The sequence below is a fragment of the Chitinophaga sp. 10T418 genome (genome assembly GCF_056394125.1).
The window spans coordinates 57,672-115,342 of sequence record NZ_JBFTHG010000008.1 but is presented as its reverse complement, the minus strand read 5'-3'; the positions used below and the strand labels follow the sequence as shown (position 1 = coordinate 115,342).

At 45.0% G+C, this 57,671-nt stretch carries 41 protein-coding genes (2 of these 41 cut by a window edge); 22 read left to right on the top strand and 19 right to left on the bottom strand.

The genetic code is table 11. The features are described from left to right. The 3 genes from mltG to AC1DCV_RS23095 all read left to right on the top strand — a co-directional run. Positions 1 to 113, top strand: partial view of an endolytic transglycosylase MltG gene (gene mltG, locus AC1DCV_RS23105; protein WP_477025363.1) — the end only. Its footprint begins 940 nt before the window's first position; the window shows 113 of its 1,053 coding nt (coding positions 941-1,053); its start codon lies off the left edge, out of view; the stop codon is at positions 111 to 113. An 87-nt stretch (positions 114 to 200) separates the two neighbouring features. Beyond that, a complete protein-coding gene (locus AC1DCV_RS23100; RefSeq protein WP_441574429.1) occupies positions 201 to 1,169 on the top strand; it encodes a YihY/virulence factor BrkB family protein in 969 nt (322 codons plus the stop codon). A gap of 143 nt (positions 1,170 to 1,312) precedes the next feature. Beyond that, on the top strand, positions 1,313 to 1,921 hold the full coding sequence (locus AC1DCV_RS23095; protein WP_477025362.1) for a redoxin domain-containing protein: 609 nt from the start codon (positions 1,313 to 1,315) through the stop codon (positions 1,919 to 1,921). Positions 1,922 to 2,004: 83 nt separating this feature from the next. On the opposite strand, the gene AC1DCV_RS23090 is transcribed toward AC1DCV_RS23095, so the two are convergent. Then, positions 2,005 to 4,542 (bottom strand): M14 family metallopeptidase, encoded by a 2,538-nt coding sequence (locus AC1DCV_RS23090; protein ID WP_477025361.1) that lies wholly within the window; start codon positions 4,540 to 4,542, stop codon positions 2,005 to 2,007. A 169-nt stretch (positions 4,543 to 4,711) separates the two neighbouring features. Here AC1DCV_RS23090 and ggt point away from each other — a divergent pair, with 169 nt between their 5' ends. From ggt to AC1DCV_RS23070, 4 genes are read left to right on the top strand one after another with little or no spacing between them, the layout of a single operon-like run. Beyond that, on the top strand, positions 4,712 to 6,418 hold the full coding sequence (gene ggt, locus AC1DCV_RS23085; RefSeq protein WP_477025360.1) for a gamma-glutamyltransferase: 1,707 nt from the start codon (positions 4,712 to 4,714) through the stop codon (positions 6,416 to 6,418). 59 nt (positions 6,419 to 6,477) lie between these two features. Beyond that, positions 6,478 to 7,008: a DUF1572 family protein gene (locus tag AC1DCV_RS23080; RefSeq protein WP_477025359.1), complete on the top strand. Its 531-nt coding sequence runs from the start codon at positions 6,478 to 6,480 to the stop codon at positions 7,006 to 7,008. Positions 7,009 to 7,011: 3 nt separating this feature from the next. Next, the gene (locus AC1DCV_RS23075) at positions 7,012 to 7,434 is read left to right on the top strand and encodes a hypothetical protein (RefSeq protein WP_477025358.1); all 423 of its coding nucleotides are present in this window, start codon (positions 7,012 to 7,014) and stop codon (positions 7,432 to 7,434) included. A gap of 5 nt (positions 7,435 to 7,439) precedes the next feature. Further along, on the top strand, positions 7,440 to 8,483 hold the full coding sequence (locus AC1DCV_RS23070; RefSeq protein ID WP_477025357.1) for a hypothetical protein: 1,044 nt from the start codon (positions 7,440 to 7,442) through the stop codon (positions 8,481 to 8,483). A gap of 66 nt (positions 8,484 to 8,549) precedes the next feature. On the opposite strand, the gene AC1DCV_RS23065 is transcribed toward AC1DCV_RS23070, so the two are convergent. From AC1DCV_RS23065 to AC1DCV_RS23050, 4 genes are read right to left on the bottom strand one after another with little or no spacing between them, the layout of a single operon-like run. Beyond that, entirely contained in the window at positions 8,550 to 9,533 is a 984-nt protein-coding gene (locus tag AC1DCV_RS23065) for a DUF5007 domain-containing protein (RefSeq protein WP_477025356.1), read from the bottom strand. A gap of 24 nt (positions 9,534 to 9,557) precedes the next feature. Then, positions 9,558 to 10,232, bottom strand: a complete 675-nt coding sequence (locus AC1DCV_RS23060) for a fasciclin domain-containing protein (protein WP_477025355.1) — start codon at positions 10,230 to 10,232, stop codon at positions 9,558 to 9,560. Positions 10,233 to 10,269: 37 nt separating this feature from the next. Then, the gene (locus tag AC1DCV_RS23055; RefSeq protein WP_477025354.1) at positions 10,270 to 11,826 is read right to left on the bottom strand and encodes a RagB/SusD family nutrient uptake outer membrane protein; all 1,557 of its coding nucleotides are present in this window, start codon (positions 11,824 to 11,826) and stop codon (positions 10,270 to 10,272) included. A gap of 18 nt (positions 11,827 to 11,844) precedes the next feature. Beyond that, positions 11,845 to 15,000 (bottom strand): SusC/RagA family TonB-linked outer membrane protein, encoded by a 3,156-nt coding sequence (locus tag AC1DCV_RS23050; RefSeq protein ID WP_477025353.1) that lies wholly within the window; start codon positions 14,998 to 15,000, stop codon positions 11,845 to 11,847. 772 nt (positions 15,001 to 15,772) lie between these two features. On the opposite strand from AC1DCV_RS23050, the gene AC1DCV_RS23045 reads away from it, so the two are divergent. Further along, the gene (locus AC1DCV_RS23045) at positions 15,773 to 20,566 is read left to right on the top strand and encodes a translocation/assembly module TamB domain-containing protein (RefSeq protein WP_477025352.1); all 4,794 of its coding nucleotides are present in this window, start codon (positions 15,773 to 15,775) and stop codon (positions 20,564 to 20,566) included. 130 nt (positions 20,567 to 20,696) lie between these two features. Here the strand turns inward: AC1DCV_RS23045 and AC1DCV_RS23040 are convergent, their stop codons facing one another. Beyond that, positions 20,697 to 21,899 carry a bifunctional 3,4-dihydroxy-2-butanone-4-phosphate synthase/GTP cyclohydrolase II gene (locus AC1DCV_RS23040; protein WP_441574441.1) on the bottom strand — a complete coding sequence of 401 codons (1,203 nt, stop codon included), beginning with the start codon at positions 21,897 to 21,899 and terminating at the stop codon, positions 20,697 to 20,699. Positions 21,900 to 22,362: 463 nt separating this feature from the next. Between AC1DCV_RS23040 and AC1DCV_RS23035 the strand changes: the two genes are divergently transcribed. Together AC1DCV_RS23035 and AC1DCV_RS23030 are read left to right on the top strand one after the other, a co-directional pair. Next, a complete protein-coding gene (locus AC1DCV_RS23035) occupies positions 22,363 to 25,551 on the top strand; it encodes a TonB-dependent receptor (protein WP_477025351.1) in 3,189 nt (1,062 codons plus the stop codon). 112 nt (positions 25,552 to 25,663) lie between these two features. Further along, entirely contained in the window at positions 25,664 to 27,112 is a 1,449-nt protein-coding gene (locus AC1DCV_RS23030) for an OmpA family protein (RefSeq protein ID WP_477025350.1), read from the top strand. A 236-nt stretch (positions 27,113 to 27,348) separates the two neighbouring features. Here AC1DCV_RS23030 and AC1DCV_RS23025 read toward each other — a convergent pair whose 3' ends face one another. Next, complete coding sequence (locus tag AC1DCV_RS23025; RefSeq protein WP_477025349.1) at positions 27,349 to 27,807, bottom strand: MaoC family dehydratase; 459 nt, start codon at positions 27,805 to 27,807, stop codon at positions 27,349 to 27,351. 336 nt (positions 27,808 to 28,143) lie between these two features. Here AC1DCV_RS23025 and AC1DCV_RS23020 point away from each other — a divergent pair, with 336 nt between their 5' ends. Further along, positions 28,144 to 30,321 carry a TonB-dependent receptor gene (locus AC1DCV_RS23020; protein WP_477025348.1) on the top strand — a complete coding sequence of 726 codons (2,178 nt, stop codon included), beginning with the start codon at positions 28,144 to 28,146 and terminating at the stop codon, positions 30,319 to 30,321. Here the strand turns inward: AC1DCV_RS23020 and AC1DCV_RS23015 are convergent. After that, positions 30,318 to 31,061, bottom strand: coding sequence for an alpha/beta hydrolase (locus AC1DCV_RS23015; protein WP_477025347.1), 744 nt, complete (start codon positions 31,059 to 31,061; stop codon positions 30,318 to 30,320). The two genes, AC1DCV_RS23020 and AC1DCV_RS23015, sit on opposite strands and share 4 nt — an antisense overlap. Positions 31,062 to 31,117: 56 nt before the next feature. Between AC1DCV_RS23015 and AC1DCV_RS23010 the strand changes: the two genes are divergently transcribed. From AC1DCV_RS23010 to AC1DCV_RS22990, 5 genes are all read left to right on the top strand, one after another. Beyond that, a complete protein-coding gene (locus AC1DCV_RS23010) occupies positions 31,118 to 31,825 on the top strand; it encodes an esterase family protein (protein WP_477025346.1) in 708 nt (235 codons plus the stop codon). 7 nt (positions 31,826 to 31,832) lie between these two features. After that, positions 31,833 to 32,906: an ATP-grasp domain-containing protein gene (locus AC1DCV_RS23005; RefSeq protein ID WP_477025345.1), complete on the top strand. Its 1,074-nt coding sequence runs from the start codon at positions 31,833 to 31,835 to the stop codon at positions 32,904 to 32,906. A 178-nt stretch (positions 32,907 to 33,084) separates the two neighbouring features. Beyond that, entirely contained in the window at positions 33,085 to 34,185 is a 1,101-nt protein-coding gene (locus AC1DCV_RS23000) for a carboxylate-amine ligase (protein WP_477025344.1), read from the top strand. Between the two features lie 127 nt (positions 34,186 to 34,312). Beyond that, positions 34,313 to 35,209, top strand: a complete 897-nt coding sequence (locus tag AC1DCV_RS22995; RefSeq protein ID WP_477025343.1) for a type 1 glutamine amidotransferase — start codon at positions 34,313 to 34,315, stop codon at positions 35,207 to 35,209. Positions 35,210 to 35,221: 12 nt separating this feature from the next. Then, positions 35,222 to 36,430 (top strand): hypothetical protein, encoded by a 1,209-nt coding sequence (locus tag AC1DCV_RS22990; RefSeq protein ID WP_477025342.1) that lies wholly within the window; start codon positions 35,222 to 35,224, stop codon positions 36,428 to 36,430. Between the two features lie 85 nt (positions 36,431 to 36,515). Here the strand turns inward: AC1DCV_RS22990 and AC1DCV_RS22985 are convergent, their stop codons facing one another. Then, positions 36,516 to 37,274 (bottom strand): hypothetical protein, encoded by a 759-nt coding sequence (locus tag AC1DCV_RS22985; protein WP_477025341.1) that lies wholly within the window; start codon positions 37,272 to 37,274, stop codon positions 36,516 to 36,518. Between the two features lie 174 nt (positions 37,275 to 37,448). Here AC1DCV_RS22985 and AC1DCV_RS22980 point away from each other — a divergent pair, with 174 nt between their 5' ends. Further along, a complete protein-coding gene (locus tag AC1DCV_RS22980) occupies positions 37,449 to 38,639 on the top strand; it encodes a hypothetical protein (RefSeq protein ID WP_477025340.1) in 1,191 nt (396 codons plus the stop codon). Positions 38,640 to 38,688: 49 nt separating this feature from the next. Then, positions 38,689 to 39,081, top strand: coding sequence for a RidA family protein (locus AC1DCV_RS22975; RefSeq protein WP_441574454.1), 393 nt, complete (start codon positions 38,689 to 38,691; stop codon positions 39,079 to 39,081). A gap of 82 nt (positions 39,082 to 39,163) precedes the next feature. On the opposite strand, the gene AC1DCV_RS22970 is transcribed toward AC1DCV_RS22975, so the two are convergent. From AC1DCV_RS22970 to AC1DCV_RS22955, 4 genes are all read right to left on the bottom strand, one after another. Beyond that, positions 39,164 to 39,469 (bottom strand): rhodanese-like domain-containing protein, encoded by a 306-nt coding sequence (locus tag AC1DCV_RS22970; protein WP_441574455.1) that lies wholly within the window; start codon positions 39,467 to 39,469, stop codon positions 39,164 to 39,166. 39 nt (positions 39,470 to 39,508) lie between these two features. After that, positions 39,509 to 40,327, bottom strand: coding sequence for a PASTA domain-containing protein (locus AC1DCV_RS22965; protein ID WP_477025339.1), 819 nt, complete (start codon positions 40,325 to 40,327; stop codon positions 39,509 to 39,511). A 26-nt stretch (positions 40,328 to 40,353) separates the two neighbouring features. Next, positions 40,354 to 41,340, bottom strand: a complete 987-nt coding sequence (locus tag AC1DCV_RS22960) for a D-alanine--D-alanine ligase (RefSeq protein ID WP_477025338.1) — start codon at positions 41,338 to 41,340, stop codon at positions 40,354 to 40,356. 148 nt (positions 41,341 to 41,488) lie between these two features. Continuing rightward, the gene (locus AC1DCV_RS22955; protein ID WP_441574458.1) at positions 41,489 to 41,836 is read right to left on the bottom strand and encodes a 4Fe-4S dicluster domain-containing protein; all 348 of its coding nucleotides are present in this window, start codon (positions 41,834 to 41,836) and stop codon (positions 41,489 to 41,491) included. A gap of 95 nt (positions 41,837 to 41,931) precedes the next feature. Between AC1DCV_RS22955 and AC1DCV_RS22950 the strand changes: the two genes are divergently transcribed. Together AC1DCV_RS22950 and AC1DCV_RS22945 are read left to right on the top strand one after the other, a co-directional pair. Further along, a complete protein-coding gene (locus tag AC1DCV_RS22950; protein ID WP_477025337.1) occupies positions 41,932 to 42,930 on the top strand; it encodes an aldehyde dehydrogenase family protein in 999 nt (332 codons plus the stop codon). Between the two features lie 310 nt (positions 42,931 to 43,240). Next, positions 43,241 to 44,815: a trypsin-like peptidase domain-containing protein gene (locus AC1DCV_RS22945; RefSeq protein WP_477025336.1), complete on the top strand. Its 1,575-nt coding sequence runs from the start codon at positions 43,241 to 43,243 to the stop codon at positions 44,813 to 44,815. 392 nt (positions 44,816 to 45,207) lie between these two features. Here the strand turns inward: AC1DCV_RS22945 and AC1DCV_RS22940 are convergent, their stop codons facing one another. The 3 genes from AC1DCV_RS22940 to proS form a co-directional block, all read right to left on the bottom strand. Further along, positions 45,208 to 45,969, bottom strand: coding sequence for a LytR/AlgR family response regulator transcription factor (locus AC1DCV_RS22940; protein ID WP_441574461.1), 762 nt, complete (start codon positions 45,967 to 45,969; stop codon positions 45,208 to 45,210). Beyond that, entirely contained in the window at positions 45,966 to 48,893 is a 2,928-nt protein-coding gene (locus tag AC1DCV_RS22935; RefSeq protein WP_477025335.1) for a sensor histidine kinase, read from the bottom strand. Before AC1DCV_RS22935 ends, AC1DCV_RS22940 begins: the two co-directional genes overlap by 4 nt. A 149-nt stretch (positions 48,894 to 49,042) precedes the next feature. Next, entirely contained in the window at positions 49,043 to 50,518 is a 1,476-nt protein-coding gene (gene proS, locus AC1DCV_RS22930; protein ID WP_477025334.1) for a proline--tRNA ligase, read from the bottom strand. Positions 50,519 to 50,801: 283 nt separating this feature from the next. Here proS and AC1DCV_RS22925 point away from each other — a divergent pair, with 283 nt between their 5' ends. Together AC1DCV_RS22925 and AC1DCV_RS22920 are read left to right on the top strand one after the other, a co-directional pair. Next, positions 50,802 to 51,851, top strand: coding sequence for a hypothetical protein (locus AC1DCV_RS22925; protein WP_477025333.1), 1,050 nt, complete (start codon positions 50,802 to 50,804; stop codon positions 51,849 to 51,851). Between the two features lie 158 nt (positions 51,852 to 52,009). Further along, positions 52,010 to 53,563 (top strand): OmpP1/FadL family transporter, encoded by a 1,554-nt coding sequence (locus AC1DCV_RS22920; RefSeq protein ID WP_477025332.1) that lies wholly within the window; start codon positions 52,010 to 52,012, stop codon positions 53,561 to 53,563. Between the two features lie 73 nt (positions 53,564 to 53,636). On the opposite strand, the gene AC1DCV_RS22915 is transcribed toward AC1DCV_RS22920, so the two are convergent. From AC1DCV_RS22915 to AC1DCV_RS22905, 3 genes are all read right to left on the bottom strand, one after another. Beyond that, entirely contained in the window at positions 53,637 to 56,003 is a 2,367-nt protein-coding gene (locus tag AC1DCV_RS22915) for an ABC transporter permease (protein WP_477025331.1), read from the bottom strand. 214 nt (positions 56,004 to 56,217) lie between these two features. Continuing rightward, positions 56,218 to 57,120: a tRNA (adenosine(37)-N6)-dimethylallyltransferase MiaA gene (gene miaA / locus AC1DCV_RS22910; protein WP_477025330.1), complete on the bottom strand. Its 903-nt coding sequence runs from the start codon at positions 57,118 to 57,120 to the stop codon at positions 56,218 to 56,220. 132 nt (positions 57,121 to 57,252) lie between these two features. Further along, positions 57,253 to 57,671, bottom strand: the 3' portion of a protein-coding gene (locus AC1DCV_RS22905; RefSeq protein WP_477025329.1) for an IS1096 element passenger TnpR family protein. It continues 160 nt past the right edge of the window; 419 of the gene's 579 nt are visible here — the last part of the coding sequence; its start codon lies beyond the right edge, outside the window; its stop codon occupies positions 57,253 to 57,255.

Below are 57,671 nucleotides of genomic sequence, written 5' to 3'. Positions count from 1 at the left end.
ATTTCTGTGCCAGATCCGACTTCTCGGGATATCACGCTTTTGCAGCCACCTATGCAGAGCACCTGGTAAATGCCAGAAAATACCAGGCAGAACTGAATAAACGAGGATTCTAATAGATAGTTACTTAATTATTTAGTTATTTTGATGTTTGGTTTTCTCTGCACATCAGAATAACTAAATAAGCATTTTAAAGCATTACATTGGCCTTCAGACCCGAAAACATCATCTTCCGTTCACGCCCTTACCGCCGTTTGGTGGACAGGACTAAAACCCTGATCCTGCCTGGATTTGAAGGGCTTCCTTTGTATGATGTACTAAAACATTTCGGACAGGAAACCAAGAACAGGGGCCTGGGAGACCGCGCCAGGGCCATTTCCTTCAACTTCCTGCTGGCCATTCCGCCTTTTTTCATCTTCCTGTTTACCCTGGTACCTTATGTGCCGGTAAAAAACATAGAGCCTACCCTCTATGACCTGGCGGAAGACCTCACACCTAACTACAACACCTATATGATTGTAAGAGGAATGATCCATGACTTCCTCTATACCCATCGTAATGGATTGCTCTCTATCGCCTTCCTGATGGGATTTTTCTATTCCTCCAACGGCGTTATGGGCATACTCCGCTCCTTCAGCAAAATTCAGGGAGTAGGTTTCCGCAAAAGAAAATGGTGGCAAAACCGGCTCATTGCCCTGCAATTAACTGCAATATTGGTTATTCTGCTGCTGATTACTGTAGCACTGATTGTTGCACAGGGTGCTACCCTTTCGTGGATATTCAAGCTGATTGGCATCAAAAGCACCCTGCTGAAGAATGTGATCGACATAGGCCGCTGGGTGGTGATCATTATGCTTTTTTACTCCGTAAACGGATTTTTATACCGCATCGGCGCAGCTACCACCCGCAGATGGAAATTCATTACCGCCGGCGCCACCGTAGCCACCGTTTGTATGATACTGGTCACCGTTGGCTTCTCCTGGTTTGTCAATAACTTCGGTAATTATAATAAGATCTATGGTTCTATTGGTACCATCCTCGTACTCATGCTCTGGATCTTCCTGAACTCCCTCATCCTCCTGATTGGATTTGAACTCAATGCAAGTATCAGAACCATCAGCGATGCAAGACAAGAAGAGAAAAAACAACAATTAGCTGCTAATCAGGCATAAATAACTCCCGATGCCACTATACCTGGCAAATATTTTTATTTTATAATTTTTTATTATATTTTACTTGATTATTTGCTCGTATAAAAGCAAAAATATACTGTCGCATTTTACTATATTTAGTCAGGACCTGAAAACCATTCACTATGATGAAGGCCACCTTTTATTTATCCTGTTTTACCATCTTACTTTCCTCATTTCAACCAAACAGGGAAATACCGCTGGAACCAGGCGCATTGCTCCCAAAATCAGATGTTAGTCTGACGGATATCTCCGGTAAAAAAATCACGCTGGCAGGCGCCAAAGGCAATAATGGATTACTGGTAATTTTTGGTAGCAACATATGCCCTTATATGCAGCGCAACGAAGCACGGCTACAGAACATTTGTCAACATGCCCGCAAAAACAATATCGGCGTAGTGATAGTCAATTCCAATGAAGCCGAACGCGGGGACAGAGAATCCTATACCGCCATGCAACAATATGGCGCCAGACAAAACTTTGCCTGGTACTATGTAGTTGATATGAATGCAGTGCTGGCCAATGCTTTCGATGCCAATCATATACCGGAATGTTTCCTGTTTGATAAAAACAGCCGGCTGGCTTATAAAGGAGGAATTGATGACAGTCCCGGGAACCCGGCAACAGTGAAAGTGCCACTGCTTCAAAATGCCATTAACGAATTGCTGGCGGGCAAATCAGTGACGGTTAATACAGCCAGCAGCCTGGGATGTACCATCAAAAGAAATCTGTAATCCAGTTATATGATATTTTAAGCAGGTAGTAGGTTTCGGTGAGATGAATACCTCAACAAACTACCTGCTAAAAAAACGTATCCCTATTGTCCTACAAGAAATACAGCGTTGCTAAACAACAGTTTACCATTTTCCCAGAAACTTCTGAACAACGGATTATCAGCCATTAACACCACCTGACCACTACCAATATCTTTTACACCAAACAGCAATCCATCTTTCAACTGCCGCCGGGTATCTGCTCCCACAAAACCACTCAGATAGCTGTCTTTCTTTAATACACCTACATTCCAGCCACCATTTTCTATAAACTCATATAAATGTGAATCCAGTTTCAGCGTATAATAATATTCAGAATAGCCAAAAGCCAGTGGATGTGTAGTATCCATCTGCACTTTGTAAATAGCACCGGGAATAAATTGTTTAATGCTCTCCCGCTCCCTGTTGGCATAAGGTTTCAATGCCTCATAGGTATGCGCCGCTGCTGCTTTATCTTTCGCTTCTTTATCTTTATCCTTTTCTTCTTCTTTTTTCAGCTTAATGCCCCAGTCAGCACCCGCCACCTGTGCAGCCGCACTTTCCAGTGCAATCAACTTACCACCGTTGCTGATCCAGTCTTTCAAATGATCCGCAGCAGCCTTGTCCGCAAATACTTTGTAATCTCCATCCGTTAATATCAGCACATCTGTTTGTCCCCAGTCAATATCACCAAAATTTCGTTCATTCACCACCGTTATAGGGAAATCCAGTTGTTGTTCAAAGAAATGCCATACTTCTCCCATACCCAGGGAAGATATGCCATCACCTGCCAGCAGCGTAACGTTAGGCTTTTTGATAAACCTGATTTTGTCGGAACCGAAGTCGGTCCCTTTATCCACAAATCCACTGCCTACCGCATCCAGCGTAATTTTAAAACGATTGGCCTGCGTGGTAATGTACTGATCAAACTGATCACCTTTGCTGGTATTACCTGAGCGCGTAATGATCAGCGTACCGGCAGAAAAGTCTTTGCCACCAACGCTGAACGGCGTTTCTGTAAAACGTACTTTGATATCATTTTGCAACAATGCAGATAAAAATTTCACGTCCCGTAAACTATTCCATTGTGCCAGGTAAGCATATGGCTTTTGCGCAGACAGCGGCGTATTATTTCGCGCCGCCGCTGCTCCTGCAGCAGGCGTAAGTGGCTGCTTTACGGCGTAAGAAGTTAACCCGTACGCATAAGGTAATGCCCATGCAGTAATATCATAAGTAACAGAATCTGTTAAGTGAGATACCGGCTCAAACAATACCCGGAGCATATTTGAGTGGGGCTGATAGGCACTGATGACCAGATCTTCTTTATCAATCGTAAACGTTTCCGTTTTACCAGTGAAATAATTAAATCCACTGGCACTGCCGGTATTTGCGCCAAAGCCAAAAGCGATGTTGTTTTTACGTAATAGTTCTGCCAGCGTATTCAGCTTTTCTGTATTACCACCTGCCTTTACTACATAAGACTTATATCCACCTTGTGGCGTTTTTTGAGCGGCTACAAAATAGTTGCTGTATTCGCTGATAATTTTTGCGGCATTTTGTGATGCCACCTCTACGGTAGATAAACCGGTGGTGAAGTGATGTGCAATACGATCAGACAGCGTAAGGGTATCTCCGTCTCTTTTCAGCACGGCGACTCCTGCCCTGCCGCTACCACCTTGCTCGAAGGTCATACCCAGTGAGCCATTGTACATCGGATAAGTATCGCCGTAACTGGGATAGAAAAGATCGAAACGTTCCTTTGTAAAATACAACCAGCCCTGCTGGTCAAAATATTTTGCATTATTTTTTCCGATCATGACCTGCAGTTGCCGCTGCCAGGGCGTAATGGCATCATGAAAAGGTTCTGCTGCCGGCGCAAAATAATAGGGTGCTTCTATTTCCTGTTCATGAAAATCCACATGCAGCTGTGGCATCCACTCATTATATTTCGCTACCCGCTGTTGTGATTCCTTCTGCGTTTGCCAGGCCCAGTCGCGGTTCAGATCAAAATAATAGTGATTGGATCTTCCTCCGGGCCAGGGTTCGTTATGCTCCCTGGAATAACGACTCACATTGGGTTTTACGCTGCGGGTGTTGTTATAAAAGTTCACATATCTTTCACGGCCATCAGGGTTCAGGCAGGGATCAATGATCACTACCGTATTTTTCAGCCACTGCTGCGTTTGCGCATTACCGTTATTAACCAGTTCATACAGCGTTTTCATCGCCGCTTCTGTGGATACCGCCTCATTACCATGCACATTATAGCTCAGCCACACAATCACGGGCTGGTTATTACCTGCATTATCACGGGCATTAGACATATCCAGACTATGCTGACGGATATTATCCAGCTGAGAAAAGTTTTCAGGAGAAGCCACAATAGCCATCATAAGGGGCCTGCCCTCATAGGTTACGCCGTACTGTTCCAGCTTCACATTTTTAGCCGTTGCGGCTACCTGTTTAAAATAATCCACCACTTTGTAATGTGGGGTAAACTGCGTCCCCAGGGGATAACCGAGGAACTGATCAGGAGTTGGCACCTGGGCGGAAGCAAAAAGAAAGCCCAGTATAGCAAAAGCCAATAATACATATCTGCGCATAGAAAGCCTGCAATTAGACCCTGTAAGTTAGGAATTGTTTTCCGCTTATTGCAGTACGTTGTTATCTGTTAAAATATTTCCCTTATAACCGCGTTCTAATGGGGTCCCTGAATTATTTAATTTCCTGGATTTATGTGCATGTCTTAATTTAGACCCAAACACGATACCCATGCGTTACCTGATCCTGCTAGGGATGACGGTATGTACCTTGCATACTGCCTGTGCCCAACAAAAGATAGATGATTTACATCCTTACGATTATACCATAGAGAAAGATATCAGGGTATTACATGGTGCGGTAGTATCTGCCCATCCACTGGCCAGCAGAGTGGGTGCGATCATATTGCAGCAGGGTGGTAATGCTGTAGATGCGGCTATTGCTACCCAACTGGCGCTGGCAGTAGTATATCCCGGCGCCGGCAATCTTGGTGGTGGCGGTTTCCTGGTAGGACACCTGAAAAACGGCCATAATATCGCCATCGACTACCGGGAAACTGCCCCGGCAAAGGCGCATCGCGATATGTATCTCGATTCACTCGGCAACCCAATTACCCAGTTAAGCCTGGATGGACAGCTCGCAGCGGGCATCCCCGGCACCGTGGCCGGATTGTTTGCCTCCATGAAATACGCTAAACTACCGTTTACTAAACTGATTGATCCCGCAATCCGCCTTGCGGAGAAAGGGTTTGTGATTACCGCTTCTGAAGCCAACGGCATGAATGCTGCAAGAGCAGATTTTGAAAGACTGAATACCACCAAAACCGCATTCGTCAGAGACCAACCCTGGAAAGCCGGCGATACACTAGTGCAAAAAGAGCTGGCACATACGCTCACGCTTATACGAAATAAAGGAGCCGCAGGGTTTTACCAGGGTGAAACCGCTGCTAACATCGTAGCGGAAATGAAACGGGGCAATGGTATCATCTCCCTGCAGGACCTGAAGAACTACAAAGCGAAAGAACGCACTGCCGTAGCTTTTAACTACAAAGGCTATACGATCGTAACCATGCCTCTGCCTTCCAGCGGTGGTATTTGTTTACAACAGCTCATGGGGATGGTAGAAAACTATCCGCTGTCGCAATGGGGCTTCCTGTCCCCACAATCCGTACAACTCATGGTAGAAGCCGAAAGAAGAGCTTATGCCGACAGAGCGCAGTTCCTGGGTGACCCGGACTTCGTAAAAGTACCCTACGCGAAATTAACCGACAAGAAATACCTGGCTGCCCGCATGCAGGACTTTATTCCTGGCAAGGCCGGTTCCAGCGATAAAACCAAAGCCGGCGTTTTCCCCGAAAGCGAGGAAACCACTCACCTGAGTATCATTGATGAGGAGGGCAATGCCATTGCAGTCACCACCACCCTCAATGGCCACTTCGGCAGCAGAACAGTAGTAGGCAAATCCGGTTTCATCCTCAATAACGAAATGGACGACTTCAGTGTAAAACCCGGTGTACCAAATATGTACGGACTGGTAGGCACAGAAGCCAACTCCATTGCACCCGCCAAACGTATGCTCAGCTCTATGACACCTACGCTGGTATTGCAACAAAACCAGGTACTGTATTCACTGGGAACACCCGGCGGCGCTACCATCATCACCTCCGTATTTCAAACGTTAATGAATACACTGGAGTTTGGTCTCTCCCCTTCAGATGCCATCAACAAACCTAAATTTCATCACCAATGGCTGCCGGATGAAATTACCGTGGAACCCAGCTTCCCGGATAGCACCATTCAGGCCCTGCAGGGAATGGGGTATAAAGTGGTGAAACGTAGCCCCATTGGTCGTACAGAAATTATTAAAAGAGCACCTGAAAGCCGCTTCCTGGAAGCTTCCGGCGACAAACGCGGCGACGACAGTGCAGCAGGATACTAGTTCATTTAAATTTATATAATGGATGAATAAATTCATCCGGGAACAACAAAATATTTATCATGTCCATCCAATCTATTTATTTACAAAGCGCGTTACAACGACTGGAAACACACCGCCAACTGGGACTTAAAACCATAGAAAGACTCACCACCGGACAACTGCACTGGCAGCCGGATGGAGAACCCAACAGCATTGCCATGATCATTAAGCACCTGCATGGCAATATGTTATCCCGCTGGACCGACTTCCTGACTACAGATGGCGAAAAACCTAATCGTGACAGAGACCGCGAATTTGAAGAAAGCAATACTACAGCAGCAGAACTACTGGAATTGTGGAATACGGGCTGGGACTGTATGCTGAATGCCATCCGCAGCTTACAGGAAACAGACCTCGACAGAACAGTTTTCATCCGCAATGAACCACATATCGTGATAGATGCCATCAACCGTCAACTGGCACATGTGCCCTATCATGTAGGACAAATCGTTTATATTGGTAAAGCAATCCTGAAAGATCAGTGGCAAAGCTTGTCCATCCCTAAAGGAGGATCTGCCGCCTACAACAGAGAAAAAACAGGGAATAAATAATTCATGAAAATACGTATAGCCTTAGCCGTTATTGCAACCATGTTCGTGATAACTGCCTGTCAAAGTAAAAAAACCAATGACCTGCTGATGAACAAAAAGTGGCGGGTATATGATGTGAAGATTCCCCCGGAATCGCCTATCAGCAATACGCAGTACATACAGGCGCAGGACCTGAAGAAAGGCTACTACCGTGATGCCTACTACCAGTTCCTGGACGACAACGTTTTTGTAGCGACCATCGCCGGCAGATCAGATACCGGAAAATATTTTATTCTCAGCAATGGCGCTATGATTTCTGTTACCGCTAAAAACGGTGACCGTAAAGTAGAGAACCTCGTCACGGTGACTAAGCTTTCAGAAAATTACTTTGACATGCTGGTCACTTCCACGGATTTCCAGTTTATCTTATGCACTAAAAAAGAATAAATGCCATGCTGTATACAGATCTTACGCCCGGGAGAACGGTAATACTGGAAGGTAGGAGTTGCCTGTTTTTTTCGGGGTTTGCTTACCTGGGTTTGCATCAGCATCCGGCGTTTAAAAGCCTGCTGATACAGGGAATTGAACAGTATGGTACTGTTTTTCCTTCTTCTCGGGCAGGTAACTTACGTTTATCTATATACGAAGAGATAGAGCATGCATTGTGTACGCTGTTACATCAACAGGCAGCCACGGTATTTTCCTCCGGCTACCTGGCATCACAAGCTGCCGTGCATTATGGCGCCACCTGCGGTCAGTTGTTGTACGCCCCTGGAACACATCCGGCGTTATGGCATCAACAGCCCGTACTTCCACAGATGAACCGGGAAGAATGGATCCCCCAATCGATAGAGAAAATCAACGCTCATCCGGATAATAGCTTCGTAATTGTTTCTGATACTGTCAACCCGTTGACTGGTACCATTCATTCTTTTCACTGGCTGCAGGAACTGCAGCGCAAAGTACTGGTCATCGCAGACGACTCACATGGTATTGGCGTGCTGGGGCCAACAGGAGAAGGATGTATACATTTTTTACCACAAGCCCCCAATATTCGCTACCTGCTTACCGCTTCGCTGGCAAAGGCCTACAGCGTGCAGGGCGGCGTTGTAACCGGTCATGCAGCAGATATCATGGCGCTGAAAAGACTCCCGCTTTACGCAGGCAGCACGCCCATGATGCCCGCCAACGCTTACGCATGGCTACATGCAGGAGAGTTGATTCAAAAAATGCGCAGATCATTACAGCAAAACATCGCCTACCTGCTGCACCTGACGGCTGGTTCTGCCGTGCACAATCCACATGCGCTGCCCATGTTTATTTTGCCAACAGGTGATGCTATTGTTCATTACCTGCAGGATAAAGATGTGATTATTTCCAGCTTCCCTTACCCACAACCGCATAGCCCGGTGGTAAACCGGGCGGTCATATCCAGTTTACATCTGCAGGAAGATATGACCACCTTGCATCATTTTCTATCGGCTTTCTCCTTATAGTAAAACAGCAGTGGAGAACATAGTATGTATGTTCTCCACTGCTGTTTATTACAACTTTATATTTATTTACTTTCTTATCGTTTTCGGCAATCTGATCTCGACTACATAAACCCCAGCCTTCATCAGACGGAATGCAAACAGTGGATTCACACTACCAATTTTGCTCGTCAGCGTTTTATCTATTGACACAAATGCAGAAGGAATACGATAATACATCAGGTAGTTCCAGTTGGTACCACCGTGTGAATATTTACTTAAAGGGAAAGGTGCGATTTCAAAATTACAAATCATAGAGGTATCTGTATATTGAATTGGATGGAACCTCGCATAGTTTTCGAAAATAGGACGGTCACCACGTTTGATGATCTCCCCTTTATTAGGATTGAAAGGAACACCGTTCTTATCTGTTATCTTCAGGATTACAGAAGCACCACTTTCGCTTACCCTGGTGATGGTCATAGTAGGCTGTCCCATGGGGATTGTAGCGGAACCATCATCTGGAAACAGGTTGCAATTGGCAGTTGTTTCTGTGATCAATGGCGGATCAACGGTGGTCATTGTCGCTATATTTTTATACAGTTTGGAACCTGCTACATTGGATACTTCTATGTCGTATTCATAAGTAACACCAAGTGGCAAACTATCAGTAGCACCGTTGAATACAAATTGCCCGCTGTTCAGGAACTCATATGGTTTTAACTGTTTAAGGGTGCGTTTTTTATTCACCTGCTCAATGGTAGTATCCACGGCAGGATCCACGGCAGCAGTGTATACATATACCGGGTACTCTTTATAAAATTCATCGGCATGCTTATGCGTATCCGCCCGCCGTACATCCACCAGTTTAACGGTCATCGGCTGGGTAGTACCATCAGCCAGGATGGCGCTGGTTTTCTGGAATGGATTTCCGCGCTGGATGGTGAGCGGTGCATCCGGCACATACAACCCATCACTTAAAAATCCTTCTGTTATTTTCTTGCAACCGCCAGTTAGGATACCCAGCAGGATCGCAGCACTCAGTAATTTTTTCAGACTATATTTTTCAGGCATAATGTTAAGTTTATTGTGGTAAGACTACTTCCAATAGAAGGCGTGTGTATTGGCTAATACATGCAGTATGCCTGTTTTGGTGATGATACCGGTAGTTTGTAATATGTCTTCTTTGTCCCTGTCATCCTGCGGAAAGTCATCTGGTAGCGGATCGGGATCAAGTCCATTAATAACTTTCGCCACGTATATATACCTCACACCGGCAGACAGGATACCACCATACTGGTCTGTTTTCTTTAGCCTGATGGAGAAGTCTTCCCTTACTTTATTCTTATATACCTGTTGTTCCAGTGAAAGATCTGAGCGCTGAATCTTCCCATCGAACATGTAAGCCATCAGGGAATCGCGCAGCTCAGGTGCTTTGAGACTGTCAAGGGTATACAGCACGTTTTCATCATTCAGCTCATCCTGTAACTCCTTGGTGCGGGTTTTCAGGAATTGTTTGATGGAATAATCAGTAGGCGCCATGAAGGTGATATTACTGTTGATCGTTTCCTTTAACCCGGCTTTATCTATCAGCAGGATCAGCGTATCAAAAAGGGGGTTGGCTTTCAGATAATCATACGTGGTCATGTCAACATGATCATTTGTTGGACTCCCGCCTATAAAGTGGTCATCTTTTTTACAGGCTGCAAACAACAGCACGACCAGCAACAACACCCATCCGCCTTTTGCTATTAATATGTTTGATTTTTTCATGTCAGTTCTTTTAAACGGTCATAATAATTTGCGCGCACTATTTCACTCTTCCCAGCCAGAATGGGTTTTGTGTAATGACATTGTTATTCAGGAACAATACACGTCCTACCGGCCATTTCCAGCCACCCGCATCAAAACGGCTCTGCGGGAAATTACCACCCGCTATCTCAGGATTGGTCAGTAAACCAGTACGTACCAGGTCGAACCAGCGCTGGCCTTCGGCATATAATTCACGGGAGCGCTCACGCATTACTTCCCATTTAATGTCATCTATATCATCAGCTGTCAGCAAATCTGCATGTGCTCTGGCTCTTACGGTATTAATATCTGCCAGTGCAGCGCCCAAATTGCCCTGATCGGCATAGGCTTCCGCACGTAACAGGAGCAGGTCTGCATAGCGCATCAGGATGATGTTGGCATCAACAGCCGCCTGTGAAAAGGTTGCCGGATTTTTGTAGTAGATATTTTCCCGGTTAGGTCCTGCAAATTTGCAGATCACCGAGTTGTAAGGTTTATCCGCATCCAGTGTGGAGAAGAAGTACTGTAAACGCACATCAGGTGTATTATCTCCATAAAGGCTGCCGATCAGTTCCAGGTTAGGGGCATCAGGTTTGCCAGTCTTGGTCTGAATGAAAGGCTCTTTCAGAATGGAGTAATAAAAGCCTTTTTCCACCTGCTGTTCTCCATTTCCAACCTGCATGTTGATTTCGAAAACACCTTCATTGGATTTACCACGGAATATCTTCGGGTAGCTTTCTGCAGGCAGCAACTGGTATTGACCGCTGGCTGCTACGGAATCTACCGCAGCAATCGCGTTGGTAAGATCAGATGCTACGCTTCCTTTATTCAGGAAGTTTTTCCACATATACACATGTGCCAGCAAGCCAAAAGCAGCGCCCTTATTAGCTCTTACCGCTCTTTCTGAACCATTGGTATACACCATCGGCAACAGGCTGATCGCGTTTTTAAGATCTCTCACACAACTGTCGAGAATGATTTTTTCATTCGTACGTGGTATATTGGTTGCTTGTCCTGGATTCGCATCATAAGTCAGTACCTGCGGTACATCTCCCCAGATACGAGCCATATAAAAATAGGTGAAGGCACGAAGGAAGTAGGCCTCTCCCATCAAACGGTTACGGGTTTTTGTTGGCTGGTCGGTGAATTTTGTATCTGGAATTAGTGGTAAATGATGCAACACCAGATTAGCCTGTGTAACTACTTTATAGTACGGCGTCCAATCATGATATCCCTCGAGATAACTACCGAGAAAGTCTGCATTGTTAAATCCATCGCCACCTTTCACGAGAAATCCCACATCATACTGGTTGTAATCCATAAATTCAAATGCCGGCAGCGAGCCATAGGCGAAATGCGACATGTTCTGATCATAAGCCGTATTGGATGTTAAAGCTTTACGTAACAACGCATAATTACCCGCTATGCCTTGCTCTGCATCACGCTGGTTTGTCCAGAATACAGGCCCATAGGGTGAATTGATCGGGTCCTGGTCCAATAGCTTTTTACAGGAGGTAAATGGAGATAATACCAGTCCCGCTGCTATTACCACAAAAATATGTTTAAGACAATTCATAACAACTTCTTTTAAAAATTAAAAACCAACATTTACACCCAGCGTAAATTTTCTCGGGATCGGGTAGCCACCACCGGTATAAGTACCTTTTTCATCCACTGCTTCAGCATCAGGCACACTGGCCTTCTGGAACATCTTCAGATTATCCACAACGCTATAGATCTGGAGATTACGGAGTTTGATCCTATCCAGGAATTTGCGGTTGAAAGTGTAAGAGAGGTTCACGTATTTGATACGTGCATAACTACCGTTTTCCACAAAAGCCGTGGAGAATGGCAGAAACTGATAATAATATTTTTTGCTGTAAGGTATCACCTCTGCAAATTGGGCATTGTCGCCTTCTTTATGCCAGCTGTTAATAGTATTTGGATCTATGGCAGCAATCTGCGCATAATTGGTCGTTAACCCTATCAACCTGTCGGACATATATTTGTTATAGATATCACGACCCAGCAGGAACGTAACATACACTTCCAGGTTGAAGCCTTTATAGGAGAACGTATTGCTGAAACCACCGGTAGCCGCCGGATTCGGATTACCACCGCGAACTTTATCGTTCCAGTCCCACACATCATAGTCACCGTTCTGATCCTGCCAGATGAAGTCACCTGCCTGTACAGTATGGTTACCATTCCAATAGGTCATTTTTTCACCGGTATAAGGATTAAACGGAATGTCCTTTGCAGATTTGTAAACACCGTTACTCTTAATCATATAGAACTCGTTGATAGCCCGGCCTTTGGTAAGCACATAGGTCATACCGGTATTATTGTCTGTCACCATCAGGTCACGATTACCATTAGGCAGCTTGACGATCTGGTTCTTTACAAAAGACAAGAGGAAACGGGAGTTCCATTGGAATGCACTGCTGGCAGGGAGTATACGCGCCTGGATATTAAACTCTGCACCGATGTTACGTACATCTACCGCATTGGTATTTACTTTATTGTAACCCGTAGTAGAAGGCAGCAGCAGATCGAACAACATTTTAGAGGTTCCTCTGTTAAACGCATCCGCGGTCACATTGATACGTCCGTTTAAGAAGCTCGCGTCAAAACCAATGTTGGTTTGCAGCGCCTGTTGCCAGGTTAACCCGTCCTGCGCCACACCACCCTCGAAATTAGGCGTTACGGCGTTCACGCCATTATAGGTACCTCCGTTAGCACCACCATAGGTTCCCTGGTTAATGCTGTAAGTATTGTAAGGCAGATAAAAACCTGTGGGCAAGCTACCGGTAACACCAAAACTACCGCGGATCTTAAACATGTCCATCCATTTCTTCACCGGCTCCATAAAAGGCTCATCTGTTACGTTCCAACCTGCGGATACAGATGGGAAGTAACCCCAGCGGCTATTACGACCAAAACGGGAAGAAGCATCTGCCCTATAGGCAAATGACAACAGGTATTTTTCTTTATAGTCATAGTTTACACGGGAGAAGAAAGATAACATGCCGGCTGATTCATAGTTGGAGCCAGAAATGATATTACCATAAGGATCTGTATATGCCAGATAGTTAACATCAAATCCCTGTACCACCTTGATATTATCATTACCCAGCGACCCGCTGCCGATACCCGTATATTCATTCCTCACATTATTGATCGTGTTACCCAACAATATATTCAGATGATGATCCTTGTTTACCACGTTGGTATTAAAGTTCAGAGTATTATCCAGGTTCACATTTTCATACCGTGATTTATTGCTTTGTGCGTACGACAATCCGGCGGCGTTCAACTCACCCGGCCTGAATATATCACGGGAATTTATGCTGGATTGCAAGGAGCCCATAGAAGAAAAACGCAACTTGGGCGTAATATCGTAGTTCAGGGAAATACTGGCAGTAATATCATCATTGATATTTTTATCACGGCCCGAAGAAAGATCACCTACATAGTTTCTTTTATCAATATCAGACAAATTAAAGAGAGAGGAGAGGTACTGTCCATCCAATAATGGAATAGCATTTTCTCCGGGGAATTGTCCGCGTCCACGTGATCTATCTCCGCGACTAAGACGAAAAAGCGCATCCACACTGAGTTTAGAACTCATTTTCACACCCAGTGCGGTTGAAACGGTGTAACGTTTAAATCCGGTTCCTTTGATCGTACCATCTTCATCGTAATAATTACCACTGATCCGGTAGTTCATCATATCATTAGCGCCGGAAACAGAAAGATCATAATTCTGTATTATTCCTTTCCTGTAAAACAGGTCCTGCCAGTCGGTAGCTCCCCTAAACGCCGGGTTCAGACTATCTGTTAACAACATAGGCGTTTCCAGTGCCATTCTGTCTGCATCCATGTATTTAGACATATAAGCCAGTTTGAACTGCCTTTCCTCAGCGCCTCCGATAACGTTTTCAAACTTAGGCTGCTGCGTTAATCCTCCATAAGTGGAGAAATTCACCTGCGGTTTGCCGGGTTTACCACGTTTTGTTTTCACAATCACTACGCCGTTGGCACCACGGGAACCGTAGATAGCAGCCGCAGAAGCATCTTTCAGGATATCGATAGATTCAATGTCATTAGGATTCAAACCGGCAATGTAGTTGGTACCGGTGTTATCAAATGCCGCCGCGTCATCCATGGAAATGGGAATACCATCTACCACAAATAACGGGGAACTCAGGGTGCGTGCCGCATCGGCACTTCTGCTGATAGCTGTAGTACCTCTGATCACAAAAGAGCCGCGTACACCTGGCTCACCGGTAAAATTCTGCACGTTCAAACCAGCAGCGCGACCTTGCAATAACTGGTCAAAACTTGGGGAAGGTAAGTTTTCAATCTCCTTACCTTTTACGCTGGAAACAGCTGCTGTTACGGTTTTACGCTTCACTTCCTGGTAACCGATCACCACTACATCTTTCAGACTTCTGGCATCAGGCTTCAGCATTATGTGAAAAGTGCTTTTACCTCCTACCGGAACCGCTTGTGTTTCAAATCCAATAAATGAAACGGATAGTTTGTTAGAGTTACCTTTTAAGGTAAATGCGAATTTTCCGTCAGGGTCGGTGGCCGCCCCATTGTTGGTACCTACTTCTTTCACAGATACACCGGGTAAAGCCCCTCCTTTTTCATCTGTAACGGTTCCTGAAATTCTCCGCTCCTGGGCCCATACCTGTAGGCATAGCAATCCCATGAGTGCTAATAATAGCAACTTTTTGTGCATAGATTCTGGTTTAATAAATTACGCTGGAATGATCAGATTGACATATCCGAATGCTGACGATAACTGTTCACTGATGAATTAATAATTGTTGCTGTTGGAATTTGATTGACTGATTTTTTGTGCTGACTTCCGATTCGTTAAATTGAATTACTGGTTGACTAAAAATTTTTGTTCACTCACTGTTGACTAACTGAATTGTTTCTCGACTGAAAATTTGCACCGATTCGTTACTGGTTGAATAAATTACTTGTTGACTGAAATGCTCCTTACTGCGCTACTTGTTCACTACTTTCATTGTTCTTGCCCGAAATTTATAATTGTTAAAGTTTTCCCAATACAATAATAAAAACAACTGACAATATAATGACACACCTTTAAATACTGCAATAAATGGCATTTTTTCCCCGCAAACACTTGATAAATATATCTTACAACCAAAAGCAAGCGATTTTATAGCTCATTCTTATTAAAATACTATTATAAAATATCAAAATAACACCAGTTGTTTTTTGCCATCAAGACAACTTAATGACAATTACTTATTACTCATTTTCCGGTGAATGATTGTTCCATCCAGTACTGTACTCACTGTTACCTATATACGAAATTATCCGTGCAGTGAATAAATGACCTTATCATTTACTTTACATCTGCCTGAATATTCATCATTCAACATTACCAATTCTTAATTCTGGCCTTGATTGCCAACTATTAATTATTTTTGCCGGATAAACTTTGCAGCCTGAAAAAAGTACGGAAAATATTATCTGTCGTGTTACTATGTTTGTTAGGCCTTGTCATTCTGATCGGAATACTGGTAAACATCCCTGTGGTGCAGAACTTCCTTGTGGGTGAGGTGACCAGCCGGCTGTCGGATCGGCTGAAAACGCGGGTGCAGATTGACCGCGTAAGCTTTCAGCTGTTTAACAGTATGCAAATGGAAGGCGCCCTGATAGAGGACCAACACCGCGACACGCTGTTATATGCAGGCAAATTACAGGTACGCATTACCGACTGGTTCTTCTTTCAGGATAAACCCATCCTCAAATTTATAGGGCTTGAAAACGCGCAGGTGAACCTGCTGCGATCCCGCAAGGACTCCGTCTGGAACTATCATTTCATTGAAGAAGCCTTCGGCTCTTCCACACCAGATACCAGCCAAACCCCTTCCCAGGGCATTTCACTGGACCTGAAAAAAATTGATCTTAAAAACATTCAGCTAAACCAGGTAGATGCCTGGGTAGGTGAAGATATGCGGGCATCTGCCAAACGCATCTACCTGGATGCTAAAAACCTGGACCTCCAGAAACATAATATTGATATCCAGGAGCTGACCCTCACAAATCCCAATTTCATTATCAGCAGCTATGCCTCCTCGCCGCTCCGCCACAGAAGGCATTCCGCGTCCTCCGGAAGCCCTGCGCCCGATACCGGCAAACTGCAGCAACTGCGATGGAATAATGCCAACTGGAAACTTATTGTAAAAGAAATTAATATAAAAAATGGCACTTTCGGCGTAGATAACCCGGACGACAGTACGGAAATAGAACCAGGATATTTTGCGCCACATCATATCCGGTTCAATGACATCAACCTGTCGCTCACCAATACCAGCCTGGTGAAAGATAGTGTGATCGGCGATCTGACTATGAGCACCAAAGAGCGCAGCGGCTTCGAAGTAAAAAAACTCAGCAGCCGGTTTAAGATGTCACCGGTGGAAATGGAATTTTCTCAACTGGACCTGGAAACAAACCGCAGTCATATCGGAGACTATTTCACCATGCAATACAGTGATATCAGCGATATGAGCGATTATATCAATGATGTGTTTATGCAGGCCAGCTTTAAAAACTGTAAACTGTCATCAGACGATATCGCTTTTTTCGCACCACCACTCTCCTCCTGGAAAAAAGAAATCACCCTCAACGGGAAGGCCCGTGGCCCTGTCAGCAATCTGAAAGCATCTGAAATAGAACTGGAAGCAGGCAATACCACCCGCCTGAAAGGAAGTCTCGAAATGCGCGGATTGCCGGATATCTACGAAACGTTCATCGACTTCCATGCCGATGAACTGGTGACCACTGGGAAAGATGTGATGCAGATCATGCCCATTGTAAAAGATGTAGTCAATACTGTCCGGATAGATCGCCTCTCTGCCATCCGCTTCCAGGGTAGTTATACCGGTTTCATTAATGACTTTGTTGCCTATGGTCAGTTCCAGACTAATCTGGGTAAACTGAACTCCGATCTGAACTTTAAAACCAGCCGGGATGTCCCCGTATACTCCGGAAGCTTAACAGCCGTTAAGTTTGATATTGGAAGTCTTTTTGATAACGCCAACCTCTCTACGATTTCCCTGGATGCTAAAGTAGATGGCGCCGGCTTCAACTTTAAAACGCTGAAAGCCAGCGTAGATGCCAATGTGCAGGAGATTGCCCTTTTCGGATATAACTATCAGAACATCAAAACAAAAGGTGAAATGAGCCGTAAGTTTTTCAATGGCTCCCTCACCGCCAATGATCCCAACCTGGATATGGATTTCGCCGGCACCATTGATTTCAATGAAGCATTGCCGGTATTCAATTTCAATGCGGATGTTCGCAAAAGTGATCTGAAGGCATTACATATCACCGAAGATTCCGTTACCCTGCAGGCCAAAGTAGATCTTAATTTCGCCGGCAGCAACATTGATAACTTCGATGGTGTTGCCAGGATGTATGAAGTGTCTGCATTCAAAAACAACCGCCGCCTTGAGTTTGACTCCCTGAATGTATCGTCTCACCTGGTAGATAATCAGAAAGTACTGGAATTTGCAGGTAGTGAAATCAGTGGCTTTGTAAAAGGGCAATATAGCTTCCTGCAACTGCCGGATGCATTTCACCTGTTGCTGTATAAATATTATCCCAGTTATTTCAGTCCACCACAAAATATCAGCATCAACCAGGACTTCACTTTTGCCTTTAACCTCGGAGAAGTGGATAAGCTGCTGAAAGGCTTTACCAATCAGTTTTCCGGCTTTAATGAAAGTAAAGTAAACGGTGCCCTGAATACGATGAACGGTGGCAACCTGGTATTGAATATCAACATACCCGAAGCCGGTTATCTTGGTTATCATGTACAGGATTTACAGGTAAAGGGAGAAGGTAATTTTAATAAAGTCAATATCAGCACCAGTATTGGCAAAGTGTTGTCTGGTAAAAATGTGATGCTTGAAAATCCATTGATAATGGCCAGTTCTGGGCATGATACGTCTTTTGTAAAAGTGGATCTGGCAGCGGAAGATACCTCTTCCCTGGATGGTTTTTATGCCCGCATTATTACGGTACCGGAAGGCCTGAAGATAAATTTCCTCAACAGTGCATTCACCGTAAACGAGCGCCAATGGAATGTTACCCCCGGTAATGAAATCTACTGGAGCAAACATTTTCTGACAGTAAAAAACCTCCGTATCACCCGCAACGATCAGAGTATTACTATAGAAACCAATGAGTATAATCCGGATGAGTCCAAGTTTATTGTTACACTCAAAAACCTGAACCTCGCCGATGTGATCCCGTCTCAGCTCATTACTACCCGTATAGAAGGTATTACAGATGGTACCATCAATATTGCGGATCCAACACAAAACCTGGATATCAACACCGCATTGAGAACACGGGAATTGCGTATTGACAACGATTCTATCGGTATTTTAAATGTAGATGGTACCTACCATCATCAAACCGGCACTGCTACTTTTAATATCCAGTCAGATAATGAAGGCAAAGCCTTCCTGGCGCAGGGTAAGGTAGGGTTATCGGCCAGCAACCGCGACATAGATGCTAACATCAAGCTCAATGGTACCTCCATCAGTTTATTAAATAAATACCTGGCCGGTTATGTTTCCCAACTCACCGGGACCGTGGCCGGTAACCTGAATGTCAGCGGTACCACCAGCATCCCTTCTGTGAAAGGTACGCTCACGCTGGATACCGTGGGGGTTACAGTTGATTATTTAGGCACCCATTACAGGATTCCAAAGCTGAATGTAAATGTGGATGATAACCTGATTGAATTCGGCAACTTCGTGCTTATAGATAAATATAACACCAAAGGCACGGCCAGCGGCTATATCAGCCATGACCACTTTGATAAACTTAATTTCGATTTTGATGTAACCGGAAGAGGATTTCTGTTTCTCAACACCAGTGCTGCCGATAATGACCTGTTTTATGGAGATGTGATCGCTGATGGTAAAGTGTATTTTTCCGGCCCGTTGAATGATATGCAGATGCATATCCTGGCCCGTCCTATCAAGGGCACACACTTTTACCTGCCTATGTCCGACAGCAAGGACATAGGCAAGTACGACTATATCACCTTCAAGACGTATGGTACAGAAATAGTAGAAAAGAAAAAGAAGAAAGACAATACCAAACTGACTGTAAAACTGGATATTGCCGCCAATCCGGATGCACAGATAGATGTAATCCTGGATGCCACCACCGGCGATATTATTTCAGCCAATGGTACGGGTAACCTCCAGATTACGGTTAACACGGAAGGTGATTTTACCATGTTTGGTAACTACGAAATCAATAATGGTTCCTATAACTTTAACTTCCAGCGTTTGACCAGCTGGAAATTTGATATAGAAAAAAACAGTACCATTACCTGGAATGGAGATCCATCGGAGGCCAGAGTAAATATTATGGCCAAATACTCCCTGCCTAAGGTAAGTTTGTACAACCTTGTAGGCCAGGGCACCAGTGCCGCCAACGATAAACTGGCCACCCGCACAGAAAAAGTAGATGTACTCATTAACCTGCGGGGTGCCCTGCTTAAACCGGACATTACCTATTCCATTGAATTACCGGAAGTAGGTAGCCTGGCGTATGAAAGTGGTGTGGCGGCTCACCTGAAAGAAATTAACAACGATCAGAATAAAGCATTATTCCAGGTATGGGGTCTCCTCTTCTCTAACCAGTTCCTCCCGGATGATGCGACCTCCACGGCTGCAGCTAACGTAGGTATTACCGGTAAGAATAGTGTGGGCCAGGCCCTGTCTGCACAGGCACAGGCCATCCTTAATAATATTACCGGGGCGCTGCTCAAAGGAAGTGGAATAGGTGTGAATGTAAACTACCGGGCTTATAATGTGGGCGGACCATTGGACAATTCTTCAGTTGACCGCAACCAGGTGAGTGCGGGTATTACGAGTAACCTGTTTAATAACCGTTTCCGGTTGTATGCCGGCGGCGATTACGATTGGGGTAAAACCGCTACTTCCGCCAATACCAATCGTTTTGCGGGCGACTTCCGCATTGAATATCTGTTGACGCCAGATGGTCGTTTCCGTATCAATGCATTCAGCAAAACGGATTACGATGTATATAACCTCAGCAACCGTACGAAATCCGGTGTGGGCATTTCCTATATCAGGGAATACAACCGGTTCAGCGAGTTGTTTGGTGGCAGCCGCCGGTCCCGCACACCACTCATGGATTCTTTGCGTAAAGCGGCAGCCTTGAAACAGGAACAGGAAGATGCCGCGAAAGTAAAAGCAGATACCGCTACTACAAAATAAAGACGACAACAAACAGCAAAGGAGCAAGACCTGTAAAACAAGCGTTGCTCCTCTGTGTGGTTTAATTGAGTTGCAGATATCTTTCGAACTCCTGCGAACTTACACGCGGCTCCCTAATGAACCGTCACATTTATCCTTTCAGGATTTCATGCCCTAATTTATCTCTTTTTGTTTTCAGATAAGTCTCGTTGTGTGGGTTGGGATTGATTTCAATCGCCACATTTTCCACTACTTCCAGACCATATCCACTTAAACCGGCGCGTTTACGCGGGTTGTTGGTGATCAGGCGTAATTTACTGATACCCAGCTGACGGAGGATTTGTGCGCCTACGCCGTAGTCGCGTTCGTCCATTTTAAAGCCCAGTTCCAGGTTAGCTTCCACCGTATCCATTCCTTCTTCCTGCAGTTTATAGGCTTTCAGTTTATTCATGAGGCCTATTCCTCTGCCTTCCTGGTTCATATATAATATGAGTCCTTTCCCTTCTTTCTCTACCATTTGCATGGCGGCATGTAATTGTTCACCACAATCACAGCGTAAAGAGTGAAGTATATCTCCAGTTACACAAGAGGAGTGCACACGTACCAGTACAGGTTCATCTTTTTTCCAATCACCTTTTTTCAATGCCATGTGAATTTCACCGGAATTGATCTGTTTAAAGGCGATCAGCTCAAAATTGCCGTATTTGGTAGGCATTTGTACTTTCACCCCTTCTTCAATCAGCGTTTCGGTGCTGAGCAGATAAGCGATGAGGTCTTTGATGGAGATGAGTTTGAGATCGAACCTGGTGGCTATTTCACGCAGTTGCGGTAAACGGGCCATGGAACCATCTTCATTCATTATTTCCACCAGCACGCCGGCAGGTTCAAATCCGGCCAGTCTGGCCAGGTCGATAGTGGCTTCTGTATGTCCGGAGCGGCGTAAAACGCCCCCGGTTTTCGCTTTCAGCGGAAATATATGGCCGGGTTTACCCAGGTGTTCCGGTTTGGTGGTAGGATCAATCAGCGCCTGTATTGTTTTAGCTCTGTCATGCGCGGAGATGCCTGTTGTACAGCCATGTCCCAGCAAGTCTACCGAAACAGTAAAGGGGGTTTGATGCAAAGCGGTATTGTCGCGGACCATGAGTTCCAGTCCCAGCTCTTCGCAACGTTCTTCTACCAGTGGTGCGCAGATCAGCCCACGACCATGGGTACTCATAAAGTTGATGATTTCTGGTGTTACGTTGCGTGCTGCCGTTATAAAATCACCTTCATTTTCACGGTCCTCGTCATCGACTACGATCACCAGTTTACCGTTTTTTATATCTTCTATTGCTGCTTCTATTTTATCTAACATATTTTATTCCCTCCGGGTCAGTAATGTTGAATTGCGCAAAGTTACGACATATACATGTGAAAAGATGAGGGGGAAGGTGGTTGAATTTTAGTTAAAAAAACGTTGCAGATATGTTAATTACACAGGTCAGTTTTAACATATAATAACTTTAAACACTATTTGTTGTGTTTATACATATTAAGCCCCATAAAGTTCACTGTGGTTATAGGTTTGACTCATTATTAATATCACCTATTTGAAAAATTATAATTTTTAAGGAAAATCTTGAAAAATCCTACTGTTTATAGGCGTTCAGCTAGATGTCATCCAATTTTTTCCTGACCCTCCAAGTTATCCACAGTCTACTTAACAATTTGTTAATTTGAAGTTAAAATTATGCCAGGAAAATTAAGCAACTTTGCGGCTGAAACAACAACATCTTTGCTTTATGGGGTTTAAAAAATTACTCTCAACATTTTTATTCGTGCTTGTTTCAATCATCGCCTTTGGTCAGGTAACTACCGGTAGCATGACCGGTTATGTTAAAGACGACAAAGGAGAAGGATTGATCGGCGCAACTGTAAAAGCCGTACATGGCCCATCAGGTACAATTTATGGAACCACCACACAGGAAGGTGGCCGCTACAACATTCCCAACATGCGAGTAGGCGGACCCTATACGATTACTGTGTCATTTATCAGCTTCCAGGAACAAAAGGAAGAAAATGTTAACCTTCCATTGGGTCAGACTTTCAAAATTGATTTCAAGTTACGCTCATCCTCCACTGACCTGAAAGAGCTGGTGGTAACTGGTAAGCAAAACAACACTTTCAACAGTTCCCGTACTGGTGCTGCTACTTACATTTCCAGAGATCAATTACAAAACCTGCCTTCCCTGAACAGAGGTATCGCAGATTTCACTAAATTGACTCCTCAGGCCGGTAAAGGTTTGACGTTTGCTGGCAGAAACAACCTCTATAACTCCTTTACAGTAGATGGTTCTCTTTTCAGTAATGCTTTCGGTTTATCAGATTTACCAGGTGGTCAAACCAACTCCCAGCCTATCAGTCTGGATGCAATTGATCAGATTCAGGTAAACCTGGCGCCATATGACGTTAAACTGAGTGGTTTTACAGGTGCTAATATCAATGCCGTAACCAAATCAGGTACCAACGACTTATCCGCTTCTGTTTACAGCTTCTTCAGAAGTGCTGATCTCACAGGTAGCAAGGTAAAAGGTGTCGATGTGAGCAAGGATCAATATACTCTTAAACAATATGGTTTCCGCGTAGGTGGTGCAATCATCAAAAATAAACTGTTCTACTTCGTAAATGGTGAACTGGAAAGACAAACCTCTCCGGGTACTACCTGGCAGGCGAACCGCGGTACCAAGGGTCCCGGCATTTCAAATGTAAAAGCATCCGATCTGGATCTGGTGAAGGGCGCCTTGCAGAAATTAGGTTACGATCCAGGTGCTTACGAGGGCTTTGATTTCAAACAGAATAACGAAAAAGTAACTGCCCGTATTGACTGGAATATCAATACCAAAAACAAGTTCAACTTCCGTTATTCCTATATGAACTCCTTCAGGGATATCAATGCAAGTGCTTCCAACTCCAATACCGGTCGTGGCCCAAGCCAAACCAGTATGTTGTTCCAGGGTACCAGCTACCGCCAATACAATAAGATCAATTCTTATGTGGCTGAATTAAACAGCTCTATTTCCAATAAAATGTCTAACAACCTGTCTGTTACCTACAGCCGGTTCCGTGATTATCGCACCACACCAGGTGGTCTTTTCCCACTGATAGATATTGAAGATGGTAATGGCAAAAACTATATCTCCGCTGGTTCTGAACCTTTCAGTGCTGTTAATAAACTGAGCCAGGACCTGGTACAATTTGCCAACAACTTCAACCTCTACTCTGGTAAACATACCTACACATTTGGTGTAGCAGGAGAGTATTTTAAATTCAGCAACGCATTTGCCCAGTTCTATCTCGGTCAGTACCGATACAAAGACATGGCTTCTGCCCTGGCAGCTCTTGGTGGAGACAAAACAATTCAGCCCACTCTTTATCAGTTATCTTATTCCGCGATCCCTGGCAACAGCGCTCCGTCAGCTGACCTGAGTGCAGCTACTGTTTCTGCATATGCACAGGATGAATTCCAGATCAGAGATAACTTTAAACTGACTTATGGTGTAAGGTTCGATATCCCTTTTTACCCAACCAAACTTTCACATAACCCCACCATTGATTCTGTTTCATTCCGTAATGGAGAACACCTGGACGTAAGTGCACTGCCAAAAGCAAAACTGATGATTTCTCCTCGCGTAGGCTTTAACTGGGATGTGAAAAACGACCAGACCCTGCAAATCCGCGGTGGATCCGGTATATTCACAGGCCGTATTCCTTATGTGTGGGCTGTAAACCAGGCAGGACAAAACGGTTTACTGTATGGTCAGGAAAAAACAAACAACCCTACCAACCGTCCGTTCTCCAGCGATCCTGCAGCATACATTCCGAAAAATCCACAGGCTCCGGCCAGTGCATTGATCAACGTAATGTCACCTGATTTCAAATACCCACAGATATGGCGTACAAACCTTGCCGTTGACGTATTGTTACCAGGCAAAATTCTGGCTACATTTGAAGGTATCTACACCAAGGATATTAATGCAGTGTACCACAGAGATGCGAACCTCGTAAACCCAACCGGTAAATCAGTAGGACCAGGTTCACGTGATACCTTCCCTACAGCCAACCGCGTAAGTCCGAAAGCTACTAATGCTATCGTACTGGATAACACCAGCAAGGGCTGGTCTTACTCCTTGTCTGCGCAATTCTCCAAAACATTCGATTTCGGCTTATCAGCTTCCGCTGCCTACGCTTATCAGAATGCGAAGGATATTACTTCCAGCCCTGGATCACAGGCTGCCAGCGCCTTCAACGGTAATCAAATCGTGAATGACCCGAATAATCCCGTGTTATCTTACACCGGATTCCTTGTACAACACAGGATAGTGGCTACGTTGTCTTACAAAATAAAATATGCTAAAATACTGGCAACTACCGTATCTGTTGTTTATGAAGGATCTCCATTCAGCGATCCATTCAACAGCACCCGTATCAGTTACGTATATGCAGGTGACATGAACCATGATGGTTCTACCACTAACAACGATCTGATTTATGTACCAAAGGACAAAAGCGACATTATCCTGATTCCAAGCAGAACAGCCGCCGGTGCGCCTGCCGATACACGTACACCTGATCAGATCTGGAGCGACCTGGATCAGTTTATCTCCAAAGATAAATACCTGAACAGCCGCAGAGGTCAGTTTGCTGAAAGAAATGGTGGTCAGTACCCTTGGTGGCATCACTTTGATGTGAAGCTGATCCAGGATATCGACTTCGCTAAAATTGCTCCAAAAAGCAAAAGCAAATTACAGGCTACCCTCGATATCATTAACTTTGGTAACCTGCTAAATAATAACTGGGGCGTTGCTAAAACTATTAACACACCTGCCTTCCTGACCTATCGCGACAGCAATGGTCCAGGCGGACAAGCCCGTTACTCTTTTAACAACATCGGTAATCCGTTCAACGACTTTACTGGTATCCTTTCCAGATGGCAGATGCAGATTGGCGTAAGATATATCTTCAACTAATCAGCAAAAGTTTAACCTATAAAAGTAAGGGGCGTCTCAGTACTGAGACGTCCCTTCTTTCTTTTTACAATAATCCAATATCCATCCCCGTTATACCCCAAATCCTTTACCCGTGCGCAATCTTGTCCTGCTCCTCCTTTTCCTGCTTCCCCTGCATAGCATTCATGCACAGAATATAGTGGCCAATCCCGGTTTTTCAGACGTTAACATTTGTACAGAATATAATTACCCCTGTGCACCCAGCGCCTGGGAATCGGTAGCGCCCAATACCAGTAAAATCATGTATACTCAGGTCAAGGGCAACCGCTACATCACCATCACCCTTTATAGCAGCATTGATCCAAACTTCCGTTCCTATAGCGAAACACAATTGCTTTGCCCCTTGCACAAAGGGCAACGTTATCAGCTGAAGTTATACACGCTCATGGAAGAAGACCGCCCCTATCCCCTGCCAGGCGTATTATTCGACTCGGTGCCGGTATACCGCTGGACACCCAGACCACTACCGCAACCCGCCACCCTGTACTTCAACAGGGATTCCGATAAGCATCCGGAAAAAAAATGGACGGTGCTGGAAAAAACATTTGTAGCCGAAGCCAATGCGAAATACATGATCATTGGCAACTTTGACTCCTCGTTGGCCCATTACCCAAAAAATGAAGCATTTTATCTGAATATAGACAGCGTGTCGCTGGTTCCATTATCCGGTAATGCTTGTGCAAACACTAAAGAAACTGCTGCGAAGTTGTATGCGTTGCACGACCGGCATCATTTTATTTCACCAGACAAAGACCTGCAGGACCTGGAGCCCGTGAAGACGCCAAAGCTTCAAACTGTATTTTATAAACCCGGATCCTGTGATACCCTGCTGTTGAAATCTGATTTCTTCTTACCAAAAAGTAAAAATATCAACCCTTCCTATGCCGGTCAACTGGAAAGCGTACTAAAGCCATCCGGCAGCGTATTACGTCATAAAATTAAACTCACCGGCTATGTGTTTAAAAATGCCAGTGAAAAATATAACCAGGTAATGGCACAGGACCGTGCACGGGCAGTGGCCAGCTACATGGTGTATAAAAAAGGTTTTAGCTTCGATGACTTCATCATTACCGGCATAGGAAAATTCACTGCAGACAGTGATTCCAGCGAAAGAGTAGAAGTGATTAATTGTCAGCCTTCGGAAGAAGTAACCGTAGCGGTTACACGAACTGATACCTTACTGATACCAGACCTCCTTTTCCGGGTAGACAGCCATCAACTGGAAGATAGAATGATCCACACACTCGATAGTCTTATCGATAAAATCCCAGTTGGTGATCATATATCCCTGACAGTTACAGGGCATACTGATAATACCGGCACCAACATTTACAACCAGGAATTATCCATGCGGCGCGCATTTACGGTATCAGATTATATCCGGAACAAAAAGCCAGCTAGTAACATCACGGCCGTAAACGGAATGGGCGAGTCTATGCCGGTAGCGGATAATAAAACGGTAACAGGCAGGCGGAAAAACAGACGGGTGGAAGTGGTGATTTACTATCTGTCTTCCCAATAAACTGGAAGAAACGGTATAATGCTACAGTTGCTAATTTCTATCAACAACTTGCACCTTATCATTATCATGATAAGGTGGTGAATATGAGCGGCCCTTCCTGGTCCGTTTGGACCGGAAACAATCAGGAAGATGGCGTACTGTAATCTATACGCCACCTCTATTCGCTCCGCTGGCAGCAGTGGATGGGCAAGCGTCCAAACTACCCCTGGCCTTGCCCATTGTAGCGCTGAAGAAAGTTAAATAAAATGATATAAGAACACCACATTGCCTGTGTAGGCTGGTTTAGGCTGATCTTTAATCCTCAGCGTGGCTTCAATCACCACTTTGGTTGTTCCTCTTAAATTGGTGATGGAATTCAGTTTAGCCCCCAGTTGAACCTCACTATCTACCACTACGGCCTGTCCGAATTTAAATGATTCAATCCCATAGTTGATTTCCATTTTAATATTACGAACATCTGCAATCTGCTTCCATAAATATGGAATTAAGGATAATGTTAAATATCCGTGTGCGATGGTGGCTTTAAATGGACCTTCATTCTCCGCTTTTTCTTTGTCCACATGAATCCATTGATGATCTAAAGTGGCGTCAGCAAATTTATCAATCTGCTGCTGGTCAATTTTATGCCATTCGGACACTCCTAATTGCAAACCTAAATACGATTGATACTCCTGATAATTATTAATGACTAACATACTTTTTTTTTGTAATCAGTTATAGGTCTTTTATGGCGAAGCTTCAAGTTTTCATTCTAATCTAACTCATAGGTATCGCACCACAATATTGTGAAGGCATAAAAGTATTCAAAGTGAACCTGTCTACCAATATATATTGAATCTTTATTGCTTTAGAGTACCTGTTTTTTATTTTATCCACGCTCCACGCTTCCCTTCCTGTCCAAAATTTTCCGGATTGCGTAAACGCAACGGTATGCTTTTACCTAATTTTGCTCCCCACAAATCAAACGGATACACCATACAGCAAACATCATCTGAGCACATTATCTCATTTAAACGACGGCAATCACGGCTATGCACACATTTAACAAACGATTATTCCTACTGCTCTTCTCCGGATGCAGTATTACCGCACCATTAATGGCGCAACGCAAAACAACCAACGAAAATAAAAAAGATACCCTGCCCGCTAAGGCTGCTGACCAAAAAGTACTCGGTGAAATAGTCGTATCTGCCAGCAGGAAGCCGGTGACACTGGATAATGTTCCATCTTCCGTAACAGTTATTACTAAAAGAACACTGGAAAACGAGCTGCGGATAAATACAGATGTAACAGATATCCTGGCAAGGGAAGTACCCGGACTAGCGCCGGGAACACAAACCAACAGCAACGTAGGCCAAACACTCCGCGGGCGCCCTGTACTGATCATGATTGACGGAATCCCTCAATCCACCCCACTCCGCAACGGCGAAGTAGACATGCGCTCCATAGATCCCGGTGTACTGGAAAGAGTAGATGTACTGAAAGGCGCTACTGCCATTTACGGCAACGGTGCTACAGGTGGCCTGATCAACTATATTACCGCTACCCCTAAAGAAGACAAGGCGCTGTCCGGCAGAACCATGATCAATACCACCGGTTCCCTCACCAGCCTGAAAAACAGTGTAGGCGGCCGCGTGAGCCAGATGCTGCAGGGGAAATATAAAAAATTCGATTACATCGTAAGCGGTGTTGCCGAAGAAACCGGGGAATATAAAGATGCCAAAGGCAAACTGGTAGGCCCCAACTACAGTTTGGGTGAAACAGATAGCTACAACGCTTTTGCCAAAATCGGGTACCAGGTAAATACCCGTCAGCGTTTACAGCTGATGTACAACTACTACCGCAGCCAGCAAAACTCCAACTACAACGTAGTGAACGGAGATATTCTCAAAGGCATTCCTTCTTCCGGTGTATTGGGAAAACCTGCCGGTGTATCTACCGGCTCCAGGGGCAATCACAACCTGCACCTCGAGTACCAGGCAGATAGTCTCATTGGCGGTACCTCTCTCAGTGCCGATGCATACTACGAATCCAGGGATGATATCTTTTATGTATCCTTTGGCCGCTTTGCAGGCAGCGATGGACAATCACATACACTGGACAAGAAAAAGGGATTACGCCTGATGCTGAATTCGCCGGTGTCCAACAAATATAATTTTAACGGAACGCTTTCCTATGGCGCCGATCTGCTGAATGATGTGACCTCCCAGCCACTGGTAGATGGCCGCGTATGGGTGCCGGAAATGAATATGCTGAACTATGCACCTTTTGCAGAAACACAGTGGTATCTCTGGCAAAACCTGATCCTGAAAGCAGGTGTGAGAGTGGAAAAAGTACACGTAACCGTAGATGACTACAACACCCTGCCGCTCACAAATGCCGATGGCACACTTCCTCCCAGTATCCGCGTAAAGGGTGGAGACCTCGACTATACCGCTACCTTATTTAACGCGGGGATCCGTTATAACCGCCTGCCGGCTTTTATGCCTTACTTCAGCTTTTCACAGGGATTTTCTGTGTCTGATGTAGGCCTGGCACTGCGTGATTCAAAAGTAAATGACCTGAAAAAGATCAATACAGAAGCTGTTTTGGTGAATAATTACGAACTGGGCTTTGTGAGCGAACACAAAAAATTCCGTTTTGAACTCAGTGGTTTTATCAGCACCTCCAGGCTGGGCGCAGATATGATCTTTGACGCCAACACCGGCTTATTTAATGTGAGCAGAACACCGGAACGTATATACGGTGTTGAAGCTGCCATTACTTACCAGGTATTACACAATCTTGATGTCAGCGCCAGCTACAGCTATGTAGAAGGAAAATCAGATACCGCCAAAACGGGCGGCAGCTACAATGTATACCTGAATGGCAGAAGAATTGCACCACCTAAAATGACAGCCAGCGTCAATTACCGCCCACTGAAAGACCTGGAAGTAAGATTGCAGTACATGGGCGTTAATGGCCGGAACCGCTTTGAAAAGAAAGCCAATGGCCTGTACAATGGCAACGAAGGCCGGGTAAAAGCATATAACCTGGTGAACTTCAATGCCAATTACAAGGTTACCCCACATACCATGCTAACATTAGGTATCGAAAACCTTTTCAACGAAGATTACTTCCCTGCACGTGCACAGTGGTTCATGATTCCGAATCAGTATGCCAAAGGAAGAGGCGCCGCTTTTAATATAGGCGTTGTCGTTAATTATTAGTAGAAGAAAGGCAATTGTAAAAATATATTCATGGCAGTTTTCCAGGTGGCCACATCATGCCGGCCACCTGGAATCTCCAGGTAAAAGATATCCTTATCCGGCTTATACCCCTTTAGCAGCAACTCTTTTATCAGATCCCGGGTATCGTCAATACTATCGATTACACCATTGTGATTCCTGTCGGCCGTTTCATCGGCAGTACCGCATTCAAAAAAAAACTGCTGTCCCGGATGATAACTGCCTTTACGGATCAACTGATGCATAATACGGTCCTTATCATCCAGGTATCCGGCACCGAGCGGCTTACTACGCCACCACAGCGCGCCGGAAAAGACGCCGGCCAGCTGGAAAAGATCCGGATAATGCCAGGCAATGTCCAGGGCTGACAATCCCCCCAGGGAGAACCCCGCAAATGCACGTTGTTTGAGCTGCATACCCGGATACTGTTGTTCCAGGAATGGTAGCAGCTCCCGGATAATAAAACGGGTATAGCTTTCCGCTTGTCCACCCTGCCCCTGATGATCCAGCACTCCTGCCGTACCATATTCTGACCTGCGATGCACACCGGCATGAATACCCGCGACCAGTACCGCCGGCGGAAGTTCCGGTAATAACCCGGAAAGTTCCTGCCCGTCATTCACCAGCAACAGCACCGAAGGAGACTCCCCCCTGAAATAAGTATCCAGCACCACTTCCCGCTGCAGATACGAAGAATTGATATAATGTTGACGTGTTTGCACCCTAACAATTTACCAATAAACCAATAATCTTTTTTAAATTTATCTAAATGCTTCCCGTGACCGAAAACTATTTGAAATGGCATTCTCCCAACCTGGGAAAGGAATTTGAGATGTTGGTATTCGGCGACAGCGGATATCCGTTACTCCTCTTTCCCACCTCCATGGGACGCTACTATGAAAGCAAAGACTTTGGCCTTATTGAGGCGATCCGCTGGTTTATTGATGAAGGCAGGATCAAGGTATATTGCCCCGACAGTATTGACGCCCTCAGCTGGTATAACAAACAGATTACTCCCGAACAAAGAGCGTATAATCATACCTGTTATGATAAATTGCTGATGGAAGAAATACTTCCCCGTATGGAAGCCGAAACCGGCCGGGAACGGATAGTCGCCGCCGGCTGCAGCTTTGGTGGATATCATGCCGCTAACTTTGCCTTCCGTCATCCTGAAAAGGTATCCTATTTGTTTAGCCTGAGTGGGGTATTTGACATCAAAGCCCGTGTAGACGGGTATTATGATGACAATGTATACTTTAACAATCCGTCCGACTATGTGCCGGATAATCAGCATGCCGATCTGTGGCGAATGGGCATTGTACTGGGCGTGGCAGACCGGGATGTAACAAGACCGCAAAACGAACAGTTGTCAGGATTACTGGCAGCTAAAAAAATATCTCACTGGTTGGATATACGGCCCCAAACGACGCATGACTGGCCGGTATGGCGGGAAATGCTGCCGCATTATCTATCACTTATTAAGTAAGTACTGTATGAAAAAAATAGGTATTCTCTTTGGACAGGAAAACACTTTTCCGCAGGCATTTGTAGATCGCGTAAACCGGATCAATCCTCCCGGCATCTTTGCCGAATTTGTGACCATCGATAAAGTGATGCAGGGCGCAGACTCCGGTTATGCCGTAATTGTAGACCGTATCTCCCAGGATGTTCCCTTTTACCGGGCTTATTTGAAAAATGCTGCTGCTGCCGGTACCGCCGTGATCAACAACCCTTTCTGGTGGAGTGCGGATGACAAGTTTTTTAATAATGCACTGGCAGATAAAATAGGCATTCATGTGCCTAACACCGTACTGCTCCCCTCCTATAAGTTACCGGACGAAACCACCGACAAATCATTCCGTAACCTGATTTATCCGTTCGACTGGAACAGTATTTTCGATTATGTGAGCTTTCCCGCTTACATGAAACCTTATGCTGGCGGCGGCTGGAAACATGTATACCGGGTGGAGGATAAAGACGATTTTTTTCATAAACACAGCGAAACGGGGCAACTGGTCATGATGCTGCAGGAAGAAATTGATTTCAGCCAGTATTACCGCTGCTTCTGCATTGGCGGCAGAGAAGTACGCATTATGCCTTATAATCCCAAACAACCGTCTCACCTGCGTTACGAGGCTAATTATGAGGCCAGTCCTGCTCTGCTCGCACAAATCACCGAACAGGTGCTTGCACTCAACCAACATCTTGGCTATGATTTTAATACCGTGGAAATGGCGGTACGCAGTGAGGTCCCCTATGCCATTGATTTCTGTAATCCCGCTCCGGATGCGGACCTTCATTCCATAGGCGCCGAACATTTCGAATGGGTGGTGGAAACCAGCGCCCGTTATGCTATAGAAAGAGCTATTGCACAGAAACCCGGGAAAGATAATCTTACCTGGGGCAAATTTGTGCAACGCAGTCCGGCCAAAGCAAAAGCGAAACCCGCTGCTGCCAACGGAAAAAAGAAAGCAGCCGGCGAGAAAACAAAAAAATCCACACCAGAAAAGGAGAAGAAAGCACCTGCTAAAAAAAGCGCTGCTAAAAAACAACAAAAAGAAAAGTGAAACCGAACCAGCTATTAGCCTTTAGCTATTAGCTGTTAGTAAACGCAGCGGAGACCAACATTTGATTATCTTCGCTGTATTAAACCGGCTGTTAGCCATAGGGTGTTAGCTAAACAAATATTATCTACGCGCTAAGCTAATGGCTAACTGCTAATAGCTAAAAGCTAAAAATCACCATATGTTTAAGGCGTTTACGCTGGGGATCGAAGAAGAGTACATGGTAATAGATCCCGTTACCCGGGAACTCAGATCACATGAACAAAAAATAGTAGAGCAGGCGCATAAAGTCATCAGCGACCAGGTAAAAGCCGAGTTTCATCAGGCGGTAGTGGAAGTAGGTACCCGCATCTGTGCCAATGTACACGAAGCCAGGGCAGATGTAGCATTACTCCGCCGTACCATTGCACAAATAGCCGGCGACCTGGGATTCAATATAGGTGCTTCCGGCACGCATCCCTTCAGCAAATGGGAAAAACAACTCATCACTGACCATCCCCGCTACTTTGAGATAGTCAACGAAATGCAGGATGCCGCCCGTTCTAACCTGATCTTCGGGCTACACGTACACGTAGGCATGGAAAACAGGGAGATGGCGATTCATATAGCCAACTCCGTTAGGTATTTCCTGCCGCATATTTTTGCACTCAGCACCAATTCACCTTTCTGGGAAGGCCGTAACACCGGCTTCAAATCCTTTCGTACCAAGGTGTTCGATAAATTTCCCCGCACTGGTATTCCTGATTATTTTGCCAGCATTGAAGAGTATGATAACTATATCAAGCTGCTGGTAAAAACAAACTGTATTGACAACGCCAAAAAAGTATGGTGGGATTTAAGGGTGCATCCGCTTTTTAATACAGTAGAATTCCGGGTATGTGATGTGCCGCTGACAATTGATGATACCATTATGCTGGCGGGTCTTTTTCAGGCAGTATGCGCCAAAATTTACAAGCTGCGCATGCAAAATCTCAATTTCATTATCTATAACCGCGCCCTGATCAATGAAAACAAATGGAGAGCCTCCCGCTATGGTATTGACGGCTATCTTATTGATTTTGGGAAAGAAATGGAAGTAAATACCCGTGCCCTCATCTTCGAACTACTGGACTTTATTGACGATGTAGTGGATGAACTGGGTAGCCGGGAAGTGATTGAGGCCACCACCCGCCTCATGGAAACAGGTACCGGCGCCGATAAGCAACTACAGGTATTTGCAGACACCAACGACCTCGTGGCGGTGACAGACTTTATACATGAACAGTTCCTCCGGGGATGCTAAACGCCTAAAGCGGAAAGCAAAAAGCTATTGAAGCGAATGATTTTAGCGGGTGACGATTCGCTGTTTGTCATTCGCTTCAATAGCTTTTTGCTTTCCGCTTTAAGCTTTTAGCTTTAATTTTGCAATTATGCATCCAATAAAAAAGAGCTGGAAGGTAGCTGTGCTGGATATGTACGAGGGTGTTCCCAACGAAGGGATGCGCTGTATTCGCGAAATATTGGCGAAATATGCCAGTATGCACGCACTGGACCTGCAATTTGATGAATTTGAAGTACGGCAACAGATACAGGTTCCTGATACTTCCTATGATATTTATATCTCCACCGGCGGCCCTGGCAGCCCGGTAGACAGTGAAGGCAGCGCCTGGGAAACTGCTTATTTTTCCCTCATAGATGAATTACTCGAATGGAACAGGATACAGGAAGTAAAAAAACCGGTATTCTTTATCTGCCACTCCTACCAGATCATGTGCAGGTACTACAAACTGGGCAATGTATGCAAACGCAAATCACCTGCTTTCGGTGTTTTTCCTGTACATAAAACCGCCGCAGGCATGCAGGAGAAAGTATTCAGTGCCCTGCCCGATCCTTTTTATATAGTGGATAGCCGCGACTGGCAGGTGATAGAACTGGATTACGAAAACCTGCAGGCAATGGGGGGACATGTACTGGCTTTGGAAAAGGAAAGACCGCATGTACCGCTGGAACGCGCCACCATGGCCATCCGGTTTAATGAACATTTCATTGGTACCCAGTTCCACCCCGAAGCTGATGCTGCCGGGATGCATATGTACCTGCAACAGGAAGAAAAGAAAAAACAGGTGGTCAATAACCACGGCATAGAAAAATATAACAGCATGATCAGCCAGCTCACTGATCCGGATAAGATTATGCTCACACACGATCGGTTCATTACCGCTTTCCTGGATTATGCCATTTATGGCGGATTGTCCGAGCGACTGGCCGCTATTGAACGCCTGGTACAGGTAGCCGCACATACAGATAATGAGCACTCGTTCTTTTAATTAAAAGACACCATGATCCCTGCTATTAGAACATCTTATAATCAGCAATTTTCGCCTGCCCAATACCAGGCTTTTTTGGATGGTATTGCCGCAGATACCGGCGTGGTACCAGCTTTCCGCATTGCCGAAACGCCCGTTTTTGTGCCGGCTGCACTTTGCAACAAACTGGTTCAGGCCTGCGAAGAAATAGTGAATGTATTACTGCGCCCTGACTTCAAAACCATCACCCAGGACGCTATTCCGCCGGCGCTGAAAGTACCGCGTGAAAATGAACATCCACATTTTATTGTCATTGATTTTGCCGTTTGTAAAGCAGAAGATGATTCCCTGATCCCTCAGCTTATTGAACTACAGGGCTTTCCCACCATGCTGGCTTTCCAGGAAGTAATGGCCCGCCGGTTTAAAACGCATTTTAATATACCCGCTTCTTTCAGCAACTTTTTCAACGGGCTGGATGAAGATTCCTACTATCAGTTGTTGCGCGAAATGATTATCGGTCCTTATGCGCCGGAAGAAGTTGTACTGCTGGAAGTGAAGCCTGATGAACAGAAAACGCGGATTGATTTTTACAGTACGGAAAAAAATCTCGGCATTAGTACCGTTTGTTTAACAGCATTGATACAAGAAGGTAAAAAATTATTTTATCTGAAAGATGGCGTTAAAACGCTCATTCAACGCATTTATAACCGCATCATTTTCGATGATTTGCAACGGCAGTCGGATACGCTTGGTGAGCATGTAAACCTGTTCCAGGATCTTGATGTAGAGTGGATTACACATCCTAACTGGTTTTACCGTATCAGCAAATACATGATGCCTTTTATTCACAGTGAATATGTGCCTAAAAGCTGGTTCCTCCATGAATTGCCGGTTGTACCTGCCGACCTGGAAAATTATGTATTAAAGCCGCTCTTCTCCTTTGCAGGACAGGGTGTACTGATAGATGTTACGGCTACAGATATTGATAACATCAAAGATCCCGAAAACTGGATCCTGCAGCATAAAGTAAAATATGCGCCTGCCATAGAAACGCCTACCGGCCCTGCTATCTGCGAAATAAGAATGATTTATATCTGGTTGGATGGCGCTGCGCGCCCCATGCTGGTACACAATCTTGCCCGGATCAGTAAAGGAAAGATGATCGGTGTAGGATTTAACAGCAAAGACACCTGGGTAGGAGGTAGCTGCTGCTTCTTTGAAGAGCAGAAGGCAGAAAGCTAAAAGCAAAAAGCTATTGAAGCGAATCTCTGTGATCATTCGCTTCAATAGCTTTTTGCTTTTTGCTTTCTGCTTTAAGCTTTACGCTCTATTGCAACTCGAACTCATCAACCAATGGTCCGTGTGCGTATTCACTCTTACTTCCCACGCCAATAGCTAATTCTACGTTCTCGCTATTTTTTACAATCAGGAAAGGTTGCCCGTACTTTTGTTTACCGGCAAAAATGACTGCAATATCTGTACAGGAAAAAACGTCTGCTTTATGCAGGGTAATTTCTTTATTGTCCTCCAGTACATTTTCAGTTTTACGATTGTCTTTCCGGAGATGTAATTGTTTACCTACATACTGCCGCTTCAACCATTCATAGTTACCATTAATAATAACCGGTGTATTAGCCAGGTTTTCCTCAGGCACCTGGAAAAGCAGGAGTTTACGTTCCTCGTCGCGTAGCGTAAATATCAGTGTGGGCGTACCACCATCCAGTGTTTTACGGTCGTAGTCGACGATCCGGAATGTTTTATTTTCTACCGCTTTATAAGGGGTATAAAAATGGCCGCCTTTAAGTACACTTTTATAAGGCACTTCCACCACCGCTTTCACTTTTATATTATCCAGCAGACTATCTTCCTTATTTCTCACCAAACGTTTAGGGTTTAGTTTTAAAAAGGTGATCTCCTGACCTACCAGTGTGAGCTGGGCAATATCCGCCGAAAGGTGCTGAAAAGCAATGCTGCTGTCGTAAGCTATTAAAGTTGGCTTCTTCTCTGTGTCCCTGTACTTTATCTGTGCCGAGGCGCTGCAAGCGGCTGCCATCGCGAAACACAGGGATAAATGTTTCAATTTCATATGATCAAAATATGCGCAAATATATAATGTATTAAATGTTTTTCTCTTTTCTGCTGCGATCTGCAGATATAATAAAACATAACGGTGAGTTCACAAATACATTGCGTAGTGACTCCCTAACTTGGTAATAATAACATATTTTTATGTATATATGTCAACTTAATACCTATCCGTATGTTTAGTAACCTGGCCATAGATGTGGCCCTTGGCCTTATTTTTATTTACCTGCTGTATAGTTTGCTGGCTTCTGTAATACAGGAACTGGTGGCCCGAATTTTCAACTCCCGGGCACGTTTGCTCACCAAAGGTTTACGCCGGATGCTGGAAGATGATGATCACAGTGAAGACCTCGGCTGGTTCGGAAAGTTCACCTTCTTTAACTGGTTCTATGAGCTGGGCTGGAGTGTTGTCTATTTTTTTGAGCCTTTCCGCAGAAGCCCTTTTCTTAAAAAATTCTATACCTCCCCTTCCATCCGTAACCTGGGGGAGAACAGCGCTGCTGCAAGGCCGGCGTACATCAGTCCGCAGATTTTTTCACAAACGATGGTGCACCTGTTACGGAACAGTTCCAGGACACGGCAGGCATTGCCCAAAGAACAGGCAGCTGTAACACAAACATTGCCAGGTGACCTGCTGACAGAACAGGCTCCCAAACTCACGGATGCGCAAGCCATCAAAGCTGCGCTGACCCACAACTACCTGCACCTGGCCCCTACAGTACAGGAACACCTGCTACAGCTGTTTGAAGATGCCCGGCACGATGTCAAAGCATTCCGCATCAACATGGAAAGCTGGTTCAATGAAACCATGACCCGCGCCAGTGGCTGGTACCGCAAACAAACCCAAACCTGGCTTTTATGTATAGGCATCGGCATTGCAGCTTTATTCAATGTAGATTCCATTGCCATTGCGCGTATCCTGATGAAAGACAAAAATGTAAGAACGGAGATGGTGCAACTGGCCACCAGCCGTGCGCCTGCCTATACCGCTATAACGGATACGCTTATACGCAAAAATGTATTGCATAAAGACAGCGCCTTTTATCGCACCGATACTTCACTTCGTGTATTCGTGAACGATACCTCGCTGATAGGCGTATATGCTATGCTGCGCAACGATGCCGGCGATGCCAGAAATGTGCTGGGCATCAGCAGGGCATGTATCACCGACAGCAGCAGCGGACATAAAATAATGCGTTGTGGTTATACCCATCCTTTCCAGCAAAATGGTGGACTCATCTTTGCCGGCTGGTGTATTACGGCCCTTGCCATATCACTTGGCGCACCTTTTTGGTTTGATTTGCTGGGTAAACTGGTGAAGTTCCGAACAGCAGCACCGCCAAATGACAGCACCACCACGCACTAAAGCAATTGTTGTAGATTTGTATATCTCCTCATCTCTTTAAAAAATACGTATGAAACGCACCAATTATTCCTCCGGGGCCATGTGGGAAAGTAAAGTAGGCTATTCCCGGGCAGTGAGAGTGGGCAATATCATTGAAGTATCCGGCACCGTGGCAACAGACAACGACAAAGTGGTAGCAGAAGGCGATGCCTACGAACAAACCAGGTTTGCATTGGCAAAAATAGAATCTGCACTCATCAATGCCGGCGCTACCCTGCATGATGTGGTACGCACCCGTATGTTTGTAACGGATATATCAAGATGGGAGGAATATGGCCGGGCACATGGAGAATTCTTCAAAAGCATTAAACCCGCCACCACCATGGTAGAAGTAAGTAAACTGATAGATCCACGCTACCTGGTGGAAATAGAAGCGACCGCTATTATAGAGCAGAAGGCGTAAAGCATAAAGCTATTGAAGCGAATGACCACAACAACGTACTATCCGCTGTGATCATTCGCTTCAATAGCTTTATGCTTTGCGCTTATTTATACAGTTCTGTCCATTTCAGCATACCACCTACCAGGTTTTTGGTATTGCTGAAGCCCATAGAGTCCAGCAACATACAAGCCTGACCACTGCGGTTACCGCTGCGGCAATAAACGATAATTTCTTTTTCTTTCCACTCTTCAATTTCATCTACCTGCATCTGCTGTACAAAACCCAATGGAATATGTGTACCGCCAATGTTGAATTCTGCACGCTCATGCGGCTCTCTCACATCTAATATATAAAGCTCTTCGCCATTGTCTATACGCTGTTTCAGCTCTTCTGCCGTAATGTTTTGCATAGTTATAAAGAATTTAAAATCAAATTACATCATTTTCAGTTATTCCTGTTCAACAGGCTTGGGAGTAGCAGCGGTGCTGTCTGTTACCGGTTTGGTAGCAGATAGCCAGAAGTCTACGCTTTCTCCTGCTCTCACCATATTAAAGTCTCCAATCTCATTCCTGCGGGTGGGCACCTGCTTAATAATATAAGCATTTGCGGTGTCTTTTACACTTGGGTCTATGATGACTGTACCTGCACTGAGGCTGCTGGCGCTCAGTATTTCACGGGCTTCCGCATAGGTCAATCCTATGAAGCTAGGCACCGGATTCTCTACATTACCGGTACCACTGCCAAGTATCAGGGTAATATTGCTACCTTCTGCTACCAGGGTACCTGCTTTTATCTTTTTACCGTTTAATAGCTGTTGTAATACGGCATTAGTGGCAATATCAGGTCTGTAAATCGTATCTCCCACGTTGAGACGCATGCTTTTCAGCATCATTTCAGCGCTACGGAAAGTCAGTCCTTCCAGATCCGGCATCTTCACCATAGGCGCCACCATTTTATTAACAGTGAGGTAAATCGTTCTGCCCACCTTCACCTGTGCACCTTTATCGGGGGTTTGCGCATATACGGCCAGGGCCGGGATGGAATCCACATAAATGGAATCCCTTACATCTGCTTCAAAACCCGCTTTTTCCAGCAGGGCAATAGCTTCCTTTACATTTTTTCCGTGTACATCAGGTACGGTCAGCTGTTGTCCATGTTTGGTGATAAAGCCCAGCATCGAAAAGAAAAGCAGGGCCAGCGCAAAAAACAAAGCGATAACAACTAACAGATTAAATCCAAATGAACGTTTGGTAATAAAGTCGAACACGATAATTATATTAAGTGTGATAATCCTTATTTCATGCTCTCTTCCAAAAGCAGGCCATAAAATTCCTGCAGGGTTTTACCTGCAGCCCTCACCTGCTGTGGTACCAGGCTGTTTTCAGATTGTCCGGGCATTGTATTTATCTCCAGGAAATATAATTTTCCGCTCTCTTCTTCATATATAAAGTCGGCACGCACGATTCCTTTACAGTTCAACTTATTATATAATGCAACAGATGCTTCCTGTACCTGCCTGGCAACATCGGGGGTGATGGGTGCCGGAGTTATTTCGTTGGATACACCTGGTGTATATTTCGCTTCATAATCGAAGAATTCCTTGCTACTCACCACTTCCGTGATGGGCAACGTGGTAACCGCGCCATTGGAACGGTACAGTCCCATGGTCAGTTCCCTGCCTTTTATAAATTCTTCTATCAGTATCTGGTTATCTTCGTTAAAAGCCTTGTCTATGGCCGGCTGCAGCTCTTCTGCGGTCTTTACCTTTGACATACCTATACTACTGCCACCTTCTGCTGGTTTCACGAATACGGGTAAACGCAGTTGCTGCAGTATTTCTGCTGTATTATATGGCTGATTACGGAAAATATGCACTGATTTGGATACATTCACGATCTGCAGAGCAGCGACTACCTTGTTACAATAACTTTTATTGAAAGTCAATGCAGAAGTTACCATGCCACAGCTGGTGAAAGGAATACCGAGCATTTCAAAATATCCCTGCAAACGGCCATCTTCACCCGGAGTACCGTGAATACCAATAAATACGGCGTCAAAAGTGATTTTATTTCCATGGATGGTTAAGGTAAAATCATTTTTATCCACTTCCGTCACTTGCCCCTCTGCACTGGTATGGCTCCAGCTCTCTTTGGTGATGATAATCTTGTAAACATTATATTTACTGCTATCCAGATTATTTTCAATTGTTACGGCACTCTGCACAGATATCACATATTCCCCGGAATATCCACCGGCTACTAAAGCTATGTTCTTCTTCATAAGATATTTTACAATAAGCGGGTAAAGTTAAAGGTTATTTGTTAATTGACAAGAGCCGCAGTCCTTCCGGTTGCCGGCGTTCAAATTACATAAAAAAAACCGTCTCCGCCAAGGCGGGAACGGTTTTTTAAGCTTCCTTAAGAATATTTTAAACGTGCAGTTTTGCTTTCTTACCCATCAGCTCATCCACTGTTTCCTGGTACATTTCGTCCGGAACGCAACAATCTACCGGGCAAACAGCAGCACATTGCGGTTCTTCATGAAATCCCTGGCATTCTGTACATTTGTTGGGAACAATATAGTAGGTATCTACGCTGACAGGTGCATTGCGCTGGTCAGCATCCATTACACTACCGTCCATCAATGTATAGGAGCCTTTTACAGTGGTACCATCGGCCAGGGCCCACTCTACACCGCCTTCATATATCGCATTGTTGGGGCATTCTGGTTCGCAGGCGCCACAGTTTATACATTCGTCTGTTATCTTAATTGCCATAGTGTAAACTTTTTGGTTAAGTAGTAAGCCATTAATTTTGTGTGACAAAAATAAAATTTTCCCGGTTTAATTAAGTCAATTATTTATACAGTTTCATGAATATAGCAGAAAAAGAAGCCGCATTGGTGCGCCTGGGGCAGTATCTGGCGGATAAAAGTCCGGAATTGGAAGCAGTAAAAGAGCGTGCTTATATTGCAAATGGATGGTTTATTCCCTCTTTTATCGACAACGCACTGGATAATATCTCCCAATATTTCCTCTCTCCTGCCCCTCTTCAGCAGTGGTTAGCCAATTATCCCAAAGCCGGGGAAACACGAACACCTAAAACAGTAGGCATTGTGTCTGCCGGCAATATACCGCTGGTAGGCTTCCACGACTGGCTTTGCGGGTTTGTGAGTGGTCATCAGGTAAAAATGAAACTTTCCGGTAAAGATGAGATCCTGATGAAACATATCCTGGAAAAGATCGGTGAATGGTATCCTGAGCAGGCCCGCCAAACCGAAATACAGGATATGCTGAAGCATTGTGATGCCTATATTGCCACTGGCAGCAACAACTCTGCCCGGTATTTTCATTACTACTTTGCCAAATATCCGCACATTATCCGCCGCAACCGCACTTCTGCCGCTATACTCACCGGAAAGGAAACACCGGCCGAGCTATCTGCGCTGGCAGACGATATCATGCTGTACTTCGGATTAGGCTGCAGAAACGTTACCAAAGTATATGTACCGGTAAACTACGATTTTGTACCTCTTCTCAAAGCACTGGAGAAATATAACTACCTGGCAGATCATCATAAATACAAGAACAACTACGACTATAACCTCGCCCTGTTGCTGCTCAACGCCAACCCATATATGACCAACGGTAGTATACTGTTGCAGGAAAACACCTCCCTGTTTTCCCCTATCAGCGTATTACACTACAGTAATTATATAGAAATGGCCCAACTGCAACAGGAGCTTTCCGGTGAAGAAGCGGTGCAATGCCTGGTAGGTCAATCCTTTACCCCTTTCGGTTACGCACAACAGCCTTCCCTCAGCGACTATGCAGATGGAATAGATACCATGCGGTTCCTCCTGGAATTATAGCTTAAAGCAGCAGGCATAAAGCAAAAAGATATTGACACGGAGGGTTTCAACGGATGTTCACTCACGTCAATAGCTTTTTGCTTTATGCACTAACAAATTGTCGCATTTACTTGTTATATTGACATACAAGCTGACAGGCTTGTCAGTGGGATATTAAGCCGCGTTTAACGATTACGATAAAAATGTGTTAAAGTAAATCAGCCCTATTGCGTTTCATTCTCCCCGCGAATTAAATTTGTAGTAAGGGCATGTAAATTGATCATATCCCGGCGTTATTATCTTATTAATTATCACGCAAACACACTATAATATGAAATTCAAGCAAATCGTTACAACTGTTGTTATCAGTGCTGTAACTGCCGCTGCCTCCATATTTGTGTATGGCAAATATATCCAGCCAAGGCAGCCAATAGTTTTCCAGAATGGCACTGAAGTTCCCGTAAACTATGCACGCTACATGCCAGGCACAGAAGGCAATGCAAACGCTACTCCCCCATCAGACTTCACCACTGCAGCGAAAGCAGTCGTTCCAGGTGTAGTACACATCAAAACGAAGATCAACCCCCGTCAGGTCACGAATGGCAATAACCTGCAAAGAAAACGCAGTATCCTGCAGGACCTTTTTGGAGATGAATTTTTTGGAGATGAATTCAATGGCAGCGGTGATGGCCGCAGGTATTATATTCCCGGCCAGATGGCTTCCGGTTCCGGTGTACTGATTTCTGCTGATGGATTTATTGTGACCAACAACCACGTTATTGCCGATGCGGATGAAATCAGCGTATCCCTCAGTAACTCCAACAAAACTTTCAAAGCAAAACTGGTAGGTACGGACCCCAGTACCGATCTGGCAGTCATTAAAATAGAAGCATCCGGCCTTCCTTACCTCATTTACGGCAACTCCGATAACGTGGAAATAGGTCAATGGGTGCTGGCAGTAGGTTATCCACTGAACCTGGACGCCACGGTTACCGCAGGTATTGTGAGTGCGAAATCCCGCTCTATTGGTATAAACAGAAGTGGTGGCAAAATAAACAGTGCGATCGAATCATTCATCCAAACCGATGCCGCTGTAAACCAGGGTAATAGTGGCGGCGCGCTGGTGAATACTGCCGGTGAACTGGTGGGTATCAACTCCGCTATTGCGTCCCCTACAGGCTCCTATGCGGGTTACTCTTACGCCATTCCGGTGAACCTGATCAAAAAGGTCGTAAACGATATCCTGAAATACGGCAACGTGCAAAGAGCTTACCTCGGCGTTAAATACGCTCCGTCTTCCCTCATTGGCAATATGAGCGATGAACAGCTGAGGGATGCAGGTATCAAAAGAGATGTAAACGGGGTGCAGGTAACGGAAGTATTGCCTAACAGCTCTGCCTCTATAGCCGGACTACGTGCCGGTGATGTGATCACTGCTGTTAATGGCGTGAAAATTCCAACCACTTCCCAGCTCAGCGAGCAGGTAGCGCGTTACAAACCAGGCGATAAGATTTCATTGACCTATCTGCGCGACAATAAAGAGGTAACCGCAGAAAATGTGATCCTGAAAAACCTGAAAGGCAATACCGACCTCGTAAAGGTCACTACACTGGATCGTCTGGGCGCAGATTTATCTGAACTGGACAGGGACGAAGCAGCCAGACTGGGCGTTAACGGAGGCGTAGTTGTGAATGATATCGGTAACGGTATTCTGAAAAAACAAACGTCTATGGCGCCGGGCTTTGTGATCCTGAAAGCTGGTAATACACCGGTAACCTCCGTAGATGCACTGAGCAGTGCGGTGGAAAAACAAAAGACCCTCAAACTGATAGGCTTCTATCCTGAAAAAGGTAGCAGTGTCTATTATTACAATATTACCACTGGCACAGGAAGCGAGAATCTCTGATCTGCTGCCAGCTAAGATCGTTTTATAGGTCTTCAAAAAAAAGTCCCGTTCCCAGGTAAGCCCGGGGCGGGACTTTTCCATTAAGTCATACATGCGTTGCCTGGAAAGGCGTATCATGTAGTCAGCTATCTATGAAAACCTATTATGAAAATAATATAAGTATATGATACTACTTCCCATTAATCCGTGAAAGCCGGGAATGGGTTAGCGAATGCTTAAAAATGCATGTTAAGTGCTGAAAAATGATGGTAGAAATGGTGGTTATTCCATGGCAGGCCCCTCGTTTTGCCTCATGCCGGGCTGATTTTATGGTTTGTGTGCCATAAAAAAACGCAGGCCAGACACTCCAAGAGAAGCCTGACCTGCGTTAAATATGTTACAAACGTATTGTCTTACAGATTGATCACCCCTTTCAGCTGGGTGAAGAATTCATCTTTTTTGCGGGAAGAGATAGGAATATTCTTCTGATCACTCATCACCACGGCTGTTCCCAGGCCTTTGATGATCTTTACAATGTGATGAATATTAATGAGGAAAGATTTATGTACCCGATAGAATCCCTTATCAGAGAGCATTTCCTCATACTCTTTCAGTGATTTTGAAATGAGATGAGAAACGTTGCTGATTAGCTGAATTTTGGTATAGCTATCAAATGCTTCACAATAGATAATATCCTTCAAATCGATCACATTATACCCGTCATTGACTGGTATAACGATCTTTGAGAAGGCATTATCGTTGTTTTTGACATAATCTTTCAGGATAGATGCCAATTCGTTGAGCCGGCCCTTCTTGCTCTTTTTTACCTTTTCAAGGGCGTCTTCTACCTCACTCACCTTGATTGGTTTCAACAGGTAGTCCAATGCAGCAAATTTAATGGCCTGCAGTGCATACTCCTGAAACGCGGTGATAAAAATGACTTCGAAATTCAGCACCGGAAACATCTCCAATAGCTGAAACCCATTGTGTGGTGGCATCTCAATATCAAGAAACAGAACATCAATGGGGTTATTCTTAATCATTTCTGCCGCCTCATTGATATTTTGCGCTTCACCGACAACCGTTACATCTTTGCAGTAGTTCTCCAGTATGTTGCGTAAAATATGAATGTTGCGGACTTCATCGTCTACAATGGCAGCTTTTATATTACTCATAACATCTTAACAATGGGAATCAGTATTTCAACTAAGGTACCTTCCTTATTGCCGAAACCAGATTTAAATTTATCAATAATTTCTAACTTTCCAACACTTCCATTAAAAGATTTTATAATCTGCAAGCGCTCTTTAATCACGCTAAGTGCAGTAGACTCGTGTTTAATGAGCCTTGAACTTTTAATGCTATTTGACTTATCCCAGCCTATTCCGTCATCATCTACAGAACAATATAAGAGATCATCCACCATTTCCAATCTTATTTCTAAATAACCGCTGATATTCTTGGGGGCCAGCCCGTGTTTAATGGCGTTTTCTACGATCGGCTGAATAATCATGGGCGGAATGTAGATGGTATACTCTTTCAAAGCATCCTCCAGGATGAAATGATAGGTAAAGGAATGTGCAAACCGGATCTTTTCCAACTCCAGGTATCGTGTCAGAAAGGCGATTTCTTCTTCCAGTGAAATATATGATTTCCGGGAATTGTTGAGCATTTGCCGCATCAGGGTAGCAAAATCCGCCAGGAAGTTGAGGGCTTGTTTCTCCTCTTTTTCCAGGATGAGGTGCTGTACCGAGTTCAGCGAATTGAAAATAAAATGCGGATTCATCTGGTTGGTGAGCGCTTTGGCTTCCAGCTCCGCGATGCGCCGGTTATACTCCGTTTTTCGCTTCTCCGCCTGCTTAATACGCCTGATAATGTAACGCAGGCCTACCAATATCACCAGTAATGCCGCCAGCAGCAGGATGCCCCTTGCCCACCACTGCTGATACCATCTGGGCAGGATATCCACCTCCATGCTCAGGGCTCTGGACCAGTCGCTCTTATATTTGCGGGCCCTTACCAGCAGCTTATAACTACCTGGTTGTAAATCAGGGAATGGTATGATGTTCGACATGGTGGTAACCCAGCCGTTAGTAGTATCTCCCGAAAAATTATACTGGTACTCTACCATCTCAGGCAGATCAAAAACGATGGTTCCAAATTCCGCTTCAAAAGAAGCCTTTCTTTTATACAGGTGCACAAAAGTATTGGCTGGCAGGAAAGTACTGTCACCATAGCGGATATTATTCAGGTAGATGACCGGTGGAATAGTGTCTACCGGAATATGATCTGCATTGAAATAGCACAGGCCGTTGGAAGTGGCGATGTACAGGATGTCATTGTCTGAATATACGCCTCGGATATCATCAGACATGAGTCCGTCATTGGAAGTGATGTTACGGGTAATGGATTGTGTTTTCACGTCAATCACCGATACGCCGCGGTTGGTAGCCACATACAGGTGGCCAATGCCATCGTAATAGAGCTGCTGACAAATATCGCTGGCCAGGTTATTGGCGGTCCACAGGTGTTTCACGATGGCATCATGCTGCATCACATAAATACCCTGATCGCTGGTACCAATCCACAGGGCCCCATCTATCCATTTCAGGTCTTTGATGCTTACTTTGCGCAGGGTGTCTGCCCCGGCTGGTAATAGTTGCCGTTTCCCGTCTGTACAGAAATACAGGCCGGCATTGGTACCTACATAGTAGGCAGAATCATTGATGCAGGCGATGGAAGTCGCCAGCATGTCCAGGTCCCCGATAGTATAGTCATCCAGTGCAATCACCTGATTTTTGGCGGCCAGCCTGATTTTACCAGCAGGCGACACATCCACATCCTTCAGCATTTTTACCGCTTTCAGGAGAGATGATTTATGCGTGAGCGTATTAAAATCATACAATCCGTTGTCGGTGCCTATCAGCGCATGATCGTCTTTATGCGGTAAAATAGCCAGTATGCTGTTCCGGCCGGAAGAAGTATCGAGCGTAAACTGTTTACTGATGCGGTTGTCTCTATCCATCATATTGAGGATACCGGCATTTTGTCCGATCAGTAACAGGTCATTCTTCTTATCCTTGCTGATGCTGAAAATAGAATGTGAGGACAGCCCGTTGGTGTTATCGAGATAGCTGAAATAAAAATTTTTGTAGGGGATATTATATACGCCATCGCCAAAAGTGGTAATCCAGATATTACCATCTCTGTCTTTCAGCAGGGAGGTAATATAGTGGTTGTCCAGCAGTTTGATCGTTCTTCTTTCTCCTTTAAAAAATCCTTTGAGGAAATACAAAGCGCGCTGAGTACCTACCCAGAGGTTGTCATTATCAATGCACATATGGCTGATATCGTCATGAATCCCCCATTCCGCGCCGTTAAAAAAGCACACGGCATCTTTGGCGGTATAGGAATAGATGGTATTGCGGATAATAACGATAGCATTGTCGTTTACGCGGCTGCGCAAGGCTGGGTCATCTAACGGGAACGGGCAAACGGGAAATATTTTCTGATCAGGATTACTGGGATCTTTCAGATTGTCGAGGTGAAAAGAGGCCTGTAGCGGATGAAAGAGACTATCATTACGCATCAGGAAAAACAGGTCTGCACCGGCAGCACCGAGTTTATCATAAATTGTTTTTTTGCCGGTGTACTGAACAAGACGATTGTTGGTATTGAGGAACCAAACCACTCCTTTTTTGCCTTCAAAAGCGTATTGCATGTAGTGGCTACGGCTGTTGAAGATGAGGGAGGTATCGTTTTCTTCGCTATGTATAATTGATTTATTGTAGAAAGAAGGTTTTCCGTTGAGGGTAAAAAACCATACCCTGCCCAGGGAATCGGCGGCCAGTTTTACGACGTCATTGTCGGTGAGACCATCTTTTTTGGCGTAGTTGCGGAATCGTTTTCCGTCAAATTTACTGACACCGGTAGGAGTAGCAAACCATATGAAACCGTCTTTATCCTGCACAGCAGCATAAACAGTGGCGTTGGCCAGTCCGTCCTTCACATTGTAGTTACGGATCATCAGCCCCTGGGCCAGGGTTGTTGTAACAGTGCAAAAGAAGACCAACCCCCATAACATTATGTAACGGTTCAAGGGCATCGGATCATTTTAATGGTTTATCGTAAAAAAATTACGAATTAAAAATTACGAATTACGGATTTGTGAGCAGATGTTAGCGGAAAACTTGCTCGTTTGCCTCCGCACCAATCCATAATTCGTAATTTTTAATTCGTAATTCTTTTCTAGTATGCTCTTGCGAACAACACCCTTTCTTTAGACGGCTTACCTGTCAGAATACAAGTACCGGCTTCCTGCGGATTGTCGAGCGGGATGCAGCGTATAGTAGCTTTTGTACGGTCTTTTATTTTTTCTTCTGTTTCGGCAGTCCCATCCCAGTGAGCAGCAATAAAGCCGCCTTTTTCATCCAGCACTTTTTCAAATTCTTCAAAAGTGTCTACACGGGTAATGTGATTGTCGCGGTAAGCTTTCGCCTTGTTAAAGAGGTTGAGCTGTATTTCTTCAAGCAGTTCCTGAATACGGGCAGGTAAACCATCCAGTGACAGGCTCATTTTTTCTTTGGTATCGCGGCGGGTAACTTCCGCCACGTTATTTTCGAGATCTCTCGCGCCAATGGCTATACGAACTGGTACGCCTTTCATTTCGTATTCTGCAAATTTCCAGCCTGGACGGTTGTTGTCGGAATCATCGTATTTCACGCTGATACCGGCGCTTCTCAGTTCTTTTACAATGACGTTTACTTTTTCATCGAGACCGGCTTTCTGATCGGGACCTTTATAGATAGGTACGATCACGACCTGTATAGGCGCAATTTTAGGTGGCATTACCAGTCCTTCGTCATCGCTGTGAACCATGATCAGTGCACCGATAAGGCGGGTAGATACGCCCCATGAGGTAGCCCATACATAGTCCAGTTTATTTTCCTTATTGGAGAATTGTACATCAAATGCTTTCGCGAAGTTTTGACCGAGGAAGTGAGAGGTTCCTGCCTGTAAGGCTTTACCATCCTGCATCATCGCTTCCACGCAATAGGTTTCCACTGCGCCGGCGAATCTTTCGCTGGCGGATTTGATGCCACGTACCACAGGAACAGCCATGAAGTTTTCGGCGAAGTCAGCATAGATGTTCAGCATCTGTTCTGTTTCTGCGATGGCTTCGGCAGCAGTAGCATGTGCGGTATGTCCTTCCTGCCAGAGGAATTCGGTGGTGCGGAGGAACAGGCGGGTACGCATTTCCCAACGCACTACGTTTGCCCACTGGTTGATCAGGAGCGGTAAGTCGCGGTACGACTGTATCCAGTCTTTATATGTATTCCAGATAATTGTTTCGGAAGTTGGGCGAACGATGAGTTCCTCAGCTAATTTAGCTTCCGGGTCAACGATCACGCCGCCGCCATCAGGATCATTTTTCAGGCGGTAGTGGGTTACTACGGCGCATTCTTTGGCGAATCCTTCAACGTGGGCAGCTTCTTTGCTCAGAAAGCTTTTAGGGATGAACAGCGGGAAGTACGCATTCTGGTGGCCGGTTTCCTTGAATTTGCGATCCAATACATCGCGCATGGCTTCCCACAATGCAAATCCGTACGGTTTTATTACCATACATCCTTTTACTGCGGAATAATCTGCCAGGCCGCCTTTCAATACCAGGTCATTATACCATTTTGAATAGTCTTCCGAACGGGCTGTAATCTCTTTACTCATAAAAATTATACCTTATTTATATATCGTTAGTTTTAAGCTTTTTCTGATTCAATTTGTCGTGTCAAAATTAAATACCCCATCCGGCTGCTGAAGGCTGAATTGGCTTAGTTTTTGTCACTATATGTAAGAAGAAAATGTCACAAACATAGATGAAAAACATAACTGTGCAAACACTTATCATAAAATAATATGACCTGGACTATGTTATTGTAACTTTCTTCCCATTAAATCCGTTAAAAAGGAGTAAATTTACTATACGAATCACGCTTAAAACATATTTCAAATGAAGCCTATATTATACATTGGACTGGCCGCATCGCTCGCACTGGGAGCGTGTTCCAGTACCTATAAAACGGCTCAGACTCCGGATGATGTATATTATTCTCCGCGTCAGCAGCAGCGTACCTATGCCTCCAACAATGGTTCGAACGGTAACAGCAAGCAGGATGAAAACGATGCAAACTATGTAGAGGGAGATCAAACGGATGGTGGAAACTATGTGACTTACCAGGATGAGGATCAGGGAGATTATCAACGTCGTCTGAACAGATTCGGCAATGGTGGCAGCAACTATTCCGGTGATTACTGGGATGGTTATAATGCAGCATCCAGTCTGTATATGAATAGCTATGGCATGGGATACGGTGGATTTGGCATGGGTTACAGCCCATACAGCAGCTTCTATGGTCCTTCACTGAGCCTTGGTATCGGTTGGGGCATGGGTGGTTTCTATAGCCCATGGAACTCCGGTTTCTACGGTGGTGGATGGGGATATCCTTATATAGGCAGCTACTGGCCTTCTTACTACTACCCATACTATGGTGGTGGCTATTATGGCGGCGGCGGATACTACGGACATGGCGGCTACTATGGTGGCGGTCATTACATCAGCCGTCCTTCCAACTCCTATGGTGCTGTAAGAGGCAATGGCGAAAGAGTGCCAAGAGCCAATTACACTAACAGTAACGGTGGAGGCAGCGGTGGCGGTGGATATACACGTCCGAACAGGACCGGTACTTTCCAACCTGCAAACGGTGGTGGTAATGGTGGTACAGTAAACCCTGGCAGCGGATCCGGCGACAGACCACGCCGGGTATTCCAGCAGTCCAGCTCTGAAAGACCAGTGACAAGACCTACTTATCAAGACAACAGCAACAGCGGAAGTAATAACGGTGGTTATTCCCGTCCGCAACGTGTAGAATACAGCAGACCTGCTCCTTCTCCTGCACCTAGCTATACCCCCAGCCCTAGTTCTGGTGGTGGTCGCAGCAGCGGTGGAAGTGGTGGCGGCGGCGGCGGTGGATACAGTCGTCCTTCCAGAGGTGGCCGTTAATAAAAACATTTACAAGATAAGCGTAGCCTAAAAACCTACGCTTATTTTTTATCTTCATACAAGGTTTTGCCCACATAACCGTTATACAACATATTGCAGAACACGTTAGCATCACTAGAATAGCCTGCAAGCAAATCTCATTTTTAAGTATACAGATCATGATTAAAAGACTTTATCCTCTTTTAGGCGGCTTGTTTATATCTGTAACAGCCATGGCCCAAAGTTCCAACGACGCACTGCTTTACTCCCCCATGCAACCTCATGGTACTGCAAGAACCCAGGCACTGGGTGGTACAGGTGTGGGCCTTGGAGGAGATTATTCATCGGCACATATTAACCCGGCAGGTATTGCCATCTTTAAAACCGGTGAGTTTCATATCTCGGGTGGTGTAGGTATCTCTCAATTCACCTCTAATTATCTTGGTAATAATCAACTGGATAATAAAGGCTCCCGCTCTAACTTCCAGATGCCTTCTATTGGTGTAGTGATGGCGACTAATAAAAACGATGGAGCAAGCACCTGGAATAACATCTCCTTTTCATTAGGAATGGAGCGCCTCGCCAATTATAACAACGAAATCACCATCGCAGGACGCAATAATAAATCCTCGCTGAGCGATGTATGGGTGGATGACTTTTTTGATGCCGGCGGCTCTACCCTCGCACTGGGTAGTGACCTGGCCAACGCTACCGGCCTGTTCGCTGATTATCAGCCTACCACTGGTAATAAGGAACTGATGACACTTGCTTCTCCCTCCAGGCAAATAGGTAATCTTGCCGGCATACAACAGAGAGGTACACTGAAAACAGAAGGTGGACTGAATGAATATACTTTTGCGGTAGGTGGTAACTATGGTAATCGTCTTTATATCGGTGGTAGTATTAACCTGCCCAGCATTAACTACAAAGAAACCCTCAACTGGTCAGAAGATGATGCTACCGGCATTACCAACAACGAATTTAAATACATGGATTACAACAAATACCTGAAACGCACCGGTCTCGGATTTGGCGCTAAACTGGGTATTCTGTACAAAATATCTGATCACTTCAGATTAGGTGGTACTTTCGTTACACCTACCTGGTATTCTATTCATGATAGCTACACCTCAGAACTTTTCTCAGATGTAGAAAATGATAAAGGCGAACAGCAGGCATATTCCCTGGATCAAACAAAAGGATATCCGGTAGAATATGATTATAACTATACAGCCCCATTACGTGCTGCTGCCGGCGCCTCTTATTTCTTTGGTGATCTGTCAGCACCTAAAACCACACAAGGTTTTATTACGGCTGATTACGAATTTGTAAACCAGGCTTCCGGTAAGTTTAAAATGAGCGATGACAGAAAAACACAAAATAGTCTGAACGGTAATATCAGCTCCATTTATAAATCTACGTCCAATATTCATGCAGGCGCCGAAGTTAAATTCCAGGCCATGTATGCGGTAAGACTAGGTTTTGCAGCGTATGGCAATCCTTACAGCAATGATGGCTATAATGCAGGTGTAGATGCTTCCCGTAAAGTTTACAGCGGTGGTATTGGTTTCCGTAATAAAGGTTTTTATGCGGATGCTACCTATAGCTATACACAGGGTAACGACAGATACCAGCCTTATACAGTTGTAACCAGCGCAGCAATGACGCCCAAAGCGGCTACACTGGATTATACCAGAAGTAATATTGTACTGACTTTAGGATTCAAATTCTAAACGATCATCCATATAAAAAAAACGTCCGGGTGTAATTACATCCGGACGTTTTTTTTATACATCTATCGGATTACTACTCCATCTTCAAACTCTTCACCGGGTTTTCCAATGCCGCCCGTACTGCCTGAAAACTCACTGTCACCAAAGTGATCAACAACATCGCAGCACCCACCACTAAAAATACGTCAGCGCCTAAACGAATATGATAGGCGAAGCTATTCAGCCAGCGATCCATGCAATACCAGGCCAATGGTAACCCTATCAATACGGCGATCAGCACCGCACGCAGGAATTGCCGCGAAAGCATCATCACTACGTTTGCGGCGGTAGCTCCTAATACTTTGCGGATACTGATTTCTTTACGCTTGCTTTCGGCGGTAAAGGCGGCTAGTCCAAACAGCCCAAGACAGGAGATCAGCACAGCCAGCGCAGTGAAATATTCAGATAGCGCCGCTACCCTTTTCTCTGCCGTGTATTGCGCCTGGTAATCATCATCCAGAAATTTATAGTCGAATGTAAAGCCAGGGTTATAAGTGTTATAAAAAGCCGCCAACTGCGCCAACACAGCCTTCGTTTGACCTGCTTTTATTTTCACCATTACTGTAGTGTTGCGAAAATCCAGCATAAAAAACAATGGTTTAATGTTTTCATGCAGCGACTGAAAATGGAAGTTCTTCACCACGCCAGCTATCTCCGTCTTTACACCATTAAACTCAATCACTTTTCCTACAGGATCTGCAATCCCCAGGGCTTTAATAGCGGCTTCATTGAAAATTATTTTTGTATTATCCGTACCAAAATCGCGGGAGAACGGCCGGCCAGCGGCCATTTCAATACCCAGTGTTTCGATCATGTCATAGTTTACCATCAAAGGGCGGCACAGGATGGTTTCCACTGTACCTCTCCCTTTCCAGTTATAGCCCATAGAAGGTGCGCCCAGCACATTTCCTACCATGCCGGAGGCATTTACTACACCGGGTATTCTCTTCACCGCAGCTAAAAAAGTGGGCATGCTTTCCGGTACTTTTCCTTCTGCGTCAAAGTATACCACGTTATCCTTATCGTAACCGGTTTTTTGTGATTGCACATAAGCTATCTGACGGTAAACGGTTATCACGGCTACCATAAATATAACCGATAACGTAAACTGAAATATCACCAACCCTTTGCGTGCCAGCAACTGACCGGTGGCCTGTTGTATCTTCCCTTTCAGCACAGTTAACGGACTAAAACCTGAAAGATATAACGCCGGATAACTGCCTGCCAGCATGCCTGTGATCAATGTGATAGCCAATATGCCCAAAAGCAATGCAGGACTCATATCCAATGTCAGCGCTTTGCCGGTAAGCTGATTGAAATGCGGTAACAGCACCATTACCATTATCAAAGCAATGAACAGTGACAGAAAGGTGAGCAACATTGACTCACTGAGATATTGCCCGATCAGTGAAATGCGGTTGGCACCCACTGCTTTGCGGATCCCCATTTCCTTCATTCTGCCGGCGGCTTTGGCTGTAGAGAGATTCACGAAGTTGATAGCTGCAATCAGGATAATAAAGAGTGCGATCAGAGAAAACAATTTTACATAACTGATGCGGCCACCAACAGCTACTCCATTTTCATAATTACCATACAGGTAGTTATCGCTGTAATGCTGCAGGAACATATTTCGTGGGGTGGTAACTCCTTTGGTGATGCTGGTCATGAAACTGCTCAACTTCGCATTGAAAGCAGGAATATGGGTGCCTTCTTTCATAACGAGATAGGTCAGGAAGGGGCCCTGCGGATCCATTCCCGTTATTCCCATGATGTCTTTGAAGGCATCAAATGGCAATATAAAATCGAATTGTATGGAAGAATTAGCGGGTGTTTCTTTAAAAACGCCGGTGACAATACTGCTTTTTTTGATGAGATCGAACTGCCAGCTAATGGTTTTGCCGACTGCATTATCCCCGTTGCGAAAAAGTTCCTTTGCCAGCTTAGCAGAAATCACAATGCCATTTTTATCCTGTAGTACCTGTTGCGGATTCCCGGCGATCAACGGATATGAAAAAACGCGGAAATAGTCTTTCCCTGCAAAGATACCGGCTGCCTTCCCGTTTTTATCTCCTGCCGACACGGCTACTTTGGGGAACCAGGAAGGTGGCGTACTTACCACAGCGTATTCCACTTCCGGCATCGTTGTGGCGAGTGTTTCTCCCAGTAATGCCGGGGTTTCAGCGGAGGTAGTAATCCCTTTTTCATGTGGTTTGTTTTCCATTACCTGGAAGAGCCGGTCRTCATTTTTGTGAAAATGATCAAATGACCATTCATCATGTACCCACAAATAGATGAGCAACGTACAGGCGAGACCGGTAGATAGACCGATGAGATTCAGGATAGTAAAGCGCCTGTTTTTTAGGAGGTGGCGCCAGGCGATTTTCAGGTAATTTTTCAACATAAGCGGAAGTTTGCATGGGCGAAGCTGCTGTAAAAGATACCAGGCAGCGAACAAAATGCCATGATATCATCTCTATAAAAATAAATTATTTATATATAGCAGGTTAATTATAAATGTCCGGTTTTAGCACAACCGTTGTCCGTATTTATTTTTTGGAGAGATGGGTGCCGCTGCAGATTTCCTGATGTTAAAAACATCTCACGGGACAGGGCATTTACAGCAGTTGTTGCTGTACATAGCTGATGATCTCTTCATCGTCGCGTGGATCGAACCATTGAAAAGCGGGATCTTTCCGGAACCAGGTCAATTGTCTTTTTGCGTATTGGCGGGTATGCGTTTTAATATCATCTATGGCCTGATCCAGGGAGATATATCCATCCAGGAAGCTGAAAATTTCCTGGTAGCCAACAGTGCGTAGTGCGTTATGTTCGCGGTAAGGGATAACGGATCTGACTTCTTCTACCAGGCCGGCGTGTACCATATGGTCTACCCGTTGGTGGATGCGTTGATGTAATATTTCTTTGGGAGGTGTAATTCCTATTTTAATGATATTGAAATCGCGCTGCGAACGGGTAGCACTGCGAAAAGTAGTGATTGATTGTCCGGTGGCATCTAATACCTCCAGGGCACGGATCAGTCGTTGTGGGTTCTGGATTTCGGCGGTAGCATAAAATCCGGGGTCGCGTTCCTGGAGCTGTTGTTGTAGCCAGGGCAGGCCGTGAAGGGCAAACTGTTCATTCAGGTGTGTACGGATGCCTGGGGCGATAGCGGGCATATCATCTATACCATCTGCAAAAGCCCTGATATAGAGACCGGTGCCTCCGCACATCACTGCGATGTCGTTGTTTTTAAATATATCGGCCGTATATCCCAGGGCAAGTTTTTCGTAGACGCCGGCATTTACTTCTTCCTGAATGCTGTGTGAGTCAATAAAATAGTGTGGTACCGCCGCCAGTTCTTCCGGGGAAGGCTTTGCGGTACCGATACTGATTTCGCGGTAGCATTGCCTGGAATCCGCAGAGATAACAGCTGTATGAAACAGTTGTGCCAGTTGAACGGACAATGCTGTTTTACCTGATGCTGTAGGCCCTGCGATAATGATGACGGTTTTTTGCATAAACGAGTAGTAGGATAGAATTACGGATTTCAAATTACGAATTACGGATTTGTGGCTAGATGGTAAAGCGAAGGCTATCCGCTGTTATCTATCCGCAAATCCGTAACCTGAAATTCGTAATTCGTAATTATTTTAAAAGCTATTATCTTCTTCTGTGCCAAATTCTTCAGCGCCATCGCCGCCCAGAGCATCACTTTCTTCCCCTTCTTCTCCAAATCCGTCTGCATCCATGCCTTCTTTATTGAGGTCATATTTTTCCTCCATTTCCACGAGCTTGTCGCCAACGAGGCCTTTGGTGCCATATTGACTAGGTGCGAGGCCTTCTTTACGTACGCAGGCAGGATATACTATTTTACTGTTTTCGTCTTTTGACACGCCGATCAGTTCTACCAGGAAAGACCAGTTTTTGGCGAAGTCGTAGAGGTAGATAAATTTCTGATTAGGATCTTTTACCGCGGCAGCTATCACCGTATCCACCATGAGCAGGGGTTCTGCTTTACGTGGCTGGTTATCGGCTTCCAGGATAATTTCCCGGCCGCGTTGCCAGTTAT

Coding starts and splice junctions, on each gene's coding strand:
- AC1DCV_RS23095 (WP_477025362.1), top strand. CDS start 1,313: ATGATGAAGGCCACCTTTTATTTATCCTGTTTTACCATCTTACTTTCC.
- AC1DCV_RS23090 (WP_477025361.1), bottom strand. CDS start 4,542: ATGCGCAGATATGTATTATTGGCTTTTGCTATACTGGGCTTTCTTTTT.
- ggt (WP_477025360.1), top strand. CDS start 4,712: ATGCGTTACCTGATCCTGCTAGGGATGACGGTATGTACCTTGCATACT.
- AC1DCV_RS23080 (WP_477025359.1), top strand. CDS start 6,478: ATGTCCATCCAATCTATTTATTTACAAAGCGCGTTACAACGACTGGAA.
- AC1DCV_RS23075 (WP_477025358.1), top strand. CDS start 7,012: ATGAAAATACGTATAGCCTTAGCCGTTATTGCAACCATGTTCGTGATA.
- AC1DCV_RS23070 (WP_477025357.1), top strand. CDS start 7,440: ATGCTGTATACAGATCTTACGCCCGGGAGAACGGTAATACTGGAAGGT.
- AC1DCV_RS23065 (WP_477025356.1), bottom strand. CDS start 9,533: ATGCCTGAAAAATATAGTCTGAAAAAATTACTGAGTGCTGCGATCCTG.
- AC1DCV_RS23060 (WP_477025355.1), bottom strand. CDS start 10,232: ATGAAAAAATCAAACATATTAATAGCAAAAGGCGGATGGGTGTTGTTG.
- AC1DCV_RS23055 (WP_477025354.1), bottom strand. CDS start 11,826: ATGAATTGTCTTAAACATATTTTTGTGGTAATAGCAGCGGGACTGGTA.
- AC1DCV_RS23050 (WP_477025353.1), bottom strand. CDS start 15,000: ATGCACAAAAAGTTGCTATTATTAGCACTCATGGGATTGCTATGCCTA.
- AC1DCV_RS23040 (WP_441574441.1), bottom strand. CDS start 21,899: ATGTTAGATAAAATAGAAGCAGCAATAGAAGATATAAAAAACGGTAAA.
- AC1DCV_RS23025 (WP_477025349.1), bottom strand. CDS start 27,807: ATGTTAGTCATTAATAATTATCAGGAGTATCAATCGTATTTAGGTTTG.
- AC1DCV_RS23020 (WP_477025348.1), top strand. CDS start 28,144: ATGCACACATTTAACAAACGATTATTCCTACTGCTCTTCTCCGGATGC.
- AC1DCV_RS23005 (WP_477025345.1), top strand. CDS start 31,833: ATGAAAAAAATAGGTATTCTCTTTGGACAGGAAAACACTTTTCCGCAG.
- AC1DCV_RS23000 (WP_477025344.1), top strand. CDS start 33,085: ATGTTTAAGGCGTTTACGCTGGGGATCGAAGAAGAGTACATGGTAATA.
- AC1DCV_RS22995 (WP_477025343.1), top strand. CDS start 34,313: ATGCATCCAATAAAAAAGAGCTGGAAGGTAGCTGTGCTGGATATGTAC.
- AC1DCV_RS22990 (WP_477025342.1), top strand. CDS start 35,222: ATGATCCCTGCTATTAGAACATCTTATAATCAGCAATTTTCGCCTGCC.
- AC1DCV_RS22985 (WP_477025341.1), bottom strand. CDS start 37,274: ATGAAATTGAAACATTTATCCCTGTGTTTCGCGATGGCAGCCGCTTGC.
- AC1DCV_RS22980 (WP_477025340.1), top strand. CDS start 37,449: ATGTTTAGTAACCTGGCCATAGATGTGGCCCTTGGCCTTATTTTTATT.
- AC1DCV_RS22975 (WP_441574454.1), top strand. CDS start 38,689: ATGAAACGCACCAATTATTCCTCCGGGGCCATGTGGGAAAGTAAAGTA.
- AC1DCV_RS22970 (WP_441574455.1), bottom strand. CDS start 39,469: ATGCAAAACATTACGGCAGAAGAGCTGAAACAGCGTATAGACAATGGC.
- AC1DCV_RS22960 (WP_477025338.1), bottom strand. CDS start 41,340: ATGAAGAAGAACATAGCTTTAGTAGCCGGTGGATATTCCGGGGAATAT.
- AC1DCV_RS22955 (WP_441574458.1), bottom strand. CDS start 41,836: ATGGCAATTAAGATAACAGACGAATGTATAAACTGTGGCGCCTGCGAA.
- AC1DCV_RS22950 (WP_477025337.1), top strand. CDS start 41,932: ATGAATATAGCAGAAAAAGAAGCCGCATTGGTGCGCCTGGGGCAGTAT.
- AC1DCV_RS22945 (WP_477025336.1), top strand. CDS start 43,241: ATGAAATTCAAGCAAATCGTTACAACTGTTGTTATCAGTGCTGTAACT.
- AC1DCV_RS22940 (WP_441574461.1), bottom strand. CDS start 45,969: ATGAGTAATATAAAAGCTGCCATTGTAGACGATGAAGTCCGCAACATT.
- proS (WP_477025334.1), bottom strand. CDS start 50,518: ATGAGTAAAGAGATTACAGCCCGTTCGGAAGACTATTCAAAATGGTAT.
- AC1DCV_RS22925 (WP_477025333.1), top strand. CDS start 50,802: ATGAAGCCTATATTATACATTGGACTGGCCGCATCGCTCGCACTGGGA.
- AC1DCV_RS22920 (WP_477025332.1), top strand. CDS start 52,010: ATGATTAAAAGACTTTATCCTCTTTTAGGCGGCTTGTTTATATCTGTA.
- miaA (WP_477025330.1), bottom strand. CDS start 57,120: ATGCAAAAAACCGTCATCATTATCGCAGGGCCTACAGCATCAGGTAAA.